The organism is Microlunatus endophyticus (genome assembly GCF_014646195.1).
Classification (GTDB): Bacteria; Actinomycetota; Actinomycetes; order Propionibacteriales; family Propionibacteriaceae; genus Microlunatus; species Microlunatus endophyticus.
The window spans coordinates 57,326-114,336 of record NZ_BMMZ01000008.1 but is presented as its reverse complement, the minus strand read 5'-3'; the positions used below and the strand labels follow the sequence as shown (position 1 = coordinate 114,336).

Sequence of the window (57,011 nt, the reverse complement as noted above, 5' to 3'; positions counted from 1 at the left end):
TTGTAGTGATCCTGCATCGAGACGAAGCGCGCCCAGCCGTTGATCTGCTGCAGGTGCAGCGCCTTGGCGAATTCCCAGGCGTGCATCGAAGATGCGCCGAGGTAGCGGACCTTGCCGGCCTTGACCACGTCGCTGAGCGCCTCGAGGGTCTCCTCCCAGGGCGTGGAGTGGTCGTTGCGATGGATCTGGTAGAGGTCGATGTAGTCGGTGCCGAGCCGCTGAAGCGAATGGTCGACCTCCTGCATGATCGCCTTGCGGGACAGGCCGCGGCCGTTCGGGCCCAATCGCATCGGGTGCCGGATCTTGGTCGCGATCACGACCTCGTCGCGGATCGCGAAGTCATTGAGCGCCCGGCCGAGGATCTCCTCGCTGGAGCCGTTGGAATACATGTTGGCGGTGTCGAAGAAGTTGATGCCGGCGTCCAGGGCGTGCTTGATCAGAGGGCGGGCCTCGGCCTCGCCCTTGGACCAGACCGGGTGGCCGCGGTCCGGTTCGCCGTAGGTCATCGCTCCGATGGCGATGGGAGAGACGTCGAGGCCGGTGGTGCCGAGCTTGGTGTACTGCATGGGGATCGTTTCCTTGGTAACGTGGAGGTCTGCGGAGGATCCTCCGCATGTGTAATCGAATGTAGCGGAGGATCCTCCGCAAGTCAACAAGGCATCATCGACCCATGACCGAGCAGAACCCGACCACCTACGACAAGCAGCGCAGGGCGGCCGCCCGCAACCGGGAGGCGATCATCGAGGCCGCACACCAACTGTTCGTCGAGAATCCGTTGGTGCCGCTCACCGACGTCGCCAAGACCGCGGGGGTGGGGATCGGCACGCTCTATCGGCACTTCCCCACCCGCGACGACCTGATCCTGGCGGCGTACCGGCACGACATCGATCGGCTGATGTCGACAGCAGAGGAGGTGCTGGCCCGCCAGGATTCGGCGAAGGCCGCCTTCATCGAGTGGTTCGAGACGCTGTCGGCCTACATCCGCCCCAAGCACGGCCTCGGCGACGCGCTCCATTCCGCTGCTGCGCAGGAGGCGGTCGCCGAGGCCTGGGGTCCGGCGTCCGCGGCGGTCGCCAAACTGCTCGAGGCCTGCGTGGCAGAAGGCACGGTTGCTCCCGGGCACCGGCCGGAAGACATCATCATGCTGATGAGCTTCCTGTGGCGGGTGCCGAACAACGAGGAGGGCGCCGAGCAGGGTCGCCGGATCATCGGAACCGTCTTCACCGGGCTGCAGAGTCCTCCTGCCGGGCAATAGCTTGCACGATCCTCCGCGACGACCGCTGACCTTTTCAGGCCTTTCGACCGGCGTCGTACGGGCCTGACGACCGGACTGATTGCGACACACTTGGCCGCGTGGTGGACAGGTACCGGGTATGAGTCACCAACCGCCCGGTCCGGATCGGGAGCATGTCTTCCGGTCGTTGTACGAGTCCGTCTATCCGGATCTGCTGCGATTCGTCCAGCGACGCTCCAGTGCGGATCAGGTGGACGATGTCATCGCCGACGCGTGTCTGGTCGTCTGGCGCCGCCTGGACGAACTGCCGGACTCCCGCGACGAAGCCCGGGCCTGGGTCTTCGGTATCACCCGCAATGTCCTGCTCGGCAGGCACCGGGGCGACCGCCGGCGACATGCTCTTGCGGTGCGGCTGGCCGATCCGACGACACCGACCAGGAACGGCACCGATCCGCGCACCGATCCGGCCGCCGATGGCGTGGCCACCCGGATCGACCTGGGACGGGCCTGGCATCGACTGTCCCCCGATCACCAGGAGGCGCTGGCGCTGGCCGTCTTCGAGAGGCTCGCGGCACCCGCGGCCGCCGCCGTGCTCAGCATCTCTCCGGTCGCATTCCGGCTGCGCCTCAGTCGTGCCCGGCGTGCACTCCGCCACCAGCTCGGCACGGGCCCGATCCCGGACGACAAAACCCCGTACGACAGATCAGTCGGCATCCAGGAAAGGAACACCGCATCATGAGGACCCAGGACATCACCGCAACATTGCGATCACTCGACGCGGCTCCGCAGTTCGCCGACACCGACCGCGTGCGCGTCGTTGAGCGGCGGGCGCGGAGCTGGGACCGGATCCAGCGCCTGATCGCGATCGAAGGGCCTGCTCAGCCCCTGAGCCGGCCGCGTAGACGGACTCCACGCCGGATCGGGGTGATCGTGGGCGCCGTGATCGCGGCCGTCGCCGTCGCCGTGGCTGTGCCGTCGGTCGCGGGCGGTGGGGACCGGGCATTCGCCAGTTGGACCCGCGTCCCGAGACCGCTGACGGTCCAGCAGCGTGACGCGGCGGCGTCGGACTGTCGCAGCGCGCTCGCAGGCGGAGCCGGCGCGGACGACAAGACCGATCTCCAGCGGTCGCGGACGGTGATCGCCGAGCGCCGCGGGGTCTGGACCACTGTGCTGCTCGCAGGGGCAGGAGGCTTCTCGGCACTGTGTGTCACCGACGACTCGGCCCACCTCTTCGACAAGGCCATGATCGGATCGGTCGGCACGCCGACCGGGCAGAAGCCGACCGGATCCCGGGATCTGACGGCCACGGATCTGGGAGTCGGCACCATCCGCGGCAAGAGCGCCTCTCTGGCTGCCGGCACCGCCGGAGATGACGTCGTCGCGGTGACCTACGACAGTGCCGTCCGGGGTGCTGTCACCGCGACGGTGTCCGACGGACACTTCGCATTCTGGCTGCCCGGTGACGAGCTCAGGAGTGCAGCCACGTCCGGCGTCACCGTCGAGCTCCGCTACCGAGACGGCAGTACCGGAAGCAGTCGACTGCGACTCTGAACGCCTTCTGCCGACGGTCGACACCATGCGCGTATCGGGGATGTGGCTCCACTCGGAGCGGTGCGCCGCTCAAAGCCGACGAACACCCAGTGACGACTGCCGAGATGCAGCCGCGATTGACGGACTCCGAGCGAGGAACTTTGACGAAGCGGGCCCGGTTCGCGCGGATCGTCAGAACAGCGCCTAGGGCACCCTGCTGCTGAATCTCATGCAGGCTTGGTCCACGCGATCGTGTGGCGGAAGCCGAGCTGGTGTCTCATCACTGCGCCCGGCATGACCTCCACGACGCGCGCTCGCAGTTCATCGAACGCGATAGCGGGATCAGCGACCGGGAAGGGCGGCGGCTGCGGGCCTTGGAGGCTCGGCCACGGATGCTTCACGAAGCCGATCACCGGGTTGGCCACGATCGATGCGACGTCCCACGCGTGGTCGACCGCGCTCTTCGCGGGCGCGAGCCCGACCGCGAGGAATCGCCCGCCCGGGGTGAGCACGCGCCGTACCTGCTCCAGGGCCTCGGCCACATCGAGGTGATGGAGGACGGCGATCATCGTGACCAGGTCGAACGGCCCCGAAAGGTCGCCCCAGAAACCGTGATGAATCGTCACGTTAGGTAGACCGGCGCTTCGGCTCGCGGCAGCCCGGCGCATCTCCTCGTCGACGTCGTTGCCGTACACAGACGCGAAGTGCGGGGACAGCGCAGCCAGCAGTTCTCCTCGACCACAGCCCACGTCCAAAGCAGCTCGACGCTGGTCGGGCAGGTTGACCAAGATCCAGCTGTGGAAGTGGTCGTTGTGGCTCCAGGGATGGCGAGCGTTCAACCGAGCCATGCGCGTCAAGAAGGCGCCTCCAGCGAACTGCTCCGCGAATCGTCTCAATGCCATGACGACCATTCTGCGCAGTTCTCACCACCAGACCCCGTCGGACGCGGCGGCATGAGGCCGGGCCGCAACACCGGCGAATCAGACACGAAAGTCGACAGCACGAGCAGATCTGGACGACGACTGCGCGCCGTCGAAATCCGCTTCATCTCGACGACAGCGACGTCGGCGTCACTGATGCATGTCGATGAAGCGCGAATAGTGGCCCTGGAAGGCGACGGTGATCGTCTTGGTCGGCCCGTTGCGGTGCTTGGCGACGTCGAAGTCCGCCTCCCCGGCTCGCTCGGACTCCTTGTCGTAGATGTCCGGCCGGTTGAGCAGGATCACCATGTCGGCGTCCTGTTCGAGCGATCCCGATTCGCGAAGATCGGACAGCATCGGCTTCTTGTCACCGCCACGGGTCTCGGGACCACGGTTGAGCTGGGCGAGCGCGACCACCGGGAGCTCGAGCTCCTTGGCCAGCAACTTCAACTGACGCGAGAATTCCGAGACCTCGACCTGGCGGGACTCGACCTTCTTGCCCGAGGTGAGCAGCTGCAGGTAGTCGATGATCACCAGCTTGAGATCGTGCCGCTGCCGCAACCGCCGGGCCTTCGCTCGGATCTCCATCATGGTCAGGTTCGGCGAATCGTCGATGAACAAGGGCGCCTCGGCGACATCGCCCATCTTCTTGGCCATCCGCTGCCAGTCGTCGTCGCTCATCTTGCCGTTGCGGATGTGGTTGAGCGGGATGCTCGCCTCCGCTGACAGCAGCCGCATCACGATCTCGATCTGGCTCATCTCCAGCGAGAAGATCGCCGAGGCCAGTCCGTGCTTGATCGACGCAGCCCGAGCAAGATCAAGGCCCAGAGTGCTTTTGCCGAGCCCAGGTCTCGCGGCAATGATGATCATCTGACCCGGATGCATGCCGTTGGTGAGCTCGTCGAGATCGGCGAATCCGGTCGGCACGCCGGCCAGCTGGCCGCCTCGGGAGCCGATCGCCTCGATCTCGTCCATCGTGGGCTGCATCAGCTCCGACAGCGATTTGTAGTCCTCGCTGGTTCGCTTGTCGGTGACCGAATAGACCTCGGCCTGGGCCCGGTCGACGATGCCGTCGACATCGCCCTCGGCCGCGTACGACATCTGGCCGATCCGGATCGATGCGTCGACCAGCCGCCGCAGGATTGCCTTCTCCCGGACGATCTCGGCGTAGTAGCCGGCGTTGGCGGCGATCGAGACGCTGGCCAGCAGGTCGTGCAGATAGGGCGCACCGCCGACCCGGCCGATCGCACCGCGGCGGGTCAGCTCGGCGGCCACCGTGATCGCGTCGGCCGGTTCCCCGCGGCCGTAGAGATCCAGGATCGCGTCGTAGACCAGTTCGTGGGCGGGACGGTAGAAGTCGGAGCCCCGCAGGACCTCGACGACGTCGGCGATCGCGTCCTTGCTCATCAGCATGGCCCCGAGCACCGACTGCTCGGCCAGGAGGTCCTGCGGAGGCGTCCGATCGACTGCGCCCGCGGCCTGGCGTGGCTCATCGTTGCCGAACGGCGAACTGACCTCAGCAAGGCTCACGACCAACTCCTCCACTCACACTCGCCGGCATGACCCGCGACCCGCGGCATCCGATCGGTCCAGGGCGAATCACATCGCTGTCATTCGACCGTCCTACAACCACGGTAGATCCAGGTTCCGACAAAGCCGGGCCTACTGACGAGGACGTGATCCCCGTCCGCGAAACCCGCCGCCGGATCCCCGCCCTCCTAACCCTCGGGCGACGGGATCGACGCCTGCCAGGGCGGTCGAACGGGAGTCCCGAAGTCTGGCAGAGCAGCACGGTACGCCGTCGGTCGGCGGTCGGGGAAGCCCGTTATCCACACGGGTTGTGGACAAACTTTTTTCGGCTGTGGAGACACGCTCCTCTGTTGTGCACCGGCTGCGGAAATCCCTGGGGACAACTTCGACACCGAACCCGATTTCTGGCTCTGACAAGGGAGAACGCGGTGCACTAGCGGTGGACGGGAAGAAGTCCGAAAGTTCCTTCGACGTATCGGTGAGGTTGCGTCAGGATTGACAGGGGGGCTCGAAGTGTGCCATGTCCGGGCGATTATCCACGGGGGTTGTTGAAAACCCTTGATAGCCAAGGCGACCAGGCGACCCTTCGATTTATCGATAAATCTCTGCCTCGACAAGGCGTTGCCTTTGCCTCGGATCGTCGGTCCTGAGTCGCAGCCGAAGGATGGCGTACCCCTCCCCGGTATCATGGCAGCATCGGATCGACAGGAAGCATGCCATGAACAGCACCGGCCCTGACCAGGACGGCACACCGGATGCGGCGACCGAGGAGACCGTCCAGACCAATCCCGTGAGCGCCGGCGACACGCACGCCGGTCACGGTTACCTCAACAACAACCACAAGGCCGATTATCTGCGCCGGCTGCGCCGGATCGAGGGACAGGCCCGAGGGCTGCAGAGGATGATCGAGGATGAGAAGTACTGCATCGACATCCTGACTCAAGTGTCGGCGATGACCAGCGCTTTGCAGTCCGTGGCGCTGGGTCTACTCGACGACCACCTCGACCACTGCGTTGCCGAGGCCGTCACCAACGGCGACGACGCAGAGGCCAAACTCAAAGAGGCGTCGAAGGCGATCGCCCGCCTCGTCCGCTCCTGATCCACCGACCATCCCCACCGCACAGCGAAAGGCCCCTGAGAATGATCAGCAACTACACGGTCGTCGGCATGCACTGCGACCACTGCGTCCACGCCGTCACCGAAGAGGTCACCGCGATTCCGGGCGTCCAGGAGGCCCAGGTGCAACTGGAGACCGGGTCGCTGACCGTTGTCAGCGATGAGCGGATCGACTTCTCCCTGGTCGAGAGCGCCGTCGACGAAGCAGGCGGCTATACAGTCACGGCTGCCTGACCCCCGACCGGGAGCCGATCAGGCTCTCGCCCGGAGCCGGCCCTCCATCACCTGCTGCAGCAGGTCGACCGTGTCCGGATGCAGGTCGACGGCCAGCGCTCTGCCCTGCGCCGCCAGCTGGAGCGCCAGTCGCTCGACCTCGGCCTGGTTGCCGGCCTGGTGCTCGGTCCGGATCCGAGCACCCATCAAGAATTCGTCCTGCGGGGCAGCGGTCAGCGCCCGGGAGGCGGCCCACCTGGCCAGATCGATGTCGGAGGCGGCGCGTGCTCGGTCCGCCAACTCCACGCCGATGTCCCGGATCACCGAAACCATGTCGGTGCGCATCTCCTCAGCCCAGTGCCACTGCCCCGGCGCCGCATCGGCCAGGGGAGCGCCCCGGACCAGCTCGAGGGCCCGAGCCAGTGCCTCCGTGCTGGTTCGATTGACCCCGGCGTGGGTCAGCAGTTGCAGTCGGTGCCAGTCCGAGCTCACCAACGGCGAAAGGCTGATCCGGCCCGAATAGGCATCCGGGAGATACGGCTGGCCCTGATCGTCGAAGCCCAGCCAGTTGCGAAGCCGGCTGACATTGGACCGCCGCGTACCCTCGGCGACTGCAAGTGCCGCGGACATCGCCTGGGCGGTGCTTCCCGGATGCTCCAGCAACCAGGTGCAGTACTCGATGCACTGCATCACCGCCCGGTTCGGCGGCGACCCGGCGGTGCCGAGAAGCTCGGCCGGGCCGAGAAGCATGATGGTCGGATGCCGGGGAGCCTGCGGTACGGGGTCGGCGAATGGATTGGGCACTATGGCGGACTCCTTACTCGCCCCTGGCCGATCTACGGCGGCCAACCAGGCCCAGGCGGCGTCTGAGCGGGCGACCAACTCCTCGATCTGCTCGTCCGCCGCGCGGACCACGATCGAAGGCCAGTTGTCTGTTGCAGCGGAGGCACCGGGCTGCACCACGGCAGCCGGTCTTCGCACGTCGGCCGGGGCGCTCTCGGCCGCGACCACATCGGGTTGGTCGTCACTCGGCGGCCCGGCGAGGGCTCTGGCTGGAAGATGGTCATCACCGCCGAAGTCGGCCGCCCACCACGGGGCCGGTTCGGTCTCCTGACTGCCGGTGGTCGCGATCAGCTCGGTGATCAGCTGACCGACCGACTCCGAAACCACCTGGGGTTCCAGCGCCCAGCCCAGCGGCTCGAGCTCAGCCGAGCCGTCGGCGACGGTCAGGCGCCAATCGGTCATCAGATCGTCACCGGGCACGACTGCAGCCATGGTCACTGGCGGGTCAGTGACCAGCAGCCGCTCCAGTCTGTCGGCCTGCCAGGTGTCAGGGCGGCAGAAGATCAGCCCGACCTCCGGCACCCACGGATCCGCCAGGTCGGGATCGATCCGATAGTCACCGGCGGCAGCACCCGGGTCACCGAGTAGGTGATCACGCTGGACCCGTGCCCGCTGCTCCCAGCGGTCCAAGAGCTGATCGAGGCTCGAGGTGGCCGACACGTTGTAGCGATCGATCGACTCAGCCAGACCTTGGTCGGCACCGACCACAGTGATCACCAGTTCGTCCGACCACGGGCTGAACGCCAACTCGGTGGCAAGAGCAGTGAGCAGTCCGCTTTCGACGGCTTCCGTTGGCCCGGACGGGGCCGGGGGCGGGGAAGTCGGCGACGGAGAAGTCATGGCCGCGGAACCCGTCACCCCGAGGAGGCCGGCGGCCTCGAGGTTGACCAGTACGGCCGAGCCGTCCGGCGCGGCACCGATCGAGGCCAGTCCGGGATACGGCTGCGGCGCGTCGAGCACCGAGCCGTCCTGGGCCAGATAGTCGGCATCGGTGGAATCGAGGTGCCATTCGGTGCCGGAGACTACGAATCCGACCGGTGCCGACAGGTCCGCCTGCGCCATCACCAGGACCAGATGATCATCGGCCGCGCGCACCGCCTGAAGGCGGGGCAGCGGCAACTGCCGCCGGTGACAATCGCGTCCGACGGCTCGCAGAGCGAGGTTGAGCAGGTCGAGACCGGCCGGCGTCTGGAGCCGTCCGAGTTCGGCTTCCAGCTGCTGGGCCGCCGGCGCAGGTTGCGGAATCCGGCGTCCGACAGCCCGTCCACGCAGCTGCAGCTGCCGCCGGGTGGCCAGGCCGCCCAGGACCGCCGCCGCCAGCACGCCACCGACTCCGGCGAGTTGCACCGCCCGAGACCCGAGATCACTGCCGTCGACGGCATCTGCAGCTGTCGGCCCGGCCTCGGGGATTCCGTCCGGCGACACCGACGAGGGCGATGATGCCGCCGGGGAGGCGGAGGCAGGAACGGAAGCGCGGGCCGTCGGTGCCGTGGACCCCTCAGGGTCAGAGGAGCCGGTCGGGTCAGAGGAGCCGGTCGGGTCAGAGGGAGCGGCGTCTGCCGAGTGACCGGCATCGTCCTGGTGACCGGTCCGGCTCACGTCCTGGGTGCCGCCGGCGGCGTGATCGCGGCTGGCGCTGGCGCGCGCGCCGACGGAAGCGCCGCCACCGTCTGCCGGCGCTGTCCCCGGATCCGATCCAGGCGCCGGGGGGATCACCAGACTCGCACCGACCGGCAGCAGGTCAGGATTGCTGAGAATCCCGAGGTTGGCCCGGTAGATCCAGTGCCAGGCGCCGGGCTCGCCGTACTCCTTCTCGGCGATCCCCGACAGCGTGTCTCCGGCTCGAACGACCACCCGGTGCAATTGCGGGTCGACATCCGGGATCCGCAGCCGCCACCCCGGCTCCAGCCGATCCGGGCCGCCGGTCAGCAATGCCGGGTTGGCAGCCGCGATCCGGCGCCAGTCCTGGCCCTTGCCGTAGTAGTGCTCGGACAGGGTCCACAGGTCGTCTCCGGGGCGGACCGTGTGGACGACCGTGGAGCCGGCGTTCTGCTGTGCAGACCGGTCGTCCGCGCGGGACTGCCTCGCCTCGCTGGAGCTTGGTCGGCCCGCCGTGGGATTCGGCGTCGCTGGTCTGCCGGCGCGGGACGGCGCACGAGACGAGCTGGTCGACACTGGCCTCCCGCTGTGATGACCACTGTCCACCGGATCCGCGGCGGCGAACTGATGGGGGGTGACGAACATGGCGAGCACCAGCACCACCAGTCCCCCGGCGATCTTCTGCGGTCCTGCCAGGCCGGGAAGCCGGATCCGGATCCGCTGCCTGCTCACTGCCCTGATCGACTCCGTCAGAACCGAGAGGGTGAACACCGCCCAGGCGATCCAGGCGATGACGGCCACCACGTGGATCAGGATCGTGCCGTCGTCCGGCCGGGTCAGAGCACGCCACATCTGCTGCGGGTCGAGGCTCGATGGGAACGGGTCGCCGACCATGGTGATCAGCAGCCACGGAACGCCGACCACGACCGCGGCCAGGACGACCAGCGCTCCGAGTCCCTGCGCAAACCGCCGCATCAGTTCGGCACCACCCTCGCAGTCGCGTCGCCAGTCGCCCGGAGCGTGTTGATGTGGATCAGGGACAGGAAGACCGTGGTGACCCGGATCTCGATGTGCACACTCACCTGATCACCGTTCACCTGGACCCGGCTGCTCGCGATGTCGCCACCGGCAGCCGCCAGGTAGTTTCGGGCGGAAATGCGCGCCTGGCCCGCCGATACGGAGGTATCGCTGGCTGTGCCGAGCGTCGACCCGGCACCCGCGTCCGCTCCGGCCCGCGCAGCCCCAGCGGCGAGAGTTTCAGCCCTGTTCATCGCCGCTGCCTTCTGGCCGCCGTCGACAACCAGGCCGGCAACCATCAGCAGCGCGGCAACGAATCCCAGGACCATGATGCTGACCGCCTGGCCGCGCTCGCGGCCGGAGAGCAGAGCCGACCTCATGTCATCGCTCCCGATAGCTGTCGATGGGCGACGATCCCTGACCGGTGATCGTCATGCTGCCGGGCAACCCGGGGACCAGCAGATTGCCGAGGTCGACCTGACACCGGATCCGTTCGGTGACCGACGCCGGCCTTCCGACGGGCTGGCCGAAGCCGGAGACGTCGAGGTCGACCGAGGTCTGCACACAGGTGATGCCGCGCATGGCCAACCGCTGACCTGTCGCATCCCTGCCGGCGGTACCCGCGGACCGCGGGTCACGCTCCAGCGAGGCCGCCCGAGCTCCGGAATAGGCGGCATCGGTGACGACCGACCGGGCGAACCAGATGCGCGCTCCGCCGATGATGACACCCAGCAAGATGATCAGCGCCGGGAGGATGATCACGAGCTCGGTCGCCGGGGCGAGCCCACGCTGGCAGGTCGAGCCTCCGCTCGAGCGGCCGGGTCGCACAGTGTTCGTACGGGAGGTGATCATGGTGTCGTCACCCGCTCAACGGGCGCCGTTGCGGTCTCGGTGATGCGGCCCAGGCCCAGGTCGAAGATCACCGGAGGCTTGGCGACCATCGTCACCGACACTGACCGGGGTTGCTGCGAGACGGTCAGCCGGACGTCGGTCAGTCCGCCGACGACCGCGATCCGCCGTGCTGCCTGGGTTGCGGCCGAGGGATCCCCGTCGTAGCTGCGGGCGACATCGGCCGCAGCGGTCACCGCCTCGGCGGCGACGTTGCGGGCATGCAGCCACAGGCCGGCCTGGATCAGCCCAAAGGTTGCCAGCATCAGGGCAGGCACGATCACCGCGAACTGCAGGCTGTTGGTCAGACCGCGTTCGCGGCCGCCGACGGGTGATCGAGCCATCATCGAGTAGTCGTCCGGTGCTTACGGATTCTGGACTTCGCCGAGCCGGTGGCTGACGTAGGTCTTGATGAAGACCATGATCACGATTGCTACGGCTGCGGCTGCGCCCAGCAAGATCGCGACCTCGGTCGACTGGCTCAGACCACGTTCGGAATCGGGCCGAGGTCTGGTCGGCGCGATCAGCCATCCCAGGGAGAGGGCGAGCAATCGGGTCATGTCGTTTCCTTTCCTGCGGCCCGCCGGGCAACGAGGCGGCGCCTGGGCTTCACGGTAGAGAAGATTTCGGACCGGTGGGGGTGGCCCTGTGGACAACTCGGAGGGGTGGTGGCGGTCGACATCGCAGAGCTCATGTGGTCACCAGCCGCATCAACGCCGGGACGATGAACATCACTCCGAGCAGCAGCGCCGGGATGGTCATGTAGATCGTCATGCCCTCGGAGGCCGCGTTGGCCTCACGCATGCTGGTGGCAAGGTGCCCGTCGCGCAGCTCCCGGGCCCGCGCACGCAGTGAGCCGGAAAGAGCGGCCCCGGTCTCGTCCAACTGCATGACGTCGGCCAGGTCGCGGATCTCGGGCAGCCCGAGTTCGTCGGCCAGCCGCCGCAACTCGGGGTAGGGCGCCTGTTGCTCCAGTCGCGCCCTCTCCAGCGCTCCCCGGAGCTGCCGGAACAGTGGAACGTCGGACAATCCGGCCGCATTGTGCAGGGCCTGGGTGCCGGACGCGTTGGCCAGTCGCTCGAGGGTCACCAGGTCGATGTACATCAGCAGCGCCGCCGACGCGTCGTGGCGGTTCGCCGTGGCCTGGCCACGCAGCAGCAGGTCGGGCACGAAGTAGCCGACCACGGCGCCGACGAGGGCTGCGATCAGGGGGACGGCCGGTTGGACGCCACCGGTGAGGTATCCGTATCCGCCGGTGATCAGCGCCGGCATGGTCAGTCCGATGATCATCCAGACGGCCTTGTCCGCGTAGAACTCGATCACCGACCGGCCCCGGATCTGCAGGGCCCGCAGCTGGCCCGCGGACAGTGGGACCGGTGTCCTGCGGTAGACCCAGCTGCCCAGACGGTCGGTCACGCTGCCGCCGGCCTGCGGTAGCGAACGGTCGTGGCCGGCCAGCTGGAGACCCACCGGGCGCTGCATCCTCGCCACGGTGGCGACGAGTTCCGGGGTGGATCGAACGGCTCCCGCGATGATCAGTACCGCGCCGCCGGCAATCAGGATCCCGGTCAGGAAGCTCAGTGCGAAGGTGATCACCGGCCGGCTCCGATCAGGATCCGTTGGCGCTTCTGCGGCGTTGCACGACGACGCATCAGCAGCAGCGAACCGAGGTACAGCAGGATCAGAACGGCGAGAATCAGCTGCCCGATGCCCGTTCCGTAGGGCTCGAAGAAGGTGTGGGCGAAGGTCAGTGCACCGCCCAGGGTCAGCGCAGTGATGACGGTGACCTGCCGGACCACGATGTACGGTTTGGCTCGCTCGGTGGCGATCTCGCGTCGGCCCTTCAGCTGGGACTGGATCGAGTCCGCGAGCTCGGAGAGCGTCAGCGCCGCACCGTTCGCGCCCCGGTTCGCAGCCAGGATCAGCGCCGCGATGACGGTATCGGAGTCAGGACTGTCAAGATCATCGGCGAACCGCATCAAGGCGTCCCGGCTGTCCCAGCGGTTGTTCAGCCGGCTGATCAGGCCTCCGAGCGGCTCTGCGATGGCATCAGGAGCCGTACGTCCCGACAGCCGGATGGCATCCGGCACGGACTTGCCGGTGGGCAGTGACGCGGACAGGCTGCGCACCCACCGGTCGAGCGCCTCCAGCAGTACGACGTCGCGGTCCCGTGGCGGGCTGAGTATCAGCGGGAGCACCCAGGCCACTGCGGGCAGTACCACGACCATGATCACCCAACCGGTGATCGCCGCTACCACGAAACCCGCGACCAGAGCGGCGAGCAGGATCAGGTCGCGCCGCCGGCCGGCCTCGCCGGGCGGCCGCCGACTGAACCGGGCCCAGAGTTCCGCCACGGAGGGACCCTCGCGGCGCACCGCCGAAGCGGCTATCTCCGCCCGACGCCGCAGTCCTGCAGCGACCAGGACCACCCCGCCGACGAGCAGCATCCCGGCCCATACGGCCACGACCGGTTCCATCAGCGCACCCCGCCGGCAGGTTCGGCGCCGAGGCGGGCCGCCGAGGCGGGTAGGCGCCGGTAGAACGGCGTGATGTCGGCCTGGAAGTCAGCATCGGGGAAGAATCCGGGCGGCTGTTTCGCGGTGCCGTGCGAGCTGTAGGCCAGATGAGTGACCGGCCTGCCGTTCTCCATGGCGCGGTTGAGGGTGCGGATCTCGGAGACGAACCGGTGCCGGGTGCCGCCTTTCCAGGACTCGTCCACCAGCTTGACGTAGATGAATAGGCCGATGTTGAGCGCAATCTGACGGTACGCCTCGTCGATCGTCAGCACTCCGCCCTGCGCCACCCGGGCAGCAAGCCGATCCATCGTCGATTCCGCCGAATGCGAGTGGGTGGTGCTCAGGGTGCCGGCGCCGGCCTGCATGGCTTCGAACATGGCGAAGGCCTCACCACCGCGCACCTCGCCGACCACCAAACGCGACAGGTTCTGCCGCAGCGCCTCGGGAAACAGGTCCGCGACGCTGACATTCCCACCGGCTTCGGAGGTCTCCCGCTCGCCATGGCCGATCCGCGCCTGGAGCGCGAGGATGTTTTCGCGGCCGGGTTGCAGGTGGGTCATCAATTCGTAGTCGGTCTCCAGCGTGCCGAACCGCTCGCTGAACGGGATCGAGTTGATCAAGCCACGCAGCAGGGTCGTCTTGCCGGCGCCTTGATCACCGGAGATCACCATCGACTTTCGTGCCAGCACGGCCGCATCCAGGAACTGCGCGACCTCGATCGGCATCAAGCCGCCGTGCGCCAGATCCAGCAAGGAGATGTCAGTCAGCGTGTGTTGCCTGATGACGATGCTCGGCCGGTAGGACAACCCGAAGCCGATCGCGTGCAGCCGGAACCTGTCGCCCAGTGCCAGGGTCATGGTCGGGTGCGTGTCGTCGAACGGGCGACTCGGGTGCGCGTTCTCACCCAGGAACCGGATCGCGTCGACGAGTTCCTCGTCGCTGTCGGCGACCGGTGGTAGCTTCTCCCGACGACCGTCGCCGTACTGCACGACGACGGAGTCCCAGCCGTGGATCTCGATGTTCTCCGCGTCCGGGAGCTCGAACAGCGGCTGCATCCGGCCGTAACCGAAGACACTGTCCTCGACGACCTGGGCATAGGTTTGCTCCGTCTCCGGGGACCACAGTGCCGAGCCCTCCCGATGCAGCGCCCGCACATGATCGTTGACAACCCGCCGGATGATCGCCCGGCCCATCAAGAGCCGGTCCTCGGCCGGCATCGCTCTGCCGTGCTCGGAGAGATAGGACTGGACCTCGCCGGTGATCACTTCGGAGGCTTCCTTGCGGAGCAGGACCACCTGAGCCCAGTCCACTTCGCGACCCCGGTCCACGGGCCGCGTGGGGCGATCGACGGCCCTGGCCTGCCGGCGATCAGCGGATCCCGGCTGCTGCCGGGTCGTCCGTAGCCACGGTGAGTCGGCGGCGCCGCCGGCAGCACCGACGTCCCCGCCGGCGAGGTCGCCAGCAGGGAGGTCCTGCGCACCGAAGATCGGAACATTCAGCAGTGCCGGCGCCGACGCGGCCGCACGCGGGATGTCGTGCTCAGCCATGGTTTCCTCCGTCGACGTTTCCTCCGTCGACCGTGCTCCGGAGCCACGCGTTGGTCATGAGTGGCACGGCCGACCGATCCTGTGCCGAGATGGTCGACGGCATGGGTGGGCCGACCTCATCCTCCAGTCCGAGCCGGGAGCGACGGCGACGGATCTGGCCGGTCAGATCGTCGACGGCGTGGTGCAACCCACGAACCAGCGGCGACCGGTCGAACCGTCGTGGACGCGGAGCCCCGTCGGAGAAGACGGCCGCGGCGGCAGCGTCGACCGGCAGCACCGAGACCACCGGCAACTCGAGCAGCCGGCTGATCTCCCGCCGCCCGTACGGCAACTGGTCGCCGACGACCACCACCCCGAGATTGAGTTCACCGCCTGCCAGCCGGGACTGCTCGCGCAGCAGCCCAGCGTAGGTCCGCGCCGGGGCGAGGGATCGCAGGTTGCTGTGCGTCACCAGTAGCACCAGATCGGCACGGTCCACCAGGGGCTGGGGAAGCCCTTGCCGCTCCATCCGGCCGACGTCGACGATCACATCGATGCCGGCACCTTCCAGTCGCATCAGGGCATCAGCGAGCTCGGGCCAGACCGGCCCGAACAGGCCTGCATTGGCGGGCCGGGCGAAGCCGGGGAGAAGCCGGCGCCCGGGCCCGCGGTCTGCGATCGGCCCACCGGGCGAATCATCCTGGACGGCGCATTCGTGATCGGCGGCGGTCAGCGGGACGGTCTCGTCACTGACGACCTCGAGCAGCGGTCTCCGGTCGCGGTGGGCTTCCGCGACCCGTTGCAGACCCTTCGCCGTCGCCACCTGACCAGCGAGATACCCGGCCAGGACGGCCTGGTGAGCGGCTGGATCGGCATCGACGAGCAGTGTCGCGCGCCGCCAGGTCAGGGCGAGCCCGACGCTGGTGGTGGTCACGCCCGGCGAGCCCGAGACCGAGGTGAGGACGATCAGTGCCATCAGCGCTCCGAGTCCCGGACGACGACGACCCTGTCCTGCGCCGCGTACGATGCGGCGTCGGCTGCCATCCGGGAATCGATCTCGAGGTCGAGGTACACCCCGTCGTCGACATCGGTGGAACTCATCACCACAGCGGCCATCGTGGCGATGTTGGTGACCTCCTTGCTGCTGGAACCCGGCGTCGAGCCGCTACTGGGCTGCTGCGCGCCGGTCGCCGCAGAGCCTGGGCCGTTGCCCGGGCCGACATCGGCCGGCAGTACCACCAGGTGCACCGGGCTGCCGGGACTGAGGAAACCCGAGGGCGCTCTCCCGGTGGCGACCTGGATGCCGATGATGTCCTTGCCGTGGTCGGGTGGCAACGCCGTGGTCACCGCATCGGCGGGAAGCAGCGAGCCCTGGACCAGGTCGAATGCCGCGACCTTGCCGACCAAGGAATCCAGTTGTGCCGCCGGAACGGTCGCAATCCCGCCCGTACTGCCGACCCGGACCTGACCGAGGTCAGCTGCCGTGATGGTGCCGCCGCGATGCACCGTCTGCCGCATTGCCACGACCTGATGCGACTCCGACAACTGCGAATACAGGAAGAACGATGCGATCGCACCGAGGCACACTGCAACGACGCCCAGTGCCACCCAGCGGGGGTTACGGCGAGTGCGGGCTTGCACGGCCGCCGGCACCGGCGGCGCAAGGTCGGCCGACGGCCGCGTCTGCTCGTCGAGGGTCATGCTCGATCGCATTCTCTTTCGGGGAGAGCCAGAGACTTTCTGTCGAGGTTTCTATCCGTTGTCCGGGTCAAGGTCGGTCACTTCTGACTCGGAATCCAAAGAATTGAGCCCGGCTATTGACCCTGTCAACCCCCCGAATAGATTCAACGGCTCTAAACCTGCACTTGTGTCCCAGCTGTTGCATTCCCTCCCTCACGCAAGGCCCGCACCATCGCCCGTCACCACCGCCCATCACGCCGCATCCGCGATCGTCATCGCATGCCGGGCCATCTGCCGGACCGCCCTGCTGCAGCGGAATCGGACAGTCGCCGGGGAGAGCCCATAGCGTTCGGCAGCGTCGACACTGCTCAACCCTTCGGCGTAGACACTGAGCAAAAGTCGTCGGGTCGGCTCGTCGATCAATCCCAGCTCCTGTGCGGTGCGCAGCACCCGGTGGGCCGTCAGGTCGGCGACCGCGTCAGCCTCCGAGAAATCCGGTCCGGCGATGATCCCGCCAGCCACGGTGCGGGCCAGACCCGCCAACTCAAGCTCATCCGTGGTGACCGGCAGCGTCCGGCCCGCTGCCCGCAGGTCCCGCGTCACCGCCTTCAAGGTGTCCAGGGCGAGATTGGCGGCGATCCTCCGCGGCCGCCGCGCCAGTGGGTAGCCGTCGATCCTGGCCCACAGTTGGCCGATGTAGTCCTCGATCGCATGCCGCGAATCGCGGCCGGCCATCGCCACGACCTTGCCGAGCATCGCCTGCAGCACGATCCGGCCGGCGAGATGGTCCTCGGCACCGGTGCCCGGCGCTCGCTGGGACTGATGAATGCCGATCAGGGCTGCGAGCACCCGGTCGGGATCTGATCGGATGGCGTCCAGGACGGCGGCCGGACTGGCGCAGTCACGGAGGATCGGGTGATCGACGGCCCAGTGGGCGAGCTCTGCGCGGCTGTGGGCTGCCAGCAACCGGTCGCGGCCCAACTCGGCCCATTCCGCGTCGAGGGCATCGACGAGGGCGAATCGTGATCGTGCGGCACATGGGTTTCTCACATACAGCAGCCTTGCGGGAGGGTGTTGTCAGAGGTGTTGTCCGTACCCGGTCAGGTGTTGTCCGTCAGTGACAACGGTTGTCCGCACCGGTCGGCGGGCCGGTGCACGGGTCGTACGAAAGCGTTCGTACGGGACGTGTTCCGGGTGTCAGGCAGTGCCCGAGAGCTGTCGTGACGGGCAAGCCGTTCACATCAACGCCGGGTTGCCGAAATCCTGACCCGAATCTGACCCGGCCACGTGTCCAACTCCAAGCTTGGATCGCGAATCTGACCTCCGGAGGCGAACGCACGGGGAGAGTGCGGAACGCCCCCGATCGCCGGCCAACAGGGGGCACGTACGGCGGGATTTCAGCCCAGGTTTGCCCGACACGCTGTCCGGGTCAGGTGGTGGTGTCGCACCGGGCTGGATGACGTGGGTCGGCCTCGGCGTTCAAACGTCGGGGCCGATTCACCATCTCCGGCCGTCCGCTCCGGCGCCCGTGGATGAACGCCGGCCGAATTCCCGACCGCTGCGCCGGGTTTGCTGAGCGTCGTACGCCCGATCATGACAGGTCATGGCAGACTGTTTGGGGCCCTGACGCTGCGCGCCGCGGCCGGGCCGACCCGGAACCCCCGGCTCGGCACCGAAGTGTCGGCACCAACGGCGCCCAGAGTGGACAGACGAGGAGCACTATCGATGGCTGGCCAGGCCAGTGCGCCCCCCGAGGAATCGATGTATCAGCAGTTCACACCGCACCGTGCCGGACTGCCCAACCTCGTCGAGTACTTCAAACTCGTCTGGCGGCGGCGGGAGTTCGCCACGGAGATGAGCAAGTCCCGGGTCCGGGGCTCCCACGACAACACGGTGTTCGGCACCGCGTGGCTGCTGATCGATCCGATGTTGCAGTCGACGATCTACTTCGTGATGATCACCTTCATCCGCGGGCATTCCTCGTCCGGCCCTACACCGGGCCATACCTTCGCCCACCTGACCAGTGCTCTGTTCGCCTTCCGGTTGTGCCAGAACGCCCTGAGCACCGGTGCGAAATCGGTGACCGGCGCCGGCAAGGTGCTGCTCAACACCAACTTCCCCAGGCTGCTGATCCCCCTGTCGGCGGTGCGGACCGGCTTCACCCGCTTCCTTCCGACCATTCCGCTGTACCTGCTGATCCACCTCTTGGTCGGCGAGAAGTGGCACGTCACGATGATCGGCGGGATCTTCTTCCTCGGTTGTCTGCTGGTCTTCGGCATGGGCCTTTCGGCGCTGGCGGCGACGCTGACCGTCTACTTCCGCGACTTCGCGAACTTCCTGCCGTACATCATGCGGCTGTGGATGTACCTCTCCCCGGTGCTCTGGCTGCCCAGCCAGATCAAAGGCAAGCCGCCGGCAGTGCAGTCCCTGATGGAGGGCAACCCGATGTACACCATGCTCGGTGGGTACAGCCAACTGCTCCAGAACGGCCACGTGCCGGCACTGCACGTATGGGTGACGGCCGCCTTTTGGGCGATCGCCTCGGTCGTCGTAGGATTCCTGTTCTTCATTTCCAGGGAGCGTGAGTTCGCTGTCCGTGTCCTCTGAGACGCCGGCCGATCGGCCCACCGACTCGCCGGACGCCTCCGGCGGAGGTCGGCCACGTCGTGCCCTGCAGCCCGGTGAGGCAGCAGTCGTCGAGCAGCCCGATCGTCCGCCGCACTCGGATGCAGCTGACTCGAACACCTCTGACTCGAACACCTCTGACTCGAACACCTCTGACTCGAACACCTCTGACTCGGACGCGCCTGGCTCGCCCTCGACCCCGGTCCGGTTCCATGACCGGCTCGCGGCGCGAGCACGGCGCGCCGAAGTAGGTGACCCGCGCTGGAGTTGGGAGCTACCGGACACCGAAGAACCGGACGACACACCCGACCAGACGACGGACCACGGGCCGGCACAGCGGCCCGACCACAGGTCCTACCGCCCGTCCTACGACCAGTCCAACGACACCGCGAGTGAGGCGGCCGGTGACCATCCGGTCGACGACCCGGTCGACCGTGCGGTCCACCGCCCGAAGGACGAGGCAGCGGCGCAGGCGCGCGAGCAACCTGACGACGAGCCCGCCGATCAGCCGTCCGAGTCCTCGCAGCCGGGGCAGCTCAGCGGCGCGAGCGCTTGGATAGCGGCGGCACAGCCGCCTGCCGGGAACCGGGCGACCCAAAGCCAGACGACCGAGAACCAGACGACCGAAACCCAGGCACAATTCGCCGACGCCGAGAGCGAGCCGGAACCCGTACTCGGCCCGGACGGCAAACCGCTGCCCATGCCGACCGGGTTCGGCACCCCGTCCAAGCCCACCCGCAAACCCGCCAGGAAGGCCGCCAAGCGCAGACCCGGTGGCAAGGCGGCACTCGGTGGCAAGCAGCGTTTCAAGCTGCTCCAGGGGATGACACCACGCGCGCCACGGGAGGAGATCCCGGACCAGTCGCACCTGCCCGCCCAGCAGCGCACCGACCTCGCCGTGCGGGTCACCGACCTGTCGGTCACCTATCGGACCAGCTTCGAGAAGAAACCGACCTTCCGCCAGGCGGTCATGCGGCTCGGCCGCGGCCAGCGCGCGGTCCGCGAGATCAAGGCACTGCAGGACATCTCGTTCGAGGTCAAGACCGGCAGTTCGGTCGGCATCATCGGCCGCAACGGCGCCGGGAAGTCGACCCTGATGCGGACATTGTCGGGCATCCTGCCGCCAACCTCGGGCACTGTCGAGGTGTGGGGCCGGGCCAGCACCCTGCTGGCGCTGGGAGTCAACTTCAACCACAGCCTCTCGGGCCGGGAGAACATCATCCTGGGTGCGCTGGCCGCCGGACTGTCCAAGGACGAGGCTGTCGAGCGCGCGGGAGAGATCGCCGACTGGACCGAGCTCGGCGACTTCATCGACATGCCGATGCGCACCTACTCGTCGGGTATGGCGGCGCGGATCTCGTTCGCGATCGCCGTGCACATGGAGCCCGACATCCTGATGATCGACGAGGGCCTGTCCACCGGCGACGCCCATTTCAAGGACAAGGCGAGCGCCAAGATGACCGAGCTCCGGGACAAGGCGCGCGCCATGTTCCTGGTCAGCCACGGCCTGGGCAGCATCACCGAGCTCTGCGACCAGGCGATCTGGATCGACAAGGGCCGCCTGATCGCCCGTGGCGAGCCGGCGGAGGTCGTCGACAAGTACCTCAGCACCCTGCGGGCGGACCGGAAAGCGCGCAAGGCCAGCGACTTCGAGGACGTCTGAGACACCCGGGAGCCGCTGTCGGCTGTCCGCCGGCTCAGGACGTGCTGAGCAACCGGTCCAGGAAGTCCTGCAGCGGACCGGTTTCGCCGTCCTTGCCGCCGCGCCCGACCACCAGGGGCGGCGGAGTGGGCGGCAGCCGTACGCCGCGGATCCGTTCGCGCAGGCCGCCGGGGACGAGCAGCTGGTAGTAGCCGCCGTCGGAGCCGATCGCGACACTGCGGTCCCGGCGCAGATACCAGCCGGTCTTGTCAGTGCGCACTGTCGGGCCGGACAGCAGGCGGGCCTCCAGCGGTTGCGGAGCCAGGCCGGCCGCTGCAGCGGCGGCCAGGAAAGCGTCGATCAGGCGCTGGGCCCGGACCGCCTCGGCCCGGACGTCGCCGGCCGCCAGTTCCGCGCGCCGTGCCGCATCGTCCGCTCGTGCCATACCGCGATCGTACGAGCGCCGGCCGGAAAACTCACAGGAATCCTCTCAGCCTGGGTAGCGGCAGATCTCATGTGTCTTTCACCGCGGGACCGTAGACTCAGCCCAGCCCCGGGGAAAAGTGCATCCACCCCGGCAGCGGGTCAGTCTCCTACCGACCCGGGCACAGCCGGGGTTCCGTACGGATACACGAGGATGGTTGACGCTGGTGAGCACTACCCCGCCCGACGACGACGGCATCGGCATCTTCGCCGACGACCAGGCCGCTGACGGAGCCCCGGCGACCCCGCGCCGCGCGAAACGTCGCCGCTGGCCCAAGCGCCTGCTGATCAGCTTCATCGTGCTGGTCGCGGTCGTGGTCGCTGCCGGCGGTCTGTACGCGCTGTCGCTCGACCACAGTGTCAGCAGTAACCTCAAACGGGCCGACAACCTGCCTCCGGACTCGCCGACGGCAGCCGGCGAGAGTCCACGGCCGTCCAAGGCGAGCACCGACAAATCCCTGAATTTCGTCCTGATGGGTTCGGACAGCCGCGACGCCAAGAACATCCAGGACAACGCCCGTAGCGACACCTTGATGATCGTGCACCTGGACGCCGACCGGAAGGCCGTCTACATCATCTCCTTCCCGCGGGACATGTACGTCGACATTCCCGCCCACGGCAAGAACAAGATCAACGCCGCGTACGCCTTCGGTGGCCCGCAGCTGACCGTGTCGACGCTGGAGCAGCTGACCGGGGTCCGGATGGACCACGTCGCGCAGGTCGACTTCGAGGGCTTCATCAATCTGACCAACACCCTCGGCGGCGTCACGATCGACAACAGCTACGCCTTCAGCTCGCACGGTTTCACCTACCCCAAGGGCAAGATCACCATCCAGGGGCAGAAGGCGCTCTGGTTCGTCCGGGAACGGCACAGCCTGCCCAACGGTGACCTCGACCGCGCCGCGAACCAGCGCAAGGTGGTGCAGGCGATCATGGCCAAGGGTCTGTCCGGCGGAACGCTGACTAATCCGCTGAAATTCAACAGCTTCGTCTCCGGCGTCGCCGAGGACGTCACCGTCGACAACAGCCTCACCGACAGCGACATCCGCAACCTGGCGCTGTCGTTGCGGATGACGCCGTCGGACATCAAGCAGATCCAGGCACCGATCAGCGGCTTCAGTTCGGTCGCCGGGATCGGCGACGTGGACGTCGTCGACCAGGCGAAGATGGCCGTCCTGGCCAAGGACCTCAAGCACGACAAGCTGGCCGCCTATCTCAAGAAGTACCCGAAGTGATCCGCGCCCTGATGATCAGGCACCGGTGATCGCCGCTTAGGTTGGGTCGATGGAGTTCGTACGGGGACTGCGCCAGCTCTGGCGCTACCCGCTGTTCCGCCGGCTGTTCGCCGTCCGGATCGCCGCCCAGGCGGCCGATGCCGTGTTGCAGGTTGCGCTGGCGTCCTACGTACTCTTCTCGCCCGAACACCAACCGGACGCGGCGGCGATCGCCGGCGTCCTGGCGCTGACGCTGCTGCCGTTCTCGGTCCTCGGCCCGTTCGTCTCGGTCGTCCTGGATCGCGTCTCCCGCCGGCAGGTCCTGGTGATCACCGAGATCATCCAGTGCGTCCTTGGGCTCGGCCTGGCCGCGATCGTCTCCGGTGGTGTTTCCGACGGCGGCGAGAAAGTGATCTTCTACGGCGGTGTGCTGCTCGCGATGAGTCTGAACCGCTTCCTGCTCGCCGCCCTGTCGGCCTCTCTGCCGCACACGATCAATCCGGATGAGTATCTGGTCGCCAACTCCGTCGTCCCGACGGTGGGTCCGGCGGCGGTGATCATCGGCGGTGGCGTCGCTGCCGGCCTGCGGCTAGTGCTCGGCGGCCGGGTTTCCACCGGTACCGCCGATGCCGTGCTCTTCGCCCTGGCAGCGTGCGGCTTCCTCGTCGGTGCGATGCTGAGCCTGCGGATCGGTCGTACGCTGCTGGGTCCCGACGAGCAGAGTGAGCGGACCAGGGCCGCCGACGTCGTCCGGGGTCTCGGCGCCGCGGTGCGGCATCTCGCGCAGCGTCGGGAGGCCGGACTCGGACTGATCATGATCGGCCTGCACCGGATCCCGTACGGAGTGGTCACGGTGGCCACGATCCTGGTCTATCGCAACTACTTCCACACTGTCGGCGAGGTCAATGCGGCGATCGGGGAGCTCGGGGTCCTGGCGCTGGTCACCGGCATCGGCTTCGTGCTGGCGGCGGCGGTGACGCCGATCGTCCGGCACCGGGTCGGCGCCCGGTCCTGGATGATCATCTGCTTCGTCGGATCGGCCGTGCTGCAGACGTTTCCCGGTGCCACCTACACCCGGGCCGGCATCCTGGTCGCCGCCTTCCTGTGCGGTGTGCTGGCCCAGGCGATCAAGATCAATGTCGACACCTTCGTCCAGGCCCACGTCGACGACGACTTCAAGGGCCGGGTCTTCGTGATCTACGACATGATCTTCAACGCCGCCTTGGTGGCCGCGGCCGGCATCGGAGCCCTGGTACTGCCGGTCAACGGCCGATCGGTGCCGGTGCTGGTGATCATCAGCGGCTGCTATCTGATCACCGGCGTGATCTTCGCCCTGCTGGGCCGAGGGCTCGCCTGGGACCAGGGCGCCGAATCACTGTCGGGGCCGGCCCGGCAGCACCAGTGACAGACTGGCTGCCACCGCCGCGAACCCGACCGACCACCAGAAGGACACCTGGAACGCCGTCGCCGCTGCCGCGACGCTGTGCGCTCCCAGCAGAGCGTGCTGCAGGATCACCGCGAGCACGGCCGTGCCGAAGGCGCCGCCGACCTGGCTCGCGATCCGGCTGATGATGCTGGCATCCGGGATGTCAGCCCGCTCCAGGCCCCGGAAGGCCAGGGCCATCAACGGGATGGTCACCGCGCCGAGGCCGAGACCGCGGACGAACAGCGTGACCAGCAGCACCACCTCGTTGGTCGTGCCGCCGGCGAAGGCGAAGGGCAGTGTGCCGACGACGACAACGCCGAAGCCGATCACCGCCAGCCAGCGCGCGCCCATGGTGTCGGACAGCCGGCCGGCGATGTTGCGACTGACGAAGGTGCCCAGGCCCTGTGGGATCAGCATCAGGCCCGCCCCGAGTGCCGACATCCCTCGCAGCTGCTGGTAGTAGAGCGGCAGCAGCAACATCGCACCGTAGAGGGCGATGCCGGACAGGAAGAGCAGCAGCGACGACGAGGCCAGCGGCCAGTGGTCGAGCAGTCGGACGTTGATCAACGCCGCCTTGCGGCGCAGGCTCCAGCCGACGAAGGCCAGGATCAGGACCAGACCGCCGATCAGCGGGACCAGGACATCGGCTCGGCCGAAGCCACCGGCCTGGCTGCTCCGGCTGAGGCCGTAGAGCACGCCGACCAGACCGGGTGACACCAGGACGACACCGACCACGTCCAGCTTCGGCCGAGTCACCGGGCCGTCCTTGGGCAGCATCACCGCGGCCAGCACGACGCCAACGGCGCAGAACGGGACATTCACCCAGAAGAGCCACGACCAGTGCCAGTGATCAAGGATCAGGCCGCCCGCGACCGGGCCGAGCACGGGGCCGAGCACAGTCGGCAGACTGACCACCGACATGATCCGGCCGAGCCCGGCTCCCCCCGCGGCCTGCATGACCAGCGTGGTCATCAGGGGCAGCATGATGCCGCCGCCGATGCCCTGGAAGACCCGGAAGCCGATCAGGCTTGGCGCGTTCCAGGCGAAGGTGCACAGCACCGAACCGAGTCCGAAGATCACCAGGGCAATCAGCCACAGCCGCTTGATGCCGATCCGGCGCTGGGCCCAGCCGGCGATCGGGATCGTGACGCCGAGCGCCAGCAGGTAGCCGGTGCTGACCCACTGGATCGTCGCGACGCTGGTGTGCAGATCGGTCGCCAGCGTGTGTAGCGCCACAGCCACGATGGTGGTGTCGAAGACGACGGCCAGGCCGCCGACCAGGACGGCGATCACGACGCGGATCAGCGCCGGATCGAGTTTGGTCGGCTCCTGGACCTGCGCGGTCCCGGACATTGCCGCTCCTTCAGGTGCAGTCTTAGATACATACTGTCTCTTACTTGCAAGAGTAGCATAGGGAACACTGTGTCTCCTAAAGAATCTCCTGAAGAAGAGAAGCCGGTGCGGCGCCGCGGCGCCGCACTTGAGAACGCCCTCCTGGACGCTGCCTGGGAAGAACTGGCCGAGAAGGGTTACGACAGCTTCACAATCGAGTCAGTCGCGGCCCGGGCCCGCACCAGCCGGGCCGTCGTCTACCGCCGCTGGCCGTCCAAACCCGACTTCGTGATGGCCGCGATCGGCCACAGCGGCTTCCGGCTCCGGGTGGAAGTCGCCGACACCGGCAGCCTGCGCGGGGACATGGTCGAGATGCTGCGGTCGGCCAATCGCAACCGCGCACCGCTGGGGATCTTGATGTCGGCGCGGCTCGGTGCGTTCTACGCCGAAACCGGCAGGAGTTTCGCCGACCTGCGCGAGACCTACGTCGCCGGCCGTCGGACCGGTATCGACGAGTTGCTCGATCGGGCGGTCCGACGAGGCGAGGCGGATCCGGCCAGGCTCACGCCGCGGGTCCGCGGCGTGGCGCTCGACCTCTACCGGCACGAGTTGCTGATGACCAACCGACCGGTCCCCGACGAGGTGATCGAATCCATCGTCGACGAGGTGTTCATACCGCTCGTACGCCCGTCAGGATCCTCGCGTCAGGAACCTGACCGTCAGGAAGCTGACCCAACCGATGATTCTCCGACACCGGGCGCTGGATAGGCCCCCAGCAGCTCGAAGACCTCCGCGCGGATTGTCGCCAGCTCCTCCTCGTTGCCACGCCCGGCGGCCGCGATACCCCGGTCCAGCCACCCGGCGATGATCGGCATCTGATCGACCCCGATGCCACGGGAGGTAAGCGCCGGCGTACCGATCCGGAGACCGGACGGATCGAACGGCGGGCGGGGATCGTACGGAACGGTGTTGTAGTTGGTGACCAGCCCGGCCCGGTCCAGACCCTGCGCGGCGATCTTGCCGGGTACGCCCTTGGTCGTCAGGTCGATCAAGATCAGGTGGTTGTCGGTGCCGCCCGAAACCAGCTGGTAGCCGCGAGTGATCAACTCCGCGGCCAGTGCCTGCGCGTTGGCGACCACAGCGCGCGCGTAGTCGGCGAAGGGCGGCTGCGCCGCCTCGTGCAGGGCGACTGCGATGGCAGCAGTCGTGTGGTTGTGCGGACCGCCTTGCAGGCCGGGAAAGACGGCCCGGTCGACGGCCTTGGCGTGATCGTTGTCGGTCAAGATCATCGCGCCGCGCGGTCCGCGCAGGGTCTTGTGGGTGGTCGTGGTGATCACCGGGGCGTGCCCGACGGGACTCGGATGGGCCCCGCCGACCACCAAGCCCGCGATGTGGCCGATATCGGCTACCAGCACGGCGCCGACCTCCTGGGCGATCGCGGCGAATCCAGCGAAGTCGATCGTCCGCGGGATCGCCGTACCGCCGCAGATGAGGATCCTGGGCCGATGCTCCCGAGCAAGATCACGGACCTGATCGAGATCGATCCGGCCGGTGTCGCGCCGGACGTCGTACTGGACGCCTGTGAACCAGCGCCCGGTTGCCGACACCTTCCAGCCGTGGGTCAGGTGACCGCCCATCGGCAGCGACATCCCCAGTACGGCGTCACCGGGCTCGGCGAAGGCCAGGTAGACCGCAAGATTGGCGGGCGAGCCCGAGTACGGCTGCACGTTGGCATGATCGACTCCGAACAGTCGTTCGGCACGGGATCGGGCCAGCCGCTCGATCTGGTCGATCACCTGCTGGCCCTCGTAGTAGCGCCGGCCCGGGTAGCCCTCGCTGTACTTGTTCTGCAGCACCGTTCCGGAGGCTCGCAACACAGCGGCCGACACATAGTTCTCGCTCGGGATCAGTCGCAGCGTCCGCGATTGGAGCTGCTCCTCGCGGGCCACCAGGTCCGCCAGCTGCGGGTCGGCTGCAGCCAGCGCGTCCCCGGCGATGCCGGCCGGATCGATCTCGGTTGTGCTGATCATGGGACTTCCCTCCGTACGAATTCGTGCGGATCGGGGCCCAGGCGGCGGCTCGCGAATCTCGATGGTTCGGGTGGTCGCTTCCTCGGGGTGATCTCCCCGCTTCGCCAGTCACGACCGCTCGGATTCTCGCTGCTGATCTCGGAGCCGATCCTAACCCTCGATCCGTGTTTTCGAGCGATGTCAGATTGTCTGCAGGCTGAGCTCGATCACGTCGTCGGATCATCACGGCATCGGGTCGTTTCGTCGACAGATATCCAGGGCTGGCACCGCTGGTCACCCACGGATTCGAACATAGAGCTCAACGCGCGCAGTGTGTTGGCTGTCACCCGGACCCCGATGTTGGCCGAGGACCTCGCCGGCAGCCTGGGTGTGAGATCGGGATGAACCCGGATCGCGGCGGGCCACCCGGGCAGTCCAGCCCCGACAACCTCGGACCACTGACCCGGCGCGAACACCGGCACAAAACCTTCGGACACATCAACGTCCGTCAGCCCGACCCCGACACACGAGTCTGGAAAGCCAGCTACGGACGCGTCCTGATCGTCAACCCCTCCAGCACCTACGACCTCGGCACCGGCAACCTCGCCCGCACACTCCGGGACGCCCTCAACCAGGAACCACCGCGCAATGGACCCGCGACCCAGATCCCCAGCCGGACATCCCCGAATCGGAAAGCCTGCTCGAGGCCATCGTCCGAAAGCACCTCGGACTGATCGCCTGAACTCGCAAGCGATCTTGCGACACCTCGGGTTGCACATGATCGCGTCAGGGCAATGCTGTGGTTTGCTGGCGCTATGCAGCGTCGCCGATCCTTCCCCCAGCGATCCCTCCGCTCCGTCGGGCGCACCGCTCTGATCGCCACCGTGCTGATCACCGCCGGCGTGGTCGCCGCGCCCATCCCGGCCGTTGCCGACCCGGGTGATCCGCCACCGGCGTCGCCGAGCGGTTCGGCCTCCCCCAGCCCGAGCCCCTCGCCGAGCCCGACGCCCAGCAGCCCGGCACCCAGCAGCCCGGCACCCAGCAGCCCGACGCCCAGCAGCCCGGCACCTAGCACCGCCACGCCGAGTTCGGCCAGGCGGAACGGGCCCATGATGAAGGCCCAGGCCAGTTCTCCGACACCCAAGACCAGCTCGGCGAAACCGCAGGCCCAAGCCCAGGCGTCCACGTCCCGCAGCGTCTCGCTCACGGTCAAGTCGGTCGGTGGCCCGGTCTCCGGCCAGTTCTTCGAGGACATCGGCAGCTTCAACTTCTCCGGCACGGCCGAGCCGGTTCGCAGCGGCCAGCGGGTCGAGATCTGGTATTACGGTGCCGACCACGCGTGGCACCGAGTCCGCAGCACCAGCACCAACAGCGCCGGCCACTACAGCGTCTCCAAGCCGGTCACCGTGGCGGCCGTACGGCAGTTCCGAGCCACTCTCGGCGGCAGTCCGGCCTCGTCCTCGACGGTCAAGAGCGGCGTGGTCAAGGTGACCGTCCACAACGCCAAGGTCACGATCACCAAGCCGAAGTCGACCGTCGATTCCCTGAAGAACCCGACCGTCTCCGGCTCGATCTATCCCGCAATGTCCGGCGTGCTGGTGCACTTCCAGGTCCGCCGCTCCAACGGCGGCTGGCACGACAAGGCGACTGCCAAGACCAAAGCCGGCGGCAAGTTCTCCTTCACCTTCACGACCGGGAACTCCCTACTGCGCGGCTACTCCGTCCGCGTCCGCCGCTGGGACTCCCGCGGTCAGAGGTGGGAGACCAGCGGTGCCGCGCCGATCAAGCGGGTCAAGGTCCTCAATGCCCAGGTGAGCCAGACGACGCGGGGGATGGTGGCCGACACCTACCGCTCCGGTTGCCCGGTCGGCCCGTCCAAACTGCGCACCATCCGGATGAACTACTACGGCCTGGACAAGAAGATGCACCGCGGCGTGCTGATCGTTGCGGCCGGCCGGGTGAAGTCGGTCGAGGCATCGTTCAACACCGCGCTCAAGGCCGGCTTCCGGATTCGCCGGATGGTCAATCCCGATCACTGGGGCGGTAGCGACACCAAGCAGATGGAGGACGACAACAGCTCGGCCTTCAACTGCCGCAAGGTCACCGGCAACCCGTACGCCCAATCGCCGCACAGCTACGGCATCGCGATCGATGTCAACACCCGGGAGAATCCGTACCACGCCGCCAACGGCAAGTGGTATCCCACAAGTGGAAAGTCCTACATCAAGCGGACGCCGTATCGCCAAGGCATGATCACCAAGAGCAGTTCGCTGAACAAGGCCTTCCGCAGCCATGGCTACTTCTGGGGCGGCCTGTGGAGCCCGGGCACCGATTACCAGCACTTCGAGTACGACAAGTGATCACCCCGGGCACGCGTCGACGCGCAGCCGCCGGAGCCGCGGCGCTGATCGCGGGCGGCGTGCTGCTGGTCGGCTGCCAGAACGATCAGCCGAATCCCGGGCCGTCACCGTCACTGGGCACCTCCGGACCGGCGACCACGGCAGCAGCGTCGCCCTCGGCTCCGGCCTCACCGACGAGCACGGGCTCCGGCGCGACCAAGGGTCCGGCACCCGAGCCGACGACCACCAACACGCTGCCCCCGCCGAAGGCGCCGACAGCACCGGCCAAGAAGACATCGGGAAAGCTGACCAGCAAGGATCTCCCGGTCCCGGCAGGCTGGAAGCCGGTGGCCCGGGCGGGCGGCGCCGACGACGGCTACCTGGGCAACGGCACCTGGACCCATGCCCGGGATCCGCGGTATGCGGCCCAGGCGGTGATCACGATCGGCTGCGGCTCGATCACTCGCGACGACTACACCGATCCGATCCACGTCCTGGAAGGGACGTACGGACGCAAGGGCGCGGAGGACTCCCAGCCCGGGGTGGGCGACGTGCTGCAGTTTCGGACCGCGGCGGATGCCGAGCTCTTCTACCAGAAGTATCTCCAACAGGTGCGCGACTGCAGCGACCCCGGGGGCGAGGTGTACGCCAAGATCATCAGCACCGAACCGGGGCTGATCGATCAGCGGGTCTACGACGGCTCGACCGACTGGACCGAGGTGGCCGAGCTCGACGGGGACCGGGTCACCTTGATCATTCTGACCGACCCCGGGCACAAGATCACCGAGTCGGCCTCGAGAAGGCTGCTGGCCAAGATCGGCAAGTGATCAACCGGTCTGGCGGTCAGTGGCCGCGGGCGGCCCACCAGGACAGCAGCGCCTCGCGGGCGCCATCCTCACCCAGCGGCCCGTTGTCGATCCGCTGCTCCAAGAGATGCTTGTAGGCCTCGCCGACCTCGCGGCCCGGAGCGATGCCCAGGATCTGCATGATCTGGTTGCCGTCCAGGTCCGGGCGCATCGCCTCCAGTTCCTCCTGCTTGGCCAATTCGTCGATTCGCCACTCCAGTTCGTCGTAAGCACGGCGCAGCCGGTCCGCCTTGGCGACGTTGCGGGTCGTACAGTCGGCGCGGGTGAGCATGTGCAGTCGCTCAAGTTGATCACCGGCGTCGCGGACGTAGCGCCGTACCGCCGAGTCGGTCCAGACGCCGTCACTGCCCGCCTCGCCGGCATAGCCGTGGAAGCGCAGGTGCAACTCCACCAGCTTGGCCACCGCATCGATCTCGTCGTTGGAGTAGCGCAGCGCCTTCAATCGCTTGCGCACCATCTTGGCGCCGACCACGTCATGGTGGTGGAAGGTGACCTTGCCGGCCGCCTCGAAGCGGCGGGTGCGCGGCTTGCCGATGTCGTGCAGCAGGGCCGCCAGCCGGTTGATCAGATCCGGCTGGTGGTTGCGGGCCTTCTCCAGATCGATCGCCTGCTCCAGCACGATCAGGCTGTGCACGTAGACGTCCTTGTGCCGATGGTGCTCGTCGCGCTCCAGCCGCAGCGCGGGCAGCTCCGGGATGAAGATCTCGGCCAGTCCGGTACGGACCAGCAGGTCGAGGCCGACCCGGGGATGGTCGGTCAGCAGCAGCTTGGAGAACTCGTCGCGGATCCGCTCGGCGGACACGATCGACAGCCGGCCGGCCAGCTCGGTCATCGCGGCGATCAGTTCCGGATTCGGCACCAGCCCGAGCCGGGCGGCGAAACGAGCGGCCCGCAGCATCCGCAGCGGGTCGTCGCTGAAGGACACCTCCGGCTCCGAAGGGGTCCGCAGCCGCTGCTCGACCAGATCGTCCACGCCGCCGTACGGGTCCACGAAGCGGTGGTCGGGCAGCGACAGCGCCATTGCGTTCACTGTGAAGTCCCGGCGGACCAGATCGCCGTCGATGGTGTCGCCGAACTCGACGATCGGCTTGCGGCTCTCCGGATCGTACGCGTCCGCGCGGAAGGTGGTGATCTCGACCTGGTGATCGCCGATCTTGCCGCCAATGGTGCCGAATTCGCGGCCGACCGTCCAGATCGTGGTGGTCATGCTCCGCAGCAGTCGCTCGATATGGTCCGGCCGGGCCGATGTGGTGAAGTCCAGGTCGTGACCGACCTGACCGAGCAGCGCGTCACGGACCGTCCCGCCGACCAGGTACAGCTGGTGACCGGCCTCGGTGAACAGTCGGCCCAACCGGTCGATCACCGGCAGGTCGTTCGCCAGCCGTTCGACGGCCTGCTGCTGGGCGGCAGTCAGCGTGACGGCACGCCGCGGACGCGACTCCGATCGGGGACCCTGGCTGCTCTGAGGCACAACGGACGAGTTTAGTCGAGTCGCACTCGGGCCGCCCACCGTCGGCTGCCGATGCCGGCCGGCACCGGCGGAGGACCCGGCCGGCGAGGATCCGGCCGATTACAATCACCGAGTGCGAGACGGGCGCTGGTCGGAGTCCGGGCGACATGTCGCCCGCCGATTCCCGGCGACCCGATTCCCGGCGCCGCCCCGACGCCGGCTGATCCTGATTCGTCGACCTGCGGCCGTGCTGCTCGCTCTGCTCGTCGGCCTGCTGCTGAGCCTTCCGGTCGGGCTGTCGGCCATCCCGACGGCGGCCGCGGACGACAGCACCGAGGTGACCATCCAGCTGACCAGGCTCACTCCCTCGATCGTCCGGCCGGACTCGACCATCGTGATCCAGGGCCGCGTCACCAATGTCAGCAAGCGCTCGCTGGTGCGGCTGCAGGCGGCGATCTGGCGCAGCCTGACACCGCTGACAACCCAGGCGCAGTTGCAGCAGGCCAATGAGTCCGCGCCGACCGACCCCGAGGGCGAACGGATGTACAGCGCCGACACGCCCGACGCGTACCAGGATCTCTACACCGCGGCACATCCCGAACTCGGACCCGGCCAGTCGCGTACGTTCACCGTCCGGGCCACGGCCGCCGACTTCTTCGCGCCCGGCTCGCCCCAGACCGGCGTCTATCTGGCGGGCATCCAGGTCCGCGAGAACGGCGTGCAGACTGTCGGCCGCGCCCGTACCCTGCTGCCGGTTTCTGTCGGAACCTTGAGCGCCGACGGGCTGCTGCCCGGACAGGCGAGCATCGGCAGCACCACTCTGGTCGAATTGACCAGTACGCCGTCGATGTCGCGGCCCGGCGTCTTCGTCGACGATTCACTGGCCGACGAGGTCGCGCCCGGCGGTCGGCTGGACGCGCTGCTCATCGCGGCCGAACAGCACGGCGCCAGCTATGCCGTCGACCCCGACCTGATCGCCGAGCTCGAGGCGATGCGATCGGGTTACAAGGTCACTGACTCCGGCGGGCACACGACTGCGGGCACCGGCGCCTCGTACGCAGCCGCCTGGCTGAACCGGTTCCGTACCATGCAGGCCGATCACGACGGCTTCCAGATCCTCTACGCCGACGCCGACCTGACGGCGATGGTGCACGCCGGCCGACTGGACCTGATCAAACGCGGTCAGCGTGCGGCGGCGCAGGTGGCCGACACCAAGGGCCTGCCGTTGCTCGTGACGCCGGCCGACGGTGTCGCCGACCGGAGCGCGCTGCAGGCAGCGACCGAGTTGCACGCTCGCGCGGTGCTGCTGGCCGACACCACGGTGGACGGGCTCGGCCCGGTGGTCCGGGTGCCCGGCGGCCCGCTGGTGCTGAGCTATGACACCGAGACCGCCGGCGGCGGACCGGGCCCGGATCCCCGCGACACCGAGGTCCAGGTCCGGCAGGCGTCACTGTCCGACAGTTTCATCACCTCGATCAGCGGGCGGCCGAGCAGCAGCCTCGGCCGGCTCCGGGTCGTGACCCAGGCAGGCGAGGCGGGCGGCGAGAGCGCCGCGCTGTCAGCGCCCTGGCTGTCGGCCCGCAGCGCCTACGACCTGCTGAACAACACCCCGGCGGAGTTGCAGGGCGACCCGCTCTACCCGGCCGGCGACGCCGGTCAGGAGCCGACCCACCACCAGCTGGACAGGATCACCGACCTGGCCCAGAACCTCACCACCTACCAGAACCTGGTGGTCAACAGCTCCGGTCTCGCCGACCAGGCCGACCAGGCGGTCGCGCGAGCGATCAGCCAGGCATGGCGCGGGCAGCGCCGGCCGATGGCCGCGTTCGTCCAGAGCCAGCAGCTGCTGCTCCGGGACACCTCGGGCAGGTCGCTGTCGCTGAGTGCATTGACGACCGGTGCGGCGATCCGCCTCGACAGCAGCCCGCAGGTCACCCTGACCGGCTCATCGGCGGGCGTACCGGTGACGATCATCAACAACCTCGACATACCCGTTCGGCTACAGCTGCTCGGCCAGTCGCCCAACCAGTCGCGACTGCGGATCAGCAACGTCCCGGCCTCGAAACTCGGCGTCAACGGTGTCATCGGCGCCGGCGCCAAGATGCCCGCCCAGGTCCCGACCCGGGTGGACGCCAACGGCGCGATGACGGTCACCCTGCAGCTGGCCACACCGGGCGGCGAGCTGATCGGGCCGAAACATCAGTTGCGGGTCAACGCCACTCAGGCCGGCATGATCGGCTGGATCATCGCAATCGCCTCCGGCATCGTGCTGCTCGGCACCGTGGTGCTGCGGATCCGCCAGGTGGCGCGGGAGCGCGGCGACCAGCCGGACGAGGACGACGACCTGGATGAAGATCAACCCGACCAAGATCAACCCGACCAAGATCACCAGGAACACGATCGTGATCACGACCTGAGCCCGGGCGTGTCGCATGGCTGAATCGGCGACTGAGGCGACGACCACGGGCTCGTCCTCACGGCTGGTGTCCGCGACCGCCCTGATGGCGGCCGGTACCGGCGCCTCCCGGATCCTCGGCTTCGTCAAAGCGGCCCTGGTGATTGTTGCTCTGGGCAATGGCAGTCGACAGGGCGACATGCTGTCGATCTCCCAGACAGTGCCGCAGGCGATCTATCTGCTGCTTGCCGGAGGCGTCCTGAACACGGTCTTCGTGCCACAGATCGTGCGAGCCATGAAGGAGGACGAGGACGGCGGCGAGGCATACATCAACCGGCTGCTCACCCTCGGACTCTCCGCGATCGGGATCATCACCATCGGGGCCACCCTGCTGGCACCGGTGGTCATGGGTGACATCTACATCAACCCGAAGTGGAAGGTGCCCGAACTCAGCGGGCAGTTCGACTCGATCATCCTGCTCAGTTACGTGATGCTGCCGCAGATCTTCTTCTACGGCATGTATGTGATGGTCGGGCAGGTGCTCAACGCCCGCGGCCGGTTCGGGCCGATGATGTGGGCGCCGATCGCCAACAACATCGTCGGTATCGCGTCCCTGCTGCTCTTCCAGATCATCTGGCATGGCCACCGCGACACGGGCGCCGCGTTCACCACCGGCCAGATAGCAGTGCTGGGGCTGGGAACGACGCTGGGCATCGTGGCGCAAGCGGTCATCCTGGTCCCCTACATGCACCGCGCCGGCTATCACTTCCGGCCGCGTTTCGACTTCCGCCACAGCGGCCTGGGTCGGGCCGGACACGTGGCCAAGTGGACCGTCGGCTACATGATCGTCACCCAGCTGGCGCTGGTCGTCGTCACCCGGCTGGCCAACGGTGCGACCGTGGGCGGCCACGGCGCCGGCTGGAACGTCTACTCCAACGCGAACCTGATCTTCATGCTGCCGCACTCACTGATCACGGTGTCGCTGACCACCGCGATGCTGCCGTCGACGTCGCGGCTGGTGGTTGCGGGCGACCTGGCCGGCGCCCGGGACGAGGCCATGCGCACGATGCGGCTCGCCGTGACAGCACTCCTGCCAGCGTCCGTCGCGTTCCTCGCACTCGGGTTTCCGATCGCCCACGCGCTCTTTGGCCTCGGCAGAGGCGCGACCGGCTGGCCACTGGTCGCGTGGACTCTGATGGCGTTCGCCGTCGGGCTGGTCCCGTTCACCCTGCAATACATCTGCCTGCGGGCGTTCTACGCGCTGGAAGACACCAGGACGACCTTCTTCGTACAGATCCTGATCGCCTCGGTCAATGTCGCCGCAGCGCTGGCCTTGGTGCTGCCCTTCCACAGGCCGAACTGGGTGGCACCGGGCCTGGCACTGGCCTACGCGTTCGCTTATATCGTCGGCCTCGGTGTCTCCTTCCACCAGCTCGGCCGCCGGCTGCCCCGCCTGCGCGGGGCAGACATCGCCCGGCACTGCCTGCGCGTGCTGATCGCGGTGCTACCAGCGGGCCTGGTCGCGTACGGCATCGTCCGGGCGGTCGGGCTGTGGTCGTCCTCGTACCCGGCGACCCTCCTAGCCCTGGCTGCCGCCGGGATCATCGCGGTCGGGATCTACCTCGGCCTGGCCCGGGTGCTGCGGATCGACGAGATCAACCAGATCGTCAACACCGTGCTCCGCCGTGGAGTCCGGCGCCGGCCGGCAACTCCGGGGACTCGTTCCGGGGCCGTCGATATCGATTCCAAACCTTCCGGCGGTTCCGGGGTGCCGGATTGGGCGGATTCTGGCACCATCGATCAGGGAGCGGTGCCGAGCTTCGAGGACGAAGCGTCGGTTTCCACCCGGATCAGTCAGCGCATCAACATCCCAGCGGGGCAGCAGCATATGGCGGGCGGTCAATACGAACAGGCAGCCGGGATGGCGCCTGGACGGATCGACGAGCCCTCGGCCGAACAGACGGCCGAATTCAGCCTCGACGAACTGCGCGACGACCGGACCAGCCAGTTCCGCGCGACTCCCCCGCCGGTCAGTGCCGCCGTCCCGGACGCGGCCGAAGCCTCTGCGGGATCGAACCCACCTGCCGGCCCGGGTCCCCATGACTCGGGTCCCCATGACTCGGGTTCGGCTGACTCGGGTTCGGCTGACTCGGGTTCGGCTGACTCGGGTTCGGCTGACTCGGGTTCCGATCACCTGAGCGCCGGCGCCGTGCTCGCACAGCGCTACCGGCTGGAGGAACTGCTGGCCGGCGCGGGCGGACCCGGAGAAGCGTCTGCGACGGTGTGGCGGGCATTCGACCAGGTCCTGAGCCGTTCGGTCGTGATCCACCTGTTGCCACCCGACGACAGTCGCGGACCGGCACTGCTGGCTGCCGGTAGGCGGGCTGCCGGCGCCACCGACTCGCGGTTCCTGCGCGTGCTGGACGCCGTCGAGGAAGGCGGCCGGACGGCGGACGGGCGGATCGTCGGCAGCTACATCGTCTCCGAGTACGCCGAGGGTCAGTCCCTGGAGGCGATGCTGGCATCTGCCCCGCTGACCGGTCTGGAGTCGGCGTGGGTGGTTCGCGAGCTCGCCGACGCGCTGAGCGGCGCACATGCCCGCGGCCTCTTCCACCGGCGTCTGGTGCCGGATCTGGTGATCATCACCCCGGCTGGCAACGTCAAGCTGGTCGGTCTGCTGATCGAGGCCGCGTTGCGCCCGGACGAGTACCCACGGACCGATCCCGGTGCCGACACGCTCGAGGCGACCGACGTCACCGACCTCGGCCGGATGTTGTACGCCTGCTTGGTGGCCCGCTGGCCCGGCGGCGGCGTCGACGATCTGCCGTGCGCGCCGGCCGCTACCGGCACCGCCGCCGACAGCGGCCACCCGTGGCTCACTCCCCGGCAGGTGCGCCACGGGGTTTCTCCCGCGCTGGATCGGATCTGTGACCAACTGCTCAGCCCGGTGCCACGGCAGCGCGCACCGCGGATCACCACCGCTGCCTCCCTGGTCGGCGAGCTGGACCGGATCCTGGGGACCGCGGACGCGACCGGCGACCTGGAACGGCGGCTGCGCCATCCGCAGCCGAGCGTGCTGGACGAGGATCCGGACGGCGCCGGATTCGTACCGCCGCAGCCGGAGGCCGAGCCGTACGCGTTGATCGAGCGCAACGGCAGCATCGCTGCCGGGACCAACACCTCCGACCGGGCCGCGACGCCGCAGAGCCCGAACCGGTTGCCGATCGACCCGGAGAAGCAGCGCTCGGGACCGCGGCGCTGGGTGTGGTTCCTGGTGATCGCACTGTTGGTGGCGGCGCTGGCGGTCACAGTCATCACCGCGCACGGTCTCGGGCCGGCAAGCCCGCTGCGGCAGGCCGGCGAGGCCGCGAAGAAGAAGGCCGGCAAGCCGAGCGCGGCCCCGCAGGCGAACCAGCCGCTGACGATCGCCACCGCCCACGACTTCGATCCGGCCAAGGGCAATCCGCCCCAGGGCGGCAACGGCCAGGAGAATCCGAATCTGGTCAAGTACGCCTACGACGGCAACAAGACGACCGACTGGCACACCCTGAGCTACATCGGCAGCCCGAAGTTCGGGCTTCTGAAGAAGGGCGTCGGGATCGTCTTCGACCTCGGCTCGGCCAAACCGGTCAGCGAAGTGAAGGTGCAGCTGACCGGCAACGGCACCGATCTGCAGCTGCGGGTGCCGCGGACCGACCCGGCGAGCACCGACGACGCCGATATGGAGAGTCTGAAGAGCTGGCGTACGGTTGCCCAGCAGGAGGGGGCCGGGTCCTCGGCCACCCTCAAACCTGACGAGCAGATCCAAACCCGCTATGTGCTGGTGTTCCTCACCTCGCTGCCGAAGGAGGGAGCCAACTACCGCGGCGGGATCTACGAGGCTGAGGTTCTGTCGTGACGCCACCGCCCTCAACGGCCGGGCTGCCCGCCGCAGGCAGTCCGTCTGCCGGGGACGCCTCGACAGCGGTGGCGCACCAGCAGAGCACGCATCGGGCCGAGCATCGGCATCCGCCGCGGACGCCGGCTGAACTGGATCGCGCGGCCGGACCCCTGGCCGAACTCTCCGACGAGGAGCTGCTCTCCGCCCACGTTGCCGGCAATCCGCTGGCCTTCTCGGTGCTGGTGTCCAGGCACCGGGACCGGATGTGGGCCGTCGCACTGCGGACGATGCGCAATCCGGAGGACGCAGCCGACGCTCTGCAGGACGCCTACATCTCGGCCTTCCGACGAGCGGGAAGCTTCCGCGGCGACTCGCAGGTGACGACCTGGCTGCACCGGGTCGTCGTGAACGCATGTCTGGACCGGCTGCGTCGCAACAAGGTCCGCGCCGCCGATCCCTTGCCCGACGATCCGGACCGCGCCGAGGAACTGGCGGCCCAGACCGACACGGTCGACCCGGTGGTGGCCAACGAGGAGCGGGCCGACATCGCCGCCGCTCTGCAACAACTGAATCCGGACCAGCGGGCAGCGCTGGTGCTGGTCGACATGGAGGGCTATTCGGTCGACGAGGCGGCCCGGATGCTCGGCTGCGCTGCCGGCACCGTGAAGAGCCGCTGTGCTCGGGGCCGCGCCAAGCTTGTCCCGTTGCTGAAACATCTGCGCGAACCCGAGACCTGGGAACCGGATGAGGATCTGCGACGTCCAACCCGCAACGGAGGAGCCGCAAGCTCGTCGGCTGCGATCAGTGGGGAGGTGTCGTCGTGAGCACGGATGCGGGGCAGCCACCCCGAGCCGACGAGCATGTCGAGCAGAACGGCCGCGGCGATCACATCGGCCTCGAGGAGCTGGCCGATCGCAGCGAAGACCTGCTGAGCCCGGAGCGTACGGCCGAGATCGATGCCCACCTGGCCGGATGCGACCAGTGCCGGTCCGATGCCGCTGCCCTGGCCGAGGTGCAGGGGCTGCTGGCTGACGCCCCGGCAACGTCGATGCCGGACGACGTGTTCGCCCGGCTCCAGGAGACCATCGAGGACCAACAACGGGGGCGGGCGAGTGAGCAGTCCCGGCACGCCACCGGCAACCACCCCGGGCCGAGCCGTTCGATCGGCGGCCATTCCCCCTATGTCGACGACCTGGGTCACCCCAACATCAGGGGTGGTGGCCGGTTTCCCAAGCCGAACATCGCCGAGCACTTCACCGAGACCAAGCACAGCCGGCGGAGCCTGCGGACCCGGTTCGCCGGCGGCGCGGTCGCGGCCGCGTTGCTCGCCTCCGGGGCAGGCTTCGGCGGCTATGTGCTCAGTGCGGCGTCCGGGGCGAACGAACCTCCGAACGACCAGCCGATCGTGGCCACCGACACCGAGTCACTGGCGTCCTCTGCCGCCTCCGCCGCCGCCAGCGACCTGGACGCCTACCGCTTCACCAAGGCCTGGCGATGCGCCCGAGAGGTGACCGACGGCAAGATCACCGGAATCCGGTCAGCCGTCCTGAAGGGCGAACCGGGCTACCTGGTTTTCCTGGAGTCCGGCCCGAACAAGCACGCCGTCTTCATCACCGGCTGCGACTCCGGCGATCCCACCGCCGGACCGACGGTCCACTTCTAGGAGCGACACGCGGCACGGATCAGTGATTATGTGACCCCTCGGCGGGACTAGGACCTGATGTGCTCGATGAGCGCGGTCGTGGAGATCGACGGGGTCCGGGGAAGGTAGACGACCTTGGCCAGGTCCGAGCAGAAATCGAACTTGCCCGCCCAGTCGTCGCCCATCACCAAGACATCGGCGTCATATTGGGTCAGGTAGTCGCGCTTGAGCTCCAGGCTCTCCTCGACGAAGACCTGGTCGACCGACTTGAGGTTGGAGACCAGCTCCAGTCGCTCGTCCTGGCTGAAGACCGGGTTGCGGCCCTTCTTGGAGAAGTTCAACGCATCCGAGGAGACTCCGACGACCAGCCGATCACCGAGCTCGGCGGCCCGATTCAGCACACGGATATGTCCGACGTGCAGCACGTCGAACGTTCCGAAGGTGATGACAGTTGTCTCAGCCATTGCGGCACTCCTTCATTTCCGGACCGCTCCAACCCTACGTATTGTCACCTACGCGATCCCAAATCGTCGCCATTTCGTACGCTCCCGGACATGGGAAACGGCGGCCGCACGGCGGCCGGCCCGAGGCGGAATACCAGTCGCCGGCACCGGGTTGCACGACGTACAGGCGGTCGTCCCGGCGGGTAGGGTGAGCCGGGTCCGGGCAGTTCGGCCGGCCGAAGGTAATCGGAAGGAGTTCGATGGGCAGCGAGATTAGCGACGTCATCATCGTCGGAAGCGGTCCGGCCGGTTACACGGCTGCCATCTACGCGGCGCGCGCGGAATTGCGGCCGCTGGTGTTCGAGGGTTCGATCACCGCGGGTGGAGCGCTGATCAACACCACCGAGGTGGAGAATTTCCCCGGCTTCCCGGAGGCTGTCATGGGGCCGCAGCTGATGGGCCAGATGCGCGATCAGGCGGAGAAGTTCGGCGCCGAGCTGGTGACCGACGACATCGTCGCGATGGACCTGACAGGCGACATCAAGACGGTCACCGACAGCGACGGCACCGAGCATCGGGCGAAGACCGTGATCCTGGCGATGGGGTCGGCCTACCGCAAACTCGGTCTGCCCGACGAGGACCGGCTCAGTGGTCACGGCGTGTCGTGGTGCGCGACCTGTGACGGCTTCTTCTTCCGCGAGAAGGACATTGCCGTGGTCGGCGGCGGCGATTCCGCGATGGAGGAGGCCACCTTCCTGACCCGGTTCGGCCGCACCGTCACCATCGTGCACCGGCGCGACGACCTGCGTGCCAGCAAGATCATGGCCGATCGCGCCAAGAACGATCCCAAGATCAGTTTCGCCTGGAATTCCGAGGTGTCGGCGATCAACGGCACCGACTCGGTGCAGTCGATCACGCTGACCGACACGGTCACCGGGGCGCAGCGCGTGCTGGACGTGTCCGGCCTGTTCGTGGCGATCGGTCACGACCCGCGGTCGGAGCTGGTCCGCGGGCAGGTCGATCTGGACGCCGAGGGTTACGTGCTCACCCAGGGCCGCAGCACCCGGACCAATCTGGCCGGCGTGTTCGCCTGTGGCGACCTGGTGGATCACACCTACCGGCAGGCGATCACAGCCGCCGGCAGCGGTTGTTCCGCGGCGCTGGACGCCGAGCACTTCCTCGCCGATCTCGCCGATGCGGCCACCCTGGCCGAGCCGGCAGTGGTCGGCTGATCCGGCCGACGCCGCCGCATCTCACCCGCACTTCAGACCGTCACACTTCACATAAGGGGAGCAACTATGGGTGCAGTCACCGATGTCACCGACGCCGACTTCGAGGAGCGCGTACTCAAGTCCGACAAGCCGGTCATGGTCGACTACTGGGCCGACTGGTGCGGCCCGTGCAAGCAGGTCAGCCCGATCATCGAGGAGCTGGCCCAGACCTACGGGGACAAGGTCGACTTCGTCAAGATGGACACCAACGTGAACCCGGTGACGCCGGCCAACAACCACGTCCTCGGCCTGCCGACCATCCAGGTATATGTCGGCGGCGAGCTGGTGAAGGCCTTCAAGGGCGCCAAGTCGAAGTCGGTGCTGAAGGGCGCCATCGAGGAATACCTCTGATCATTTGATCAGGCGCGTGCCTGATCACGAGCCTTCTGGATCCTTCTCGATCACGAACCTTCGAGCTGGACGGTCATCTGCTGTTGCTGGCCATCGCGCAGCAGGGTGATCCGGACCCGATCGCCGATCGACGACGTCACGGCCAGGTGGGCCAGGGTGTCCGGGCCGAGTTGGCCGACGCCCTGGACGGCGATCACCACGTCGCCGACCTGGATGCCCGCCTTGTCAGCAGGGCCGCCCGATTCGACCGAGGTGACCGCCAGTCCGAGTTCGACCTGTCCGGATGAGTTGGTGCGGGTCACCGGTGAGGTGCCCATCCCGAAGCTCGGGTGACTGACCCGGCCGTTCTTGATCAGGTCCTCGGTGATCACTTTCGCCACCGTCTCCGGCACGGCGAATCCGATTCCGACACTGCCGCCACCGCCCGTGCCGTTGGCGTCGGGGACGGTCGCAATGGCGGTGTTGATACCGACCAGGTCGCCAGCACAGGTCACCAGCGCTCCACCGGAGTTGCCGGGGTTGATCGACGCGTCGGTCTGCACCGCCCCAGCCAGGACCGTACTGCTGTTCTCATCCACCGGCACCGGGACGTCCCGGCCGAGAGCGCTGATCACGCCGCTGGTGATCGTTCCGGAGAGTCCGAGCGGCGCGCCGGCGGCGACCACCGGCTGGCCGACGATCAGCCCGTCGGAGTCACCCCATGCGACGGTCGGCAGGCTGCCACCCCCCTGCAGACGCAGGACGGCGATATCGGTGGCCGGGTCTCGGCCGATCAATTCCGCCGATCGTTGCGAGCCGTCGTCCAGCGTCGCCTCGATCCGGCCACCGTCGGCTCCGGCTGCGATCACATGGTTGTTGGTCACCACGGTGCCGTTGCGGTCGATGATCACCCCGCTGCCCGTGCCGGAACCTCCCGAGCCGCTGACGGCGATGGTCACCACCGCCGGCAGCACCTTGGCGGCCACCTCGGACACCTGGCACGCGGTCGGCGAGGTCGCTGATCCCGATGACTTGGTGGTGATCAAGCTGCCGACCACGCCGCCGACGATCCCGGCGATCAACAGCGCCGCAACCGACTGCGCAACGACCAGGCCGCGCGGCCACGACGTCGGTGTCACTGGCGGCCTCGGACCTGACGACTCAACCATCTGACCTCACTCAGCGGGGGAGGGCCAACTGAATCAACCTGATCGGATCTGTGATGAATCTAACAGGTCGCCGGACTCAGAGCGTCGCCGGTCCAGCGGCGGGCTCACCGGCGCCACGCCCGAAGGTGAACGCCCTGATGACCGCCGCAACTCCGGTCACGACCAAGCCGATGGCGGCGAAGATGATCAGCCACCGGGCCGTCCACCCCGGCACCGCCAGGACCACGATGCCGGCCAGGATCGACACCATGCCGAAGATGATCGCCCAGGTCCGCGACTGTGCCCGTCCCGACTCGACGATCGCCATGATCCCGTCGAGGATCCAGCCGATGCCGGCGAACAGCACAATGATCAGCAACAACGTCGCCGCAGCGACCGCGGAATCCCGGAGGATGATCAGCCCGGTGATCACTAGCAGCGCACCGAAGAGAATCCCGAGGACACGGTGCTGACCCCCCGGCAGCCGGCCGAACGCACCGAGCCAGATCCGCATCATGCCCGCCACCAGGAAATTCACCCCGAGCAGGATCGCCGCCAGTTGGAGGGTCCGGCCGGGGATGACGAAGAGCAGGATTCCGAGGATGATCGCGGCGATCCCCGACAGTCCGAAGCTGATCCGTACCAACGTGCGTGCTGCTCCGGTAAGCCGTCCCGGGTCCAGCGTCAATTCATCGGTCGACACGATCGTCCCTCTCATCAGGCGGTTATAGAACGATCATCGCGCTTTCGCCCGGCCGCGGGAAGGCTCACAACCGTCTTGTGATCTTCCGCCCCCCTCCTGCAGTCGCGCCTACCAGTCGTGGACGGTGCCGTCGGCCAACCGGTTGAAGGGCAGGTACGCCTGTTGGTACGGATACTTCCCCGCCTCGTCGACGTCCAGCTCGACGCCCAGGCCAGGATTGTCGCCCGGATGCAGATAGCCGTCAACGAAAGTCATCGACTGCCGGAAGGCCGCATTCGTCCGGGCACCGTGCGGCATGTATTCCTGGATGCCGAAGTTGTGGATCGCCAGGTCAAGATGCAGACCTGCGGCGAAGCCGACCGGCGAGATGTCGGTCGGCCCGTGGATGCCGGACTTGATCTGATACTGGCCGGCGTATTCCAGGATCTTCTTCAGATGGGTGATGCCACCGGTGTGGGTGATCGCGCTGCGGACGTAGTCGATCAATTGTTCCTTGATCAGCAGCTGGTAGTCCCAGATGCTGTTGAAGACCTCGCCGATCGCCAGCGGCGTCGTGGTGTGCTGGCGGACCAGCCGCAGCGCCTCCTGGTTCTCCGCCGGGGTGCAGTCCTCCAGCCAGAAGAGATCGTACGGCTCCAGCGCCTTGCCCAGTTTGGCTGCCTGGATCGGTGTCATCCGGTGATGGCCGTCGTGCAGCAGCGGCAGCTCCGGTCCGAATTCGTTGCGGACCGCCTCGAAGACGGTCGGCAGGTGCCGCAGGTAGGCGCGGGTGTCCCAGTCCTCCTCGGGCGGCCGGAGCGCCCGCTGGGCCGGCTCGTAGTGGTGCTCCCGACCGTCGCCGTCCTCCGTGCTGAGGCTGTCCGGCACGCCGTAAATCGCCTTCAGGCCGGGCACGCCCGCCTGGATCCTGATCGCCCGGAAGCCGTCGGCCTGGTGCTCGCGGATGCTGTCGAACAGCTCCTCGACATCCTTGCCCGAGGCGTGTCCGTAGGCCAGGATGCCGCTCCGGCTCGCACCGCCGAGCAGCTGGTAGAGCGGCAGTCCGGCCTGTTTGGCCTTGATGTCCCACAGCGCGACGTCGACAGCGGCAATCGCCGCCATCGTCACCGGGCCGCGACGCCAGTAGGGACTGCGATACAGGAATTGCCAGGTGTCCTCGATGTTCTGTGGGTCGCGGCCGATCAACAGCGGCACCACATGATCTTTCAAATACGACGCGACGCTCAGCTCGCGGCCGTTCAGGGTGCCGTCGCCGAGGCCGGTGATCCCGTCGTCGGTGGTCAGCTTCAGGGTGACGAAATTCCGGTCCGGGCTGGTGATGATCACCTCGGCCGACTTGATCAACATGGTCAGCTCACTGGTCCGTTCACTGGGCGTCGAATTGTCTGAGTTGATCGCCGATGGCGCCGACCAGCTCATGATCATCAGCCACGTCAGGTCCGAAGTAATCGAGCATGATCGGCAATCGGGATGTGTACGTCGAGGCGCCGGCCGCGGCGAAGCGGTCCAGCAACTCTCCGACTCCTTGATCATTGACCAGGTCAGTGCCCAGGTGGATCAGCCAGCCGGCCAGCGTCGCCGGTGTCCCCGGATCAAGTGGCAGGCCGGCCCTCCGCCGGGCCCGGTAGATGCCCAGGGTCCGATTGGGCAGCTTCTGCGAACCATCACCGGCGATCTGGGACAGGTTGTGTCGGATCCGCGGGTTGGTGAAGCGTTCCCGCAGCGCAGCGGTCGCGGCGTCGATCTCGGCGCGGTCGAAGGGCAGCACCTCGGCGGCCGCGGCCCAGAGTGCCTCCAGCAGGTCAGTGCACCGCGGGTCGGTCATCGTCTGGTCGATGGTCGCGTGGCCGAGTGCCAGGCCGACATAGGCCAGCATCGAGTGACCGGCGTTGAGCAGCCAGAGTTTGCGGCGCTCGTACGGTTCGACATCCTCGACAAAGCGGACACCGACCTGCTCCCAGGCCGGCCGACCGGCCGGGAAGGTGCCGGCGATCACCCACTCCGTGAAGGGCTCGCAGACCACCGGCATCCGATCGACCGTCTGGGCGCCGGGCTGTGCTGCGATCCAGGCCGTGGCCTGGTCCCGGTCGGAATCGGTGGTGGCAGGGGTGATCCGGTCGACCATGGTGCTGGGGAAGCTGACCCCACCATCGATCCAGGAGGCCAGGGCCGGATCCCAGCGCTCGGCAAGATCACGGACCCGGCCGCCGAGCACTCCACCATTGCCGGCGAGGTTGTCGCAGCTGACCACCGCGACTGGCGCCAGGCCCGCCGTCCGCCTGGTCTGCAGGCCGTCCAGCAACCGGGCCATCGCCGACACCGGGTTGCCGGCCTGCAGGGCTGCACGATCGTCGGCGGTGACCCGGTATCCGGCCTCGGTGATCGTCAGGGTGATCAGCTGCAGGTCAGGTACCTGCCATGCTGATCGCCACGCAGCCAGGTCGGCGCCGGCGGACGCGGCCGCGATGCTGGTGATCAATTCCAACCGGTCACCATCGGCACCACGCTCGATCAGGGTGTAGCCGAATCCCTGTGCCGCAAGGGTTTCCGCGGCGTCCGGCCGTCGGCCGGTGAAGGCGTGGATGCGCGTACGCTCCCCCGTCGCCCGATCGGCGTGATGGGTGTAGAAGGCCTGGTGAGCGCGATGAAACGCCCCAAGACCGAGATGGATCGTTCTGGGGCGATCGCCACCGTCGTGCGGGCCAGCGCTCATGCGGAAACGACGCTCATGCGGAGATGGTCGCTCATGCGGAGACTGTCGCGGGGTCGGGCTCGACGGCGACTGTGAGGTCGTCGTACTTGCCGCTGAGCACATCGTCGAAGACTACCGGCTGACCCAGGGTCGAGGAGATGTACAGGGACTTCACCAGGGCCAGCGACAGCAGCGCCTCATCGACGGTGACCAGCGGCTGGCGGCCCTCCGTGATCGCGGCGGAGATGTCGTCGTACTGCCGGGAGTGCCCGGCGACGAAGCCGTCCGGACGGTTGCGCGCACCGGCGAACTCATCTGCCTCGGCCTGCTGCCCGAGGACCTGCTCGGCCTGGTTGCCGATCGTCTTGGCTTCGCGCAGGTTGTCCGAGACCTCGCCGTCACCGGCGTGGTAGTAGCGCAGGTTGTCGTTGTCGATGATCGCCGAGCCCAGCGAACCGTGCACCTGGACCCGAGCGGTCAGGCCCGGGTAGGCGGCCGTCGTCATGTGGATGACGGCCAGCGCCCCGGACTCGAAGCGCACGGTCGCCACTGCGGTGTCCTCGATCTCGATCCGCTCGTGGGCCAGCTGTCCGGTGTGCGCGAAGATCTCGGTCGGCCGACCGCAGAACCAGCGCATCAGGTCGATGGTGTGTACGCCCTGATTCATCGCCGCGCCGCCACCGTCGAGCGCCCAGGTGCCGCGCCAGTCACCCGAGTCGTAGTACTGCTGGCTGCGGTACCAGGCCATGGTCGCCACCGCCGAAGTGATCCGGCCGAGCTTGTTGTTCTCCACGGCGTCACGGACCAGCGCACTGCCCGGGTCGAACCGGTGCTGGCTGATCACCGACACGACCTGTCCGGCAGCATTGGCGCGGGCGACCGCATCGGCGAATTCACGCCCCTTGGCGATCGAGACGTCCAGCGGCTTCTCGATCACCACATGCTTGCCGGCCGCCAGAGCCTCCAGCGCGTTGTCGATGTGGTATCCGCTCGGTGTGCAGACGACGGCGAGATCAACGGGCGTGGACTGCAGCGCATCCGCGATCGACTCGTAGACGGCCGGGCGCTCGGCATCCTCACCGGCAAGGCCCTCGGCGATCGCCTCGGCCCTGGCCGGCACCACGTCGACCAGTGCGGCCACAGTGAAATCCGGGTGGGCGGTCAGCACCGTTGCATGATGGATGCCGATGACCCCACAGCCGATGATCAACGCCTTGAACGGAGCCTTCGCCCCGGTCGTCGATTCACCGCTCGAGTCGCTGGTCGATCCGTTGACCGCTTGGTTTGTCACGAGTCGTTCACTCCCGCTGTCTGCGCCGCATGTCCGGCTGCTCTGGTTTCTGGGTCTGCAAGCGTCATCCTGCCTCCACCCGCCGGCAGCACGCTAGATTCGGCGATCACGCGCTGACAAGCGTTTGCCAGGCATTTCCGTGCCTGCCACCGATCCGTCGGAGATTGTGCTCGGCGAAGATCTCCGCCCGCGGCTCAGCCGGAGATCTGCCGACCCTGCAGCGCTGCCGTCATCGGGGTGCCTGCCTCGATGGTGCGTCCGACTGTGCACAGCCGGTCGTGGGATTGCTTGATCGCCCGCTCCAACACCGCCGCGGCCTGCCGGCCACCCTCGTCGTCGGCGAAGCTGACGTCGAAGTCGAGCAGCAGACCGGTCAGCCGGTTCCCGAGTTCGTCGTCGGTCTTGGTGCCCGAGGAGGTGGCTGAGAAGGTCTGCGGTTCGGCACGCTTGCCGGTGATGAAGTCGACGTCGACCGCACTGCAGCCCGCGATCGCCGCCAGCAACAACTCCACCGGGGTGAAGTCTTCGTCCTCGCCGGTCCCGATGCTGATCGTCCCGCCACGGACGTTGGTGGCCAGATAGCGACCCTTCTGCTGCCGCTGCAGGCTTACGGTGCGCTGATTCGCTGCCATCTTCCGGTCGGTGTCCCCGGCCGTGTTCTGGCTCGCTGATTCCGCCATGCCGTCATCCTGCCACCCGGTCCCGGGCCCGTTGGTCAGTGCACCGGGCCGGCGGTTCGGGACCCGGACCGGTGCAGCGTGTAGCTGGCCGGCTGGGCGGGACCGGTCCCCGGCTGCGCCACCAGATCGGCGAAGCGCTGCCAGGCTGCCGCGAAGTCAGGCCGCCAGCGTACGGTGCCCTCGATGTCCAGCCGCAGCGTCGGCGTTACCGGGTGCGGGCGGACCACCCTGAAGCCCTGCGACTGCCAGAAGGAAACCGGCAGCAAGATCATCGAGGAATCCGTGCCACCGTCGGCGTGCGGGACCCCCGGCACAGCGAAGGTGCCGATCACCTCGATCACACCGACCTGGCGTTTGGCCAGTTGGGCCGCCGCGCTCCGGACCAGATCCTTGGCGACGCCGCGGCCCCGGCACTCCCGGCAGACCGCGACGGCCATGAAGACGGCCGCGTCAGCACTGAACGCCTCTGCCGAACTGCCACCCGGGCCCGGCAGCGGCACGAACGGGACGAGTTCGGCCGGCGCGAAGGTGAGATATCCGCCGATGTCACTGCCGGCCTGCGCCTCGACCCCACAGATCCCCCACAGGTCGGTCACCTCCTCGATCCAGGACGGCGGTTCGACGCCCAGAGTGCCGAATCCGCAGTGTCCACAGGGATCACCGATTTCCGAGAAGCCGGATCGTGAGATCGGCCGCATCCGGTAGCTGCTCACCGACCGCCTCCAGGCACCGAGGACTGTGTCTCGTCCTGGCCCGTGCCGGTCCTTCCCGCGCGGGGCGAGCCGGGCGCGGTCGCACCCAGACCAGCAAGGAAACCGGCCAACACCCCCAGCGCGACACCGGCCCCCAGCCAAGCGACCCAGTGCCACACCCGACGTCCTGTCGGTAACGATTCCGACCGACTCATGACCTCCATGCTAGGAGACTGTCCAACAATCCGCTCGCGGCCGGCGCCTCCCCCAGCAGCCCCTCGTCCGGCACCGTGCCCGGCACCCCCGGGCCTGGTGCCACCGCGGCAGGGCCCCATCAGGTTCGCCATCCGGTTCGCGGTCCGGTCAGGTTGCTGCCGATCCTGGCCAGGGCACCTATCGTTGGGGTGTGACTGTCGACCATCCGGGCTCCGAGGGGGCGGGATCCCCGCTGCCGGCGCGCCGGGACACCCGCCTGGACCCGTACATCGGGACGTACGCCGAACGCACCCACGGTATGACGGCCTCGGCCGTCCGGGCGCTGTTCGCCGTCGCCAACAGGCCCGAGGTCGTGTCATTGGCCGGAGGGATGCCGAATATCGCCGACCTCCCCTTGGAGTCGCTCGGCGGGGCGATCGCCCGACTGGTGGCCGAGCACGGCACCCGGGCGATGCAGTACGGCGCCGGCCAGGGCGAGCCGGTGCTCCGCGCACAGATCTGCGAGGTGATGGCGGAGGAGGCGATCAGTGCCCATCCTGATGATGTTGTGGTCTCGGTCGGATCCCAGCAGGGGCTGGCGCTGCTCACCCAGGTGTTCTGCGACCCCGGCGATGTGATCCTCTGCGAGGCGCCCAGCTATGTCGGCGCGCTAGGGGTGTTTCGTACCTACCAGACCCAGGTCGTCCATGTCGCGATGGACGCCGACGGCCTGGATCCAATTGCGCTGCGGGAAGCCATCGCCAGCTGCCGGGCCGCCGGCAAGAAGATCAAATTCATCTACACGATCCCGAATTTTCACAATCCCGCCGGCATCAGCCAGCCGCTGGAGCGCCGCCGGGAGATCTTGGCGATCGCCAAGTCGGAGGGGATTCTGATCGTGGAGGACAATCCGTACGGCCTGCTCGGATTCGACTCCGAGCCGACACCGGCGATCCGCTCCCTCGATGACGGCGCGGTCGTCTATCTCGGCTCGTTCTCCAAGACCTTCGCACCCGGATTCCGGATCGGCTGGATCCTGGCCCCGCACGCGATCAAGGAGAAACTCGTGCTGGCACAGGAGAGTGCCACGCTGTGTCCCCCGGTCTTCTCCCAGTACACGATCTCGGCCTACCTGCAGAATTTCGATTGGCGGGGTCAGATCAAGAAGTCGCGCGAGCTCTACCGGGAGCGACGTGACGCGATGCTTGCCGGACTTCAGGCACACATGCCGCCCGGCACGAGCTGGACCCGTCCCGGCGGCGGATTCTTCGTCTGGTTGACGATCCCGGCTCCGCTGGATGCCGAGGCGATGCTGCCGCGGGCGGTAACCGCGCGAGTGGCGTACGTCCCCGGCAATGCGTTTTACGCCGACGGCCTGGGCACCCGGCACATGCGACTGTCCTACTGCCTACCGACCCCGGACCAGATCATCGAGGGCACCCGGCGGCTGGCTGAAGTAATGGGGAACGAGTTGTCGATCAATGCGATCTTCTCCAACCCTGGAAGGCCGCGCGCTCTGCATCCGTACGAGGCGCCGGGCCCGGATCAACGGTGACGGCCGGTCCGGTTGCCGTACAGCGATTCTGATGTTGATCTTGGTGTGGGAGTGGTTCGGTGAATAGTCCGAGTGTGCTGGTGCTGGCGGGTGGGTTGTCGCACGAGCGCGAGGTTTCGCTGCATTCCGGACGCCGGGTGGCCACGGCGCTGCGAAGTCAACATCTTGACGTGATCGAGAGTGACGTCGACTCCGGCCTGGTCGAGCGCATTGCCACGGCCGGCGAAGTGGTCGCTTTTCCCTTGCTGCACGGCGAAGCCGGCGAGGACGGGTCGCTGCGCGAGGTGCTCGCGCTGCTCGACGTCCCATTTGTCGGCTCGATCGCATCGGTTTCGCGGATCGCCTTCGACAAGTCGATCGCCACCCGGGTGGTGGCTGGCGCCGGTGTTGCGACGCCTGTCCAGGTGGCGTTGCCGCACGAGATATTTCGCGAGCTCGGTGCGGCGAGTCTGGTCGCGGCGTTGGGCGAGCAGGTCGGCTTCCCGATGATGGTCAAACCCTCGCGAAGCGGTTCAGCACTCGGCTGCAGTCGGGTCGACTCCCCCGAGCAGCTGCCGGCCGCGATGGTGGCGGCCTACGCCTACGGCCAGGTAGCCGTCGTCGAGACCTTCATCGAGGGCACCGAGGTCACCGTAGGTGTGGTCGACCGGGGTGACGGCCCGCAAGTGTTGCCTGCGGTGGAGATCCGTCCGGAATCCGGTGTCTACGACTACGCCGCTCGGTACACACCCGGTGCCACCCGCTTCATCTGCCCGGCCGGACTCGACGACGAGGTCGCCGATCGAGCTGCCCAGGCAGCGCTGCGGGTCCATAAGACCCTCGGCCTCGCTGACCTGTCGCGTACGGATCTGATCATCGACCGCTCCGGGGAGCCGGTCTTCCTGGAGACCAACGTGGCGCCTGGGATGACGGAGACCTCGGCGATGCCGCTTGCGATCGAGGCCGCCGGCGGTGATCTGGGCGACACCTGCGCGGCCCTGGTACAGAACGCGTGGAAGCGCGGCATCCGGGCGATGAATCCGACCCGGTGATCGACGAAGCCCACACGACGAAGCCCACACGATGAGACTCGCACGATGAGACCCGCACGATGAGCTCAACACCCGAGGTCGACACTCCCCCGGTGTCCCGGGCCCCCTTGATCCTGCGACAGCTGGGAATCGTGCTGCTCGGGCTCGTCCTGGCCGCCGTCATGGTCGGCCTTGGCCTGTGGCAGCTCGGCGTCTACAACGCCCAGGGTCAGAAACAGGCAGCGGAACGCGCCTCCGCGCCGGCCGTCGCGCTCGACTCGGTCGCGCGGCCCGGTCAGCAGGTTGGCGACGCCTACGGCCGACAGGTCAGCTTTTCCGGCAGTTACGACAAGGCACTGCAAGAACTGATACCTACCGGGTCGGGCGACCGCTACCGGGTGCTGACCGGTCTGCGGTTGCCCGACGGCGGCATCCTGCCCGTCGTCCGGGGCATGGTTGTCGGCAGGGACGCGCCCGCCCCGCCGACCGGCCAGGTGTCCGGAACCGGAATCTTCATGCCGTCGGAGGGATCCAATCCGGACCCGGCCGATCCGAGCGCCCAGCCGACGACCGTCGTACTGCCGACGCTGACCCAACAGTGGAACGGCCTGCTCGTGAACGGCTTCGCCACCCTCGGAGCCGACCAGTCGCGGGCGCAATCCCTTCAGCCGGTCGTCGTCAGTCTGCCTTCGTCGCACGGGCGGTTACAGAATGGCTTCTACGCCCTGCAATGGTGGGTCTTCGCAGCATTCGCCATCTGGTTCGGAGTCAGGATGGCGCGTGACTTCGGCCGCAACGGCGGCCTGATGGGCGGAGACACAGACGACGAGATACGCGGGGATAGGGACGGCGCCGGAGCCACACCCTCGCAGAAGAAGGATGCACATCCTGGCACGGTCGGCGGGTCCGGCCTGATGTCGATCACGAACCCTGCGGCTGAGCCGGTGATGAGCGCCCGGAGGCAGCAGGCGAACACCGATTCCGCGAGCGACCGGACTACGACATAGAGTAGTAATCATGCGCGGTGCTCTGACCCGATATCGGGTGATGGCCTACATCGTCGGCTGCCTGCTGGTCGTTCTCGTGTGCATCGGCATCCCCCTGCAGGTGTGGGCAGGCGACGACCGACTGGTCAGCGTCGCCGGGGTCGCTCATGGCTGGCTCTACATGCTGCTGATCATCACCGCGGTCGACCTCGGCCGCCGGGTGCGCTGGCCGTGGTGGCGGATCATCCTGATTGCGCTCGCCGGTACGGTCCCGTTCGTGACATTCGTTGCCGAGCACTACGCCACGAAGGACGCTCGCATTCGGATCCCGCTGGTCGAGGAGCGAGAGCGGGAACGGGAGCGCGAAGGTCAGGCCGCCGAAGCAGAAACTGAGTCCTGACCCACCGCATACCTCTTAACAGCTATAGCGATTTGTCGACAAATCTCTATAGCTGTTCCTCATCTCCAGCTTTTCTTACTTGTTCCGGACCAGCAAGGCCGCGATCCGCTCCAGGTCCTCATCGGATGCGAATTCGATCGTGATCCTCCCACGCCCGCGCCCCTGATCCACCCGGACTCGCGTCTCCAGCCGGTCGGAGAGTTCTGCGGCGAGCTCGGTCGCCTGCGCTGACGGCTCGCGCTTCGATCGGCTGCGCTCTGGGCGATCCTGACTGGTGCCATCGCCCAGTGCGGCCAGTTCCTCCGTCGCGCGGACCGAGAGTCCTTCTGCGACGATGCGCTGAGCCAGCCGTTCCTGGCCGGGCTGGTCTTCGATCATCAGCAGCGCTCGGGCGTGGCCGGCGCTCAGTACCCCGGCCGCGACTCGGCGCTGGACGGTCGGTGGCAGCTTGAGCAGCCGGATGGTATTGGAGATCTGGGGACGGGACCGCTTGATCCGCTTGGACAGCTCTTCTTGCGAACAATCGAAATCCTGGAGCATCTGCTGATAGGCAGCAGCCTCCTCCAGCGGGTTGAGCTGGCTGCGGTGGAGGTTCTCCAACAAGGCATCCCGAAGAAGGTCGGCGTCCTCGGTCCGCCGGACGATCGCCGGGATCACGTCCAGGTCGGCCGCCTGGGTCGCGCGCCAGCGACGCTCACCCATCACCAGTTCATAGGCCGCCTCACCCCCGTCGGAATCGAGCGGTCGTACGACGACGGGTTGCAGGAGGCCGACCTCCGCGATCGAGGCCACGAGCTCATTCAGCTCGTCTTCGTCGAAGACCGTCCGTGGTTGTTTGGGATTCGGGCGAATGCTCCGTACCGGTAGCTCCGCGAAGTACGAACCCTCGGGTACTTGCACTTGGCTCGCGGCTGCTGCCTGCGCTGCGTCATGCTCCTGCTTTCCCGAGTCCGAGCGAGCGGCGTCGGCTGAGGTGACCGTGACCTCATTCCTGCGGTCGTCCGGGGGGCTGGGCGCACGGTCCGCGGTGGGCTCGGAGCGCTGGAGGAGTTGTCCGAGTCCGCGGCCGAGTCCTCGAGGGGCTGCGTTGCTCATGCGTTCTCCTTCACACCGCGTCGGGCAAGTTCCCTGGCGGCCTCGAGGTATGACACGGCGCCGGCCGAGTCCGGGTGATACGTGATGACAGTTTGTCCGTAGCTGGGCGCCTCGGAGATCCTCACGGACCGCGGAATCACAGTCGGCAGAGTCTGCTCACTGAAGTACGAGCGGACCTCGTCGGCGACCTGCGATGCCAGCCGCGTCCGCCCGTCGAACATCGTCAAGAGCACTGTGCTCAACTGAAGTTCGTCGTTGAGCTCGGCCATCACGAGATCGATCGTGGTCATCAATTGCGACACTCCCTCGAGCGCGTAGTACTCGCACTGGATAGGGATCAGTACCTCGCGTGCAGCGACCAGCGCATTGAGGGTCAAGAGTCCGAGCGACGGCGGGCAGTCGAGCAGCACGTAGTCGGTCGGATGTTCAGACAAATAGCTCCGCAGCGCCCGCTTGAGCTTGTTCTCCCGCGCGACGACCGAGACAAGCTCTATTTCGGCGCCGGCCAGGTCAACCGTGGCGGGGAGTACCTTGAGTCCGGGCGCCTCCGGCGAGTCCACGACCAGGTCGGCGATCTCGTCGCCGTCGATCAAGACTTCGTACGTCCCTCTCACGCCCTGTCCGTGCTCGATCCCGAGGGCGGTTGAGGCGTTGCCTTGAGGATCGAGATCGACGACAAGGACCTCGAGCCCGCCGAGAGCTAGGCCGGCGGCCAGATTGACCGATGTGGTGGTCTTTCCCACGCCGCCCTTCTGGTTTGCCACCACAATGATCCGGGTTGACTCTGGAGCCGGCATCGGCTCGACGCGCCGCCCCGTTCCACGTGAAACGGGGCCGGTGGTGCCCTCATCGGCATCGACAGGCGGCGGGCTCGCTTGAGATGCCGGGATCTCAAGCTTGGCGCGTCGCGGTCGCACGACCGGTTCGGCGGCGATCGGTGCTTCCCCGGCACCATTTGGCGGCAAGGTGAAGCTCGACGTTGCGGCCGTGGGCTCTGCCGCCGTCCCGTCCGACGGGTTACCGTCGGCCAAGTTCTCCCGCGGGTGATCGTCGGGTACCGAGGGGGTGACGGGCATCGCCGGCTCTACGACCGTCGCGGCACTGGTACCCGCCGGGGGCTCAACATCCTCCGGTGATGCGGTGTTGCCGACCTCGCCACCGCCCGGCGCCGCGGACGTTCCACGTGAAACATCGGTCGAATTCGAATCCTCGCCATCGACCGTCTTGGACCCGAACGGCCAACCGAGGAGTCGGCTGATCTTCGGACGGCGCGGCCAACCCAGCCCAGTCTCGCCGGCCCGACCCACACTCGGGGAATTCGTCGACATCTACCCTCACTCCGAAACCACCCCAACGGTGGTGTCGGCCCAACGCTACAAGAAGCCGCCGACGGTCCCTCGCAGGCGTGCCGGGTCCGGGTCAGGGTCCAGCGGACAACCAGCGCCTCGGTCGATAACGGCTCAGGTCGACAACGACTCGGCCAGGGTCATCTCGGGCGACTCGGGTCAGCCGATCAGGCGCCGCACGGCGTCGACGACGATCTGTCGACGACGGGCATCGTCAATTGGTCCAAGCACGGCGAGATATTCCGGAAGGCTCACGGCCCACAGCAGTGACACATGGACGACCAGGCCGAGCACCTCCGCCGCAGAGAATGCGTCGTCCAAGGCGCCATCGCGCTGGGCCTGGGCAATCGCCGCCACCTTCGCCGAGTTGCTCTCGACAACGGCCTCGACCAATCCCTGAGATCCGTCGGCACGCTCGAGCAAGTACCACGTCACGAGCCGCCGAACCCACGGCCGCCGTTCGTAGGAGTCGTACAGCCGTCCTGCGTACTCCGGCAGATCGTGGGCGTCGATCGGCACGTCGTCAACCGTGCCCCTGGCCATATCGGAGAATGCGGCGTCGAAGAGCGCATCCTTGCTCCCGAAGTAGTGGTAGATCTGCGCCTTGTTCGACTTGGCGTCGGCGGCGATCCGGTCGACCCGCGCTCCTGCGATCCCGTACGCCGCGAACTCCTTGGTCGCGGCGTCAATGAGCCGGCGCTTGGTCGCCTCGGCGTCGCGCTCCATAGTGCCCAGTATATCAACTAACCAGACAGTTGATTATCAAGACGATGAGGTGTTCACTGTAACTAACCAACTGGTTAGTGAATGGAGATACCCGTATGTCTTCCGTCTTCCTCGTATCCGGCGCCTCCCGCGGTCTCGGCAGGGCGATCGTCGCAGCCGCGCTGGAGAGCGGACACCACGTCGTCGCCGGAGTCCGTCACCTCGATGCCTTGGCGGACCTCCAGCAGACCGTCGGGGACCGCCTGGCCGTCGTGTCGCTCGACGTCACCGACACGGACGCGACCCGCGCGGCCGTTACGACTGCACTGTCCCGGTTCGGTCGCCTGGACGTCCTGGTGAACAACGCGGGCTACGCGAACATCGCTCCAATCGAAGATGTCGCCCTCGACGACTTCACCGCCCAGCTGAACACGAACCTCCTGGGCGTCGTCCGGCTGACCCAGGCGGCGCTGCCGCTGATGCGCCAGCAGAGATCCGGCCACATCATCCAAGTCTCGTCGGTCGGTGGCAGGCTCGCGACTCCGGGCCTGGCC

General features: G+C 67.6%; 52 protein-coding genes and 1 riboswitch (2 of these 53 running past the window's edge). Of the genes, 23 read left to right on the top strand and 29 right to left on the bottom strand.

Translation table 11 applies throughout. From position 1 onward, the window contains the following. Positions 1-566: the 5' portion of an aldo/keto reductase gene (locus tag IEY07_RS15990; protein WP_188896392.1), read on the bottom strand. 481 nt of this gene lie to the left of the window's left edge; 566 of the gene's 1,047 nt are visible here — the first part of the coding sequence; its start codon is at positions 564-566; the stop codon falls past the left edge of the window. Positions 567-670: 104 nt separating this feature from the next. Between IEY07_RS15990 and IEY07_RS15985 the strand changes: the two genes are divergently transcribed. From IEY07_RS15985 to IEY07_RS15975, 3 genes are all read left to right on the top strand, one after another. Next, a complete protein-coding gene (locus IEY07_RS15985) occupies positions 671-1,255 on the top strand; it encodes a TetR/AcrR family transcriptional regulator (protein WP_188896391.1) in 585 nt (194 codons plus the stop codon). Positions 1,256-1,373: 118 nt separating this feature from the next. Further along, positions 1,374-1,973 carry an RNA polymerase sigma factor gene (locus IEY07_RS15980; RefSeq protein WP_188896390.1) on the top strand — a complete coding sequence of 200 codons (600 nt, stop codon included), beginning with the start codon at positions 1,374-1,376 and terminating at the stop codon, positions 1,971-1,973. Beyond that, the gene (locus IEY07_RS15975; protein WP_188896389.1) at positions 1,970-2,785 is read left to right on the top strand and encodes a hypothetical protein; all 816 of its coding nucleotides are present in this window, start codon (positions 1,970-1,972) and stop codon (positions 2,783-2,785) included. Before IEY07_RS15980 ends, IEY07_RS15975 begins: the two co-directional genes overlap by 4 nt. Positions 2,786-2,991: 206 nt before the next feature. On the opposite strand, the gene IEY07_RS15970 is transcribed toward IEY07_RS15975, so the two are convergent. Together IEY07_RS15970 and dnaB are read right to left on the bottom strand one after the other, a co-directional pair. Then, positions 2,992-3,552, bottom strand: coding sequence for a class I SAM-dependent methyltransferase (locus IEY07_RS15970; protein WP_229670174.1), 561 nt, complete (start codon positions 3,550-3,552; stop codon positions 2,992-2,994). Positions 3,553-3,834: 282 nt separating this feature from the next. Continuing rightward, entirely contained in the window at positions 3,835-5,214 is a 1,380-nt protein-coding gene (gene dnaB, locus IEY07_RS15965; protein WP_188896388.1) for a replicative DNA helicase, read from the bottom strand. Positions 5,215-5,932: 718 nt separating this feature from the next. On the opposite strand from dnaB, the gene IEY07_RS24570 reads away from it, so the two are divergent. Next, complete coding sequence (locus tag IEY07_RS24570; protein WP_188896387.1) at positions 5,933-6,313, top strand: metal-sensitive transcriptional regulator; 381 nt, start codon at positions 5,933-5,935, stop codon at positions 6,311-6,313. A 41-nt stretch (positions 6,314-6,354) separates the two neighbouring features. After that, positions 6,355-6,564 (top strand): heavy-metal-associated domain-containing protein, encoded by a 210-nt coding sequence (locus IEY07_RS15955; protein ID WP_188896386.1) that lies wholly within the window; start codon positions 6,355-6,357, stop codon positions 6,562-6,564. Between the two features lie 18 nt (positions 6,565-6,582). Here IEY07_RS15955 and IEY07_RS15950 read toward each other — a convergent pair whose 3' ends face one another. The 11 genes from IEY07_RS15950 to IEY07_RS15900 form a co-directional block, all read right to left on the bottom strand. Beyond that, positions 6,583-9,960, bottom strand: coding sequence for an AfsR/SARP family transcriptional regulator (locus tag IEY07_RS15950; RefSeq protein WP_188896385.1), 3,378 nt, complete (start codon positions 9,958-9,960; stop codon positions 6,583-6,585). After that, the gene (locus IEY07_RS15945) at positions 9,960-10,382 is read right to left on the bottom strand and encodes a pilus assembly protein TadG-related protein (RefSeq protein WP_188896384.1); all 423 of its coding nucleotides are present in this window, start codon (positions 10,380-10,382) and stop codon (positions 9,960-9,962) included. The genes IEY07_RS15950 and IEY07_RS15945 overlap by 1 nt, the downstream gene beginning before the upstream one ends. A 1-nt stretch (position 10,383) precedes the next feature. Further along, positions 10,384-10,854 (bottom strand): TadE/TadG family type IV pilus assembly protein, encoded by a 471-nt coding sequence (locus IEY07_RS15940; RefSeq protein WP_188896383.1) that lies wholly within the window; start codon positions 10,852-10,854, stop codon positions 10,384-10,386. After that, positions 10,851-11,234 (bottom strand): TadE family protein, encoded by a 384-nt coding sequence (locus IEY07_RS15935; RefSeq protein ID WP_188896382.1) that lies wholly within the window; start codon positions 11,232-11,234, stop codon positions 10,851-10,853. Before IEY07_RS15935 ends, IEY07_RS15940 begins: the two co-directional genes overlap by 4 nt. Before the next feature lie 21 nt (positions 11,235-11,255). Further along, positions 11,256-11,450 (bottom strand): hypothetical protein, encoded by a 195-nt coding sequence (locus IEY07_RS15930; RefSeq protein ID WP_188896381.1) that lies wholly within the window; start codon positions 11,448-11,450, stop codon positions 11,256-11,258. A gap of 130 nt (positions 11,451-11,580) precedes the next feature. Further along, entirely contained in the window at positions 11,581-12,486 is a 906-nt protein-coding gene (locus IEY07_RS15925; protein ID WP_188896380.1) for a type II secretion system F family protein, read from the bottom strand. After that, positions 12,483-13,367, bottom strand: a complete 885-nt coding sequence (locus tag IEY07_RS15920) for a type II secretion system F family protein (protein WP_188896379.1) — start codon at positions 13,365-13,367, stop codon at positions 12,483-12,485. The genes IEY07_RS15925 and IEY07_RS15920 overlap by 4 nt, the downstream gene beginning before the upstream one ends. Further along, positions 13,367-14,953, bottom strand: a complete 1,587-nt coding sequence (locus IEY07_RS15915) for a TadA family conjugal transfer-associated ATPase (RefSeq protein WP_188896378.1) — start codon at positions 14,951-14,953, stop codon at positions 13,367-13,369. Before IEY07_RS15915 ends, IEY07_RS15920 begins: the two co-directional genes overlap by 1 nt. Then, complete coding sequence (locus tag IEY07_RS15910; protein ID WP_188896377.1) at positions 14,946-15,908, bottom strand: CpaE/TadZ family protein; 963 nt, start codon at positions 15,906-15,908, stop codon at positions 14,946-14,948. Before IEY07_RS15910 ends, IEY07_RS15915 begins: the two co-directional genes overlap by 8 nt. Continuing rightward, positions 15,908-16,633: a CpaB family protein gene (locus IEY07_RS15905; RefSeq protein ID WP_188896376.1), complete on the bottom strand. Its 726-nt coding sequence runs from the start codon at positions 16,631-16,633 to the stop codon at positions 15,908-15,910. Before IEY07_RS15905 ends, IEY07_RS15910 begins: the two co-directional genes overlap by 1 nt. Positions 16,634-16,864: 231 nt before the next feature. Further along, complete coding sequence (locus tag IEY07_RS15900; protein ID WP_188896375.1) at positions 16,865-17,662, bottom strand: RNA polymerase sigma factor; 798 nt, start codon at positions 17,660-17,662, stop codon at positions 16,865-16,867. A 675-nt stretch (positions 17,663-18,337) separates the two neighbouring features. Between IEY07_RS15900 and IEY07_RS15895 the strand changes: the two genes are divergently transcribed. Then, positions 18,338-19,219 (top strand): ABC transporter permease, encoded by an 882-nt coding sequence (locus IEY07_RS15895; protein ID WP_188896374.1) that lies wholly within the window; start codon positions 18,338-18,340, stop codon positions 19,217-19,219. Continuing rightward, complete coding sequence (locus IEY07_RS24245) at positions 19,209-20,900, top strand: ABC transporter ATP-binding protein (RefSeq protein ID WP_229670173.1); 1,692 nt, start codon at positions 19,209-19,211, stop codon at positions 20,898-20,900. Before IEY07_RS15895 ends, IEY07_RS24245 begins: the two co-directional genes overlap by 11 nt. Positions 20,901-20,934: 34 nt before the next feature. Here IEY07_RS24245 and IEY07_RS15885 read toward each other — a convergent pair whose 3' ends face one another. After that, on the bottom strand, positions 20,935-21,324 hold the full coding sequence (locus IEY07_RS15885) for a hypothetical protein (RefSeq protein ID WP_188896373.1): 390 nt from the start codon (positions 21,322-21,324) through the stop codon (positions 20,935-20,937). A 205-nt stretch (positions 21,325-21,529) separates the two neighbouring features. On the opposite strand from IEY07_RS15885, the gene IEY07_RS15880 reads away from it, so the two are divergent. Both IEY07_RS15880 and IEY07_RS15875 read left to right on the top strand, forming a co-directional pair. Next, the gene (locus IEY07_RS15880) at positions 21,530-22,597 is read left to right on the top strand and encodes an LCP family protein (RefSeq protein WP_188896372.1); all 1,068 of its coding nucleotides are present in this window, start codon (positions 21,530-21,532) and stop codon (positions 22,595-22,597) included. 49 nt (positions 22,598-22,646) lie between these two features. Continuing rightward, positions 22,647-23,981, top strand: coding sequence for an MFS transporter (locus IEY07_RS15875; RefSeq protein ID WP_188896371.1), 1,335 nt, complete (start codon positions 22,647-22,649; stop codon positions 23,979-23,981). Here IEY07_RS15875 and IEY07_RS15870 read toward each other — a convergent pair. Beyond that, a complete protein-coding gene (locus tag IEY07_RS15870) occupies positions 23,949-25,355 on the bottom strand; it encodes a DHA2 family efflux MFS transporter permease subunit (RefSeq protein ID WP_188896370.1) in 1,407 nt (468 codons plus the stop codon). The genes IEY07_RS15875 and IEY07_RS15870 overlap by 33 nt on opposite strands. 105 nt (positions 25,356-25,460) lie before the next feature. Here IEY07_RS15870 and IEY07_RS15865 point away from each other — a divergent pair, with 105 nt between their 5' ends. Then, positions 25,461-26,102: a TetR/AcrR family transcriptional regulator gene (locus IEY07_RS15865; protein WP_229670172.1), complete on the top strand. Its 642-nt coding sequence runs from the start codon at positions 25,461-25,463 to the stop codon at positions 26,100-26,102. Here the strand turns inward: IEY07_RS15865 and glyA are convergent. Beyond that, complete coding sequence (glyA, locus tag IEY07_RS15860; protein WP_188896368.1) at positions 26,054-27,364, bottom strand: serine hydroxymethyltransferase; 1,311 nt, start codon at positions 27,362-27,364, stop codon at positions 26,054-26,056. The two genes, IEY07_RS15865 and glyA, sit on opposite strands and share 49 nt — an antisense overlap. Positions 27,365-27,392: 28 nt before the next feature. Then, positions 27,393-27,486: riboswitch (ZMP/ZTP riboswitch) on the bottom strand. 672 nt (positions 27,487-28,158) lie between these two features. Here glyA and IEY07_RS15855 point away from each other — a divergent pair. Together IEY07_RS15855 and IEY07_RS15850 are read left to right on the top strand one after the other, a co-directional pair. Further along, complete coding sequence (locus IEY07_RS15855; RefSeq protein ID WP_188896367.1) at positions 28,159-29,703, top strand: M15 family metallopeptidase; 1,545 nt, start codon at positions 28,159-28,161, stop codon at positions 29,701-29,703. Further along, a complete protein-coding gene (locus tag IEY07_RS15850) occupies positions 29,700-30,509 on the top strand; it encodes a hypothetical protein (RefSeq protein WP_188896366.1) in 810 nt (269 codons plus the stop codon). Before IEY07_RS15855 ends, IEY07_RS15850 begins: the two co-directional genes overlap by 4 nt. A gap of 16 nt (positions 30,510-30,525) precedes the next feature. Here IEY07_RS15850 and IEY07_RS15845 read toward each other — a convergent pair whose 3' ends face one another. After that, a complete protein-coding gene (locus IEY07_RS15845; protein WP_373288863.1) occupies positions 30,526-32,019 on the bottom strand; it encodes a CCA tRNA nucleotidyltransferase in 1,494 nt (497 codons plus the stop codon). Positions 32,020-32,131: 112 nt separating this feature from the next. Here IEY07_RS15845 and IEY07_RS15840 point away from each other — a divergent pair, with 112 nt between their 5' ends. From IEY07_RS15840 to IEY07_RS15825, 4 genes are read left to right on the top strand one after another with little or no spacing between them, the layout of a single operon-like run. Beyond that, positions 32,132-34,438, top strand: a complete 2,307-nt coding sequence (locus IEY07_RS15840) for a DUF6049 family protein (RefSeq protein ID WP_188896365.1) — start codon at positions 32,132-32,134, stop codon at positions 34,436-34,438. Next, the gene (murJ, locus tag IEY07_RS15835) at positions 34,431-38,291 is read left to right on the top strand and encodes a murein biosynthesis integral membrane protein MurJ (RefSeq protein ID WP_188896364.1); all 3,861 of its coding nucleotides are present in this window, start codon (positions 34,431-34,433) and stop codon (positions 38,289-38,291) included. The genes IEY07_RS15840 and murJ overlap by 8 nt, the downstream gene beginning before the upstream one ends. Beyond that, on the top strand, positions 38,288-39,097 hold the full coding sequence (gene sigM / locus IEY07_RS15830) for an RNA polymerase sigma factor SigM (RefSeq protein WP_229670171.1): 810 nt from the start codon (positions 38,288-38,290) through the stop codon (positions 39,095-39,097). Before murJ ends, sigM begins: the two co-directional genes overlap by 4 nt. Continuing rightward, positions 39,094-39,936, top strand: coding sequence for an anti-sigma factor family protein (locus tag IEY07_RS15825; RefSeq protein ID WP_188896363.1), 843 nt, complete (start codon positions 39,094-39,096; stop codon positions 39,934-39,936). The genes sigM and IEY07_RS15825 overlap by 4 nt, the downstream gene beginning before the upstream one ends. Positions 39,937-39,983: 47 nt before the next feature. Here IEY07_RS15825 and IEY07_RS15820 read toward each other — a convergent pair whose 3' ends face one another. After that, positions 39,984-40,379 carry an FAD synthase family protein gene (locus tag IEY07_RS15820; RefSeq protein ID WP_188896362.1) on the bottom strand — a complete coding sequence of 132 codons (396 nt, stop codon included), beginning with the start codon at positions 40,377-40,379 and terminating at the stop codon, positions 39,984-39,986. A gap of 239 nt (positions 40,380-40,618) precedes the next feature. Here IEY07_RS15820 and trxB point away from each other — a divergent pair, with 239 nt between their 5' ends. Both trxB and trxA read left to right on the top strand, forming a co-directional pair. Beyond that, positions 40,619-41,590, top strand: coding sequence for a thioredoxin-disulfide reductase (gene trxB / locus IEY07_RS15815; protein ID WP_188896361.1), 972 nt, complete (start codon positions 40,619-40,621; stop codon positions 41,588-41,590). A gap of 66 nt (positions 41,591-41,656) precedes the next feature. Beyond that, positions 41,657-41,980, top strand: a complete 324-nt coding sequence (trxA, locus tag IEY07_RS15810; RefSeq protein WP_188896360.1) for a thioredoxin — start codon at positions 41,657-41,659, stop codon at positions 41,978-41,980. Between the two features lie 50 nt (positions 41,981-42,030). Here the strand turns inward: trxA and IEY07_RS15805 are convergent, their stop codons facing one another. From IEY07_RS15805 to IEY07_RS15775, 7 genes are all read right to left on the bottom strand, one after another. Next, positions 42,031-43,098: a S1C family serine protease gene (locus tag IEY07_RS15805; protein WP_188896359.1), complete on the bottom strand. Its 1,068-nt coding sequence runs from the start codon at positions 43,096-43,098 to the stop codon at positions 42,031-42,033. A 106-nt stretch (positions 43,099-43,204) separates the two neighbouring features. Then, a complete protein-coding gene (locus IEY07_RS15800; RefSeq protein WP_188896358.1) occupies positions 43,205-43,825 on the bottom strand; it encodes an HdeD family acid-resistance protein in 621 nt (206 codons plus the stop codon). 93 nt (positions 43,826-43,918) lie between these two features. Beyond that, on the bottom strand, positions 43,919-45,235 hold the full coding sequence (manD, locus tag IEY07_RS15795) for a D-mannonate dehydratase ManD (RefSeq protein WP_308422950.1): 1,317 nt from the start codon (positions 45,233-45,235) through the stop codon (positions 43,919-43,921). Beyond that, positions 45,177-46,523, bottom strand: a complete 1,347-nt coding sequence (locus IEY07_RS15790; RefSeq protein ID WP_188896357.1) for a mannitol dehydrogenase family protein — start codon at positions 46,521-46,523, stop codon at positions 45,177-45,179. Before IEY07_RS15790 ends, manD begins: the two co-directional genes overlap by 59 nt. A 31-nt stretch (positions 46,524-46,554) precedes the next feature. Then, on the bottom strand, positions 46,555-47,793 hold the full coding sequence (locus IEY07_RS15785) for a Gfo/Idh/MocA family protein (protein WP_229670170.1): 1,239 nt from the start codon (positions 47,791-47,793) through the stop codon (positions 46,555-46,557). A 194-nt stretch (positions 47,794-47,987) separates the two neighbouring features. After that, on the bottom strand, positions 47,988-48,473 hold the full coding sequence (locus tag IEY07_RS15780; RefSeq protein WP_229670169.1) for an OsmC family protein: 486 nt from the start codon (positions 48,471-48,473) through the stop codon (positions 47,988-47,990). Positions 48,474-48,508: 35 nt separating this feature from the next. Then, the gene (locus IEY07_RS15775; RefSeq protein ID WP_188896356.1) at positions 48,509-49,186 is read right to left on the bottom strand and encodes an N-acetyltransferase; all 678 of its coding nucleotides are present in this window, start codon (positions 49,184-49,186) and stop codon (positions 48,509-48,511) included. Between the two features lie 385 nt (positions 49,187-49,571). Here IEY07_RS15775 and IEY07_RS15770 point away from each other — a divergent pair, with 385 nt between their 5' ends. Genes IEY07_RS15770 through IEY07_RS15755 form a run of 4 tightly spaced genes read left to right on the top strand, consistent with a single transcriptional unit; the run spans position 49,572 to position 53,311 of the window. Continuing rightward, positions 49,572-50,915: an aminotransferase-like domain-containing protein gene (locus IEY07_RS15770; RefSeq protein ID WP_229670168.1), complete on the top strand. Its 1,344-nt coding sequence runs from the start codon at positions 49,572-49,574 to the stop codon at positions 50,913-50,915. Positions 50,916-50,974: 59 nt separating this feature from the next. After that, positions 50,975-51,946 carry a D-alanine--D-alanine ligase family protein gene (locus IEY07_RS15765; protein WP_188896355.1) on the top strand — a complete coding sequence of 324 codons (972 nt, stop codon included), beginning with the start codon at positions 50,975-50,977 and terminating at the stop codon, positions 51,944-51,946. Between the two features lie 59 nt (positions 51,947-52,005). Continuing rightward, positions 52,006-52,932 carry an SURF1 family protein gene (locus tag IEY07_RS15760; protein WP_188896354.1) on the top strand — a complete coding sequence of 309 codons (927 nt, stop codon included), beginning with the start codon at positions 52,006-52,008 and terminating at the stop codon, positions 52,930-52,932. Positions 52,933-52,942: 10 nt separating this feature from the next. After that, positions 52,943-53,311 (top strand): DUF3817 domain-containing protein, encoded by a 369-nt coding sequence (locus IEY07_RS15755; protein WP_188896353.1) that lies wholly within the window; start codon positions 52,943-52,945, stop codon positions 53,309-53,311. Positions 53,312-53,386: 75 nt separating this feature from the next. Here IEY07_RS15755 and IEY07_RS15750 read toward each other — a convergent pair whose 3' ends face one another. The 3 genes from IEY07_RS15750 to IEY07_RS15740 form a co-directional block, all read right to left on the bottom strand. Then, positions 53,387-54,406 carry a ParB/RepB/Spo0J family partition protein gene (locus tag IEY07_RS15750; RefSeq protein ID WP_188896352.1) on the bottom strand — a complete coding sequence of 340 codons (1,020 nt, stop codon included), beginning with the start codon at positions 54,404-54,406 and terminating at the stop codon, positions 53,387-53,389. After that, positions 54,403-55,482 (bottom strand): ParA family protein, encoded by a 1,080-nt coding sequence (locus IEY07_RS15745; protein WP_308422949.1) that lies wholly within the window; start codon positions 55,480-55,482, stop codon positions 54,403-54,405. Before IEY07_RS15745 ends, IEY07_RS15750 begins: the two co-directional genes overlap by 4 nt. Positions 55,483-55,911: 429 nt before the next feature. Beyond that, entirely contained in the window at positions 55,912-56,478 is a 567-nt protein-coding gene (locus IEY07_RS15740; protein ID WP_188896351.1) for a TetR/AcrR family transcriptional regulator, read from the bottom strand. A gap of 95 nt (positions 56,479-56,573) precedes the next feature. On the opposite strand from IEY07_RS15740, the gene IEY07_RS15735 reads away from it, so the two are divergent. Next, a protein-coding gene (locus IEY07_RS15735) for an SDR family NAD(P)-dependent oxidoreductase (RefSeq protein WP_188896350.1) crosses the window boundary here: on the top strand, positions 56,574-57,011 show its 5' portion. 432 nt of this gene lie beyond the right edge of the window; the window shows 438 of its 870 coding nt (coding positions 1-438); its start codon is at positions 56,574-56,576; the stop codon falls past the right edge of the window.

Excerpts from the sequence above, each read along its gene's own strand:
- IEY07_RS15985 (WP_188896391.1), top strand. The coding sequence starts at position 671 with ATGACCGAGCAGAACCCGACCACCTACGACAAGCAGCGCAGGGCGGCC.
- IEY07_RS15980 (WP_188896390.1), top strand. The coding sequence starts at position 1,374 with ATGAGTCACCAACCGCCCGGTCCGGATCGGGAGCATGTCTTCCGGTCG.
- IEY07_RS15975 (WP_188896389.1), top strand. The coding sequence starts at position 1,970 with ATGAGGACCCAGGACATCACCGCAACATTGCGATCACTCGACGCGGCT.
- IEY07_RS24570 (WP_188896387.1), top strand. The coding sequence starts at position 5,933 with ATGAACAGCACCGGCCCTGACCAGGACGGCACACCGGATGCGGCGACC.
- IEY07_RS15955 (WP_188896386.1), top strand. The coding sequence starts at position 6,355 with ATGATCAGCAACTACACGGTCGTCGGCATGCACTGCGACCACTGCGTC.
- IEY07_RS15950 (WP_188896385.1), bottom strand. The coding sequence starts at position 9,960 with ATGCGGCGGTTTGCGCAGGGACTCGGAGCGCTGGTCGTCCTGGCCGCG.
- IEY07_RS15945 (WP_188896384.1), bottom strand. The coding sequence starts at position 10,382 with ATGAGGTCGGCTCTGCTCTCCGGCCGCGAGCGCGGCCAGGCGGTCAGC.
- IEY07_RS15940 (WP_188896383.1), bottom strand. The coding sequence starts at position 10,854 with ATGATCACCTCCCGTACGAACACTGTGCGACCCGGCCGCTCGAGCGGA.
- IEY07_RS15935 (WP_188896382.1), bottom strand. The coding sequence starts at position 11,234 with ATGGCTCGATCACCCGTCGGCGGCCGCGAACGCGGTCTGACCAACAGC.
- IEY07_RS15930 (WP_188896381.1), bottom strand. The coding sequence starts at position 11,450 with ATGACCCGATTGCTCGCCCTCTCCCTGGGATGGCTGATCGCGCCGACC.
- IEY07_RS15920 (WP_188896379.1), bottom strand. The coding sequence starts at position 13,367 with ATGGAACCGGTCGTGGCCGTATGGGCCGGGATGCTGCTCGTCGGCGGG.
- IEY07_RS15915 (WP_188896378.1), bottom strand. The coding sequence starts at position 14,953 with ATGGCTGAGCACGACATCCCGCGTGCGGCCGCGTCGGCGCCGGCACTG.
- IEY07_RS15910 (WP_188896377.1), bottom strand. The coding sequence starts at position 15,908 with ATGGCACTGATCGTCCTCACCTCGGTCTCGGGCTCGCCGGGCGTGACC.
- IEY07_RS15905 (WP_188896376.1), bottom strand. The coding sequence starts at position 16,633 with ATGACCCTCGACGAGCAGACGCGGCCGTCGGCCGACCTTGCGCCGCCG.
- IEY07_RS15895 (WP_188896374.1), top strand. The coding sequence starts at position 18,338 with ATGGCTGGCCAGGCCAGTGCGCCCCCCGAGGAATCGATGTATCAGCAG.
- IEY07_RS15885 (WP_188896373.1), bottom strand. The coding sequence starts at position 21,324 with ATGGCACGAGCGGACGATGCGGCACGGCGCGCGGAACTGGCGGCCGGC.
- IEY07_RS15875 (WP_188896371.1), top strand. The coding sequence starts at position 22,647 with ATGGAGTTCGTACGGGGACTGCGCCAGCTCTGGCGCTACCCGCTGTTC.
- IEY07_RS15870 (WP_188896370.1), bottom strand. The coding sequence starts at position 25,355 with ATGTCCGGGACCGCGCAGGTCCAGGAGCCGACCAAACTCGATCCGGCG.
- glyA (WP_188896368.1), bottom strand. The coding sequence starts at position 27,364 with ATGATCAGCACAACCGAGATCGATCCGGCCGGCATCGCCGGGGACGCG.
- IEY07_RS15855 (WP_188896367.1), top strand. The coding sequence starts at position 28,159 with ATGCAGCGTCGCCGATCCTTCCCCCAGCGATCCCTCCGCTCCGTCGGG.
- murJ (WP_188896364.1), top strand. The coding sequence starts at position 34,431 with ATGGCTGAATCGGCGACTGAGGCGACGACCACGGGCTCGTCCTCACGG.
- IEY07_RS15820 (WP_188896362.1), bottom strand. The coding sequence starts at position 40,379 with ATGGCTGAGACAACTGTCATCACCTTCGGAACGTTCGACGTGCTGCAC.
- trxB (WP_188896361.1), top strand. The coding sequence starts at position 40,619 with ATGGGCAGCGAGATTAGCGACGTCATCATCGTCGGAAGCGGTCCGGCC.
- trxA (WP_188896360.1), top strand. The coding sequence starts at position 41,657 with ATGGGTGCAGTCACCGATGTCACCGACGCCGACTTCGAGGAGCGCGTA.
- IEY07_RS15800 (WP_188896358.1), bottom strand. The coding sequence starts at position 43,825 with ATGAGAGGGACGATCGTGTCGACCGATGAATTGACGCTGGACCCGGGA.
- manD (WP_308422950.1), bottom strand. The coding sequence starts at position 45,235 with ATGATCATGAGCTGGTCGGCGCCATCGGCGATCAACTCAGACAATTCG.
- IEY07_RS15790 (WP_188896357.1), bottom strand. The coding sequence starts at position 46,523 with ATGAGCGCTGGCCCGCACGACGGTGGCGATCGCCCCAGAACGATCCAT.
- IEY07_RS15780 (WP_229670169.1), bottom strand. The coding sequence starts at position 48,473 with ATGGCGGAATCAGCGAGCCAGAACACGGCCGGGGACACCGACCGGAAG.
- IEY07_RS15760 (WP_188896354.1), top strand. The coding sequence starts at position 52,006 with ATGAGCTCAACACCCGAGGTCGACACTCCCCCGGTGTCCCGGGCCCCC.
- IEY07_RS15755 (WP_188896353.1), top strand. The coding sequence starts at position 52,943 with ATGCGCGGTGCTCTGACCCGATATCGGGTGATGGCCTACATCGTCGGC.
- IEY07_RS15750 (WP_188896352.1), bottom strand. The coding sequence starts at position 54,406 with ATGAGCAACGCAGCCCCTCGAGGACTCGGCCGCGGACTCGGACAACTC.
- IEY07_RS15745 (WP_308422949.1), bottom strand. The coding sequence starts at position 55,482 with ATGCCCGTCACCCCCTCGGTACCCGACGATCACCCGCGGGAGAACTTG.
- IEY07_RS15740 (WP_188896351.1), bottom strand. The coding sequence starts at position 56,478 with ATGGAGCGCGACGCCGAGGCGACCAAGCGCCGGCTCATTGACGCCGCG.